The organism is Pseudoalteromonas sp. JC28 (assembly GCF_013319255.1).
GTDB lineage: Bacteria > Pseudomonadota > Gammaproteobacteria > Enterobacterales > Alteromonadaceae > Pseudoalteromonas.
The window spans coordinates 115,343-173,013 of record NZ_QOKX01000005.1 but is presented as its reverse complement, the minus strand read 5'-3'; the positions used below and the strand labels follow the sequence as shown (position 1 = coordinate 173,013).

Annotated in this window: 56 protein-coding genes (2 of these 56 running past the window's edge); 26 read left to right on the top strand and 30 right to left on the bottom strand. The window is 42.7% G+C overall.

Annotated elements, in window-relative coordinates:
- A protein-coding gene (locus DS891_RS12645; protein ID WP_174169972.1) for a LysM peptidoglycan-binding domain-containing protein crosses the window boundary here: on the top strand, positions 1 to 1,279 show its 3' portion. The gene continues 296 nt to the left of window position 1, outside the view; only the last 1,279 of its 1,575 coding nucleotides appear in the window; its start codon lies beyond the left edge, outside the window; its stop codon occupies positions 1,277 to 1,279.
- Between the two features lie 230 nt (positions 1,280 to 1,509).
- Here DS891_RS12645 and DS891_RS12640 read toward each other — a convergent pair whose 3' ends face one another.
- The 4 genes from DS891_RS12640 to DS891_RS12625 all read right to left on the bottom strand — a co-directional run bounded on the left by DS891_RS12640 (position 1,510) and on the right by DS891_RS12625 (position 3,409).
- On the bottom strand, positions 1,510 to 1,710 hold the full coding sequence (locus DS891_RS12640; protein ID WP_045989219.1) for a hypothetical protein: 201 nt from the start codon (positions 1,708 to 1,710) through the stop codon (positions 1,510 to 1,512).
- 204 nt (positions 1,711 to 1,914) lie between these two features.
- On the bottom strand, positions 1,915 to 2,358 hold the full coding sequence (locus DS891_RS12635) for a flavodoxin (RefSeq protein ID WP_010370933.1): 444 nt from the start codon (positions 2,356 to 2,358) through the stop codon (positions 1,915 to 1,917).
- Positions 2,358 to 3,092, bottom strand: coding sequence for a tRNA pseudouridine(65) synthase TruC (gene truC, locus DS891_RS12630; protein WP_174169971.1), 735 nt, complete (start codon positions 3,090 to 3,092; stop codon positions 2,358 to 2,360). Before truC ends, DS891_RS12635 begins: the two co-directional genes overlap by 1 nt.
- Complete coding sequence (locus DS891_RS12625; RefSeq protein WP_010370929.1) at positions 3,092 to 3,409, bottom strand: YqcC family protein; 318 nt, start codon at positions 3,407 to 3,409, stop codon at positions 3,092 to 3,094. Before DS891_RS12625 ends, truC begins: the two co-directional genes overlap by 1 nt.
- Positions 3,410 to 3,567: 158 nt before the next feature.
- On the opposite strand from DS891_RS12625, the gene DS891_RS12620 reads away from it, so the two are divergent.
- On the top strand, positions 3,568 to 4,596 hold the full coding sequence (locus tag DS891_RS12620; protein WP_010606630.1) for a DUF3549 family protein: 1,029 nt from the start codon (positions 3,568 to 3,570) through the stop codon (positions 4,594 to 4,596).
- On the top strand, positions 4,597 to 4,902 hold the full coding sequence (locus DS891_RS12615) for a DUF3301 domain-containing protein (RefSeq protein WP_010370922.1): 306 nt from the start codon (positions 4,597 to 4,599) through the stop codon (positions 4,900 to 4,902). It abuts the gene before it with no gap.
- Between the two features lie 78 nt (positions 4,903 to 4,980).
- Here the strand turns inward: DS891_RS12615 and DS891_RS12610 are convergent, their stop codons facing one another.
- Both DS891_RS12610 and DS891_RS12605 read right to left on the bottom strand, forming a co-directional pair.
- Complete coding sequence (locus DS891_RS12610; protein ID WP_095727928.1) at positions 4,981 to 5,328, bottom strand: DUF805 domain-containing protein; 348 nt, start codon at positions 5,326 to 5,328, stop codon at positions 4,981 to 4,983.
- A gap of 1,133 nt (positions 5,329 to 6,461) precedes the next feature.
- The gene (locus tag DS891_RS12605; RefSeq protein WP_010606625.1) at positions 6,462 to 7,094 is read right to left on the bottom strand and encodes a GNAT family N-acetyltransferase; all 633 of its coding nucleotides are present in this window, start codon (positions 7,092 to 7,094) and stop codon (positions 6,462 to 6,464) included.
- Between the two features lie 276 nt (positions 7,095 to 7,370).
- On the opposite strand from DS891_RS12605, the gene DS891_RS12600 reads away from it, so the two are divergent.
- The 3 genes from DS891_RS12600 (at position 7,371) to DS891_RS12590 (ending at position 8,703) form a co-directional block, all read left to right on the top strand.
- Positions 7,371 to 7,598: a DUF2789 domain-containing protein gene (locus tag DS891_RS12600; RefSeq protein WP_010370914.1), complete on the top strand. Its 228-nt coding sequence runs from the start codon at positions 7,371 to 7,373 to the stop codon at positions 7,596 to 7,598.
- A gap of 71 nt (positions 7,599 to 7,669) precedes the next feature.
- Positions 7,670 to 7,930, top strand: a complete 261-nt coding sequence (locus DS891_RS12595; RefSeq protein ID WP_010606623.1) for a hypothetical protein — start codon at positions 7,670 to 7,672, stop codon at positions 7,928 to 7,930.
- Positions 7,930 to 8,703 (top strand): Zn-ribbon-containing protein, encoded by a 774-nt coding sequence (locus DS891_RS12590; protein ID WP_102057222.1) that lies wholly within the window; start codon positions 7,930 to 7,932, stop codon positions 8,701 to 8,703. The genes DS891_RS12595 and DS891_RS12590 overlap by 1 nt, the downstream gene beginning before the upstream one ends.
- Before the next feature lie 28 nt (positions 8,704 to 8,731).
- Here the strand turns inward: DS891_RS12590 and syd are convergent, their stop codons facing one another.
- A complete protein-coding gene (gene syd / locus DS891_RS12585) occupies positions 8,732 to 9,283 on the bottom strand; it encodes a SecY-interacting protein (RefSeq protein ID WP_174169970.1) in 552 nt (183 codons plus the stop codon).
- Between the two features lie 127 nt (positions 9,284 to 9,410).
- On the opposite strand from syd, the gene queF reads away from it, so the two are divergent.
- Positions 9,411 to 10,256, top strand: a complete 846-nt coding sequence (gene queF, locus DS891_RS12580) for an NADPH-dependent 7-cyano-7-deazaguanine reductase QueF (protein ID WP_102057224.1) — start codon at positions 9,411 to 9,413, stop codon at positions 10,254 to 10,256.
- Positions 10,257 to 10,562: 306 nt separating this feature from the next.
- Here the strand turns inward: queF and DS891_RS12575 are convergent, their stop codons facing one another.
- Genes DS891_RS12575 through DS891_RS12560 form a run of 4 tightly spaced genes read right to left on the bottom strand, consistent with a single transcriptional unit; the run spans position 10,563 to position 17,651 of the window.
- Positions 10,563 to 11,429: a peptidylprolyl isomerase gene (locus DS891_RS12575; RefSeq protein ID WP_174169969.1), complete on the bottom strand. Its 867-nt coding sequence runs from the start codon at positions 11,427 to 11,429 to the stop codon at positions 10,563 to 10,565.
- Between the two features lie 2 nt (positions 11,430 to 11,431).
- Entirely contained in the window at positions 11,432 to 12,253 is an 822-nt protein-coding gene (locus tag DS891_RS12570) for a transporter substrate-binding domain-containing protein (protein WP_010606618.1), read from the bottom strand.
- Positions 12,250 to 15,915 (bottom strand): translocation/assembly module TamB domain-containing protein, encoded by a 3,666-nt coding sequence (locus DS891_RS12565; RefSeq protein ID WP_174169968.1) that lies wholly within the window; start codon positions 15,913 to 15,915, stop codon positions 12,250 to 12,252. Before DS891_RS12565 ends, DS891_RS12570 begins: the two co-directional genes overlap by 4 nt.
- On the bottom strand, positions 15,915 to 17,651 hold the full coding sequence (locus DS891_RS12560; RefSeq protein ID WP_174169967.1) for an autotransporter assembly complex family protein: 1,737 nt from the start codon (positions 17,649 to 17,651) through the stop codon (positions 15,915 to 15,917). The genes DS891_RS12565 and DS891_RS12560 overlap by 1 nt, the downstream gene beginning before the upstream one ends.
- Before the next feature lie 238 nt (positions 17,652 to 17,889).
- Here DS891_RS12560 and DS891_RS12555 point away from each other — a divergent pair, with 238 nt between their 5' ends.
- On the top strand, positions 17,890 to 18,222 hold the full coding sequence (locus DS891_RS12555) for a ribonuclease E inhibitor RraB (protein WP_010606615.1): 333 nt from the start codon (positions 17,890 to 17,892) through the stop codon (positions 18,220 to 18,222).
- Positions 18,223 to 18,238: 16 nt separating this feature from the next.
- Here the strand turns inward: DS891_RS12555 and DS891_RS12550 are convergent, their stop codons facing one another.
- The 3 genes from DS891_RS12550 to pyrC all read right to left on the bottom strand — a co-directional run bounded on the left by DS891_RS12550 (position 18,239) and on the right by pyrC (position 21,606).
- Positions 18,239 to 19,993, bottom strand: coding sequence for a DEAD/DEAH box helicase (locus DS891_RS12550; protein ID WP_039841351.1), 1,755 nt, complete (start codon positions 19,991 to 19,993; stop codon positions 18,239 to 18,241).
- A 102-nt stretch (positions 19,994 to 20,095) separates the two neighbouring features.
- A complete protein-coding gene (locus DS891_RS12545; protein ID WP_010606613.1) occupies positions 20,096 to 20,401 on the bottom strand; it encodes an H-NS family nucleoid-associated regulatory protein in 306 nt (101 codons plus the stop codon).
- Between the two features lie 167 nt (positions 20,402 to 20,568).
- Positions 20,569 to 21,606, bottom strand: coding sequence for a dihydroorotase (gene pyrC / locus DS891_RS12540; RefSeq protein ID WP_174169966.1), 1,038 nt, complete (start codon positions 21,604 to 21,606; stop codon positions 20,569 to 20,571).
- Between the two features lie 184 nt (positions 21,607 to 21,790).
- Here pyrC and DS891_RS12535 point away from each other — a divergent pair, with 184 nt between their 5' ends.
- Positions 21,791 to 24,151 (top strand): EAL domain-containing protein, encoded by a 2,361-nt coding sequence (locus DS891_RS12535; RefSeq protein ID WP_010606611.1) that lies wholly within the window; start codon positions 21,791 to 21,793, stop codon positions 24,149 to 24,151.
- Between the two features lie 46 nt (positions 24,152 to 24,197).
- Here the strand turns inward: DS891_RS12535 and metE are convergent, their stop codons facing one another.
- A complete protein-coding gene (gene metE / locus DS891_RS12530) occupies positions 24,198 to 26,474 on the bottom strand; it encodes a 5-methyltetrahydropteroyltriglutamate--homocysteine S-methyltransferase (protein ID WP_217448642.1) in 2,277 nt (758 codons plus the stop codon).
- 289 nt (positions 26,475 to 26,763) lie between these two features.
- Here metE and DS891_RS12525 point away from each other — a divergent pair, with 289 nt between their 5' ends.
- The 3 genes from DS891_RS12525 to DS891_RS12515 all read left to right on the top strand — a co-directional run bounded on the left by DS891_RS12525 (position 26,764) and on the right by DS891_RS12515 (position 29,033).
- A complete protein-coding gene (locus DS891_RS12525) occupies positions 26,764 to 27,651 on the top strand; it encodes a LysR substrate-binding domain-containing protein (RefSeq protein ID WP_010606609.1) in 888 nt (295 codons plus the stop codon).
- A gap of 100 nt (positions 27,652 to 27,751) precedes the next feature.
- On the top strand, positions 27,752 to 28,516 hold the full coding sequence (locus tag DS891_RS12520; RefSeq protein ID WP_010606608.1) for a YdcF family protein: 765 nt from the start codon (positions 27,752 to 27,754) through the stop codon (positions 28,514 to 28,516).
- Positions 28,517 to 28,661: 145 nt separating this feature from the next.
- Positions 28,662 to 29,033: a hypothetical protein gene (locus DS891_RS12515; RefSeq protein WP_010606607.1), complete on the top strand. Its 372-nt coding sequence runs from the start codon at positions 28,662 to 28,664 to the stop codon at positions 29,031 to 29,033.
- 59 nt (positions 29,034 to 29,092) lie between these two features.
- Here the strand turns inward: DS891_RS12515 and DS891_RS12510 are convergent, their stop codons facing one another.
- Positions 29,093 to 30,427, bottom strand: a complete 1,335-nt coding sequence (locus DS891_RS12510) for a PepSY domain-containing protein (protein ID WP_174169965.1) — start codon at positions 30,425 to 30,427, stop codon at positions 29,093 to 29,095.
- A gap of 354 nt (positions 30,428 to 30,781) precedes the next feature.
- Between DS891_RS12510 and DS891_RS12505 the strand changes: the two genes are divergently transcribed.
- Entirely contained in the window at positions 30,782 to 32,938 is a 2,157-nt protein-coding gene (locus DS891_RS12505) for a TonB-dependent siderophore receptor (RefSeq protein WP_174169964.1), read from the top strand.
- Positions 32,939 to 33,137: 199 nt separating this feature from the next.
- Here the strand turns inward: DS891_RS12505 and DS891_RS12500 are convergent, their stop codons facing one another.
- The 5 genes from DS891_RS12500 to DS891_RS12480 all read right to left on the bottom strand — a co-directional run bounded on the left by DS891_RS12500 (position 33,138) and on the right by DS891_RS12480 (position 36,888).
- Positions 33,138 to 34,763 carry a methyl-accepting chemotaxis protein gene (locus tag DS891_RS12500; RefSeq protein ID WP_174169963.1) on the bottom strand — a complete coding sequence of 542 codons (1,626 nt, stop codon included), beginning with the start codon at positions 34,761 to 34,763 and terminating at the stop codon, positions 33,138 to 33,140.
- 218 nt (positions 34,764 to 34,981) lie between these two features.
- A complete protein-coding gene (locus tag DS891_RS12495; RefSeq protein WP_010606603.1) occupies positions 34,982 to 35,173 on the bottom strand; it encodes a hypothetical protein in 192 nt (63 codons plus the stop codon).
- A 40-nt stretch (positions 35,174 to 35,213) separates the two neighbouring features.
- Positions 35,214 to 35,381 (bottom strand): DUF1328 domain-containing protein, encoded by a 168-nt coding sequence (locus tag DS891_RS12490; RefSeq protein WP_010378934.1) that lies wholly within the window; start codon positions 35,379 to 35,381, stop codon positions 35,214 to 35,216.
- A gap of 10 nt (positions 35,382 to 35,391) precedes the next feature.
- Complete coding sequence (locus DS891_RS12485; RefSeq protein ID WP_102057237.1) at positions 35,392 to 35,838, bottom strand: PA2169 family four-helix-bundle protein; 447 nt, start codon at positions 35,836 to 35,838, stop codon at positions 35,392 to 35,394.
- A gap of 165 nt (positions 35,839 to 36,003) precedes the next feature.
- Positions 36,004 to 36,888: a mechanosensitive ion channel family protein gene (locus DS891_RS12480; RefSeq protein WP_010606601.1), complete on the bottom strand. Its 885-nt coding sequence runs from the start codon at positions 36,886 to 36,888 to the stop codon at positions 36,004 to 36,006.
- A gap of 236 nt (positions 36,889 to 37,124) precedes the next feature.
- On the opposite strand from DS891_RS12480, the gene DS891_RS12475 reads away from it, so the two are divergent.
- From DS891_RS12475 to DS891_RS12455, 5 genes are all read left to right on the top strand, one after another.
- Positions 37,125 to 37,688: a BON domain-containing protein gene (locus DS891_RS12475; RefSeq protein WP_010606600.1), complete on the top strand. Its 564-nt coding sequence runs from the start codon at positions 37,125 to 37,127 to the stop codon at positions 37,686 to 37,688.
- A 62-nt stretch (positions 37,689 to 37,750) separates the two neighbouring features.
- The gene (locus tag DS891_RS12470) at positions 37,751 to 38,326 is read left to right on the top strand and encodes an outer membrane beta-barrel protein (RefSeq protein ID WP_010606599.1); all 576 of its coding nucleotides are present in this window, start codon (positions 37,751 to 37,753) and stop codon (positions 38,324 to 38,326) included.
- Between the two features lie 413 nt (positions 38,327 to 38,739).
- Positions 38,740 to 39,069: a hypothetical protein gene (locus DS891_RS12465; RefSeq protein WP_010606598.1), complete on the top strand. Its 330-nt coding sequence runs from the start codon at positions 38,740 to 38,742 to the stop codon at positions 39,067 to 39,069.
- Positions 39,070 to 39,071: 2 nt separating this feature from the next.
- Positions 39,072 to 39,509 carry a hypothetical protein gene (locus DS891_RS12460; RefSeq protein ID WP_010606597.1) on the top strand — a complete coding sequence of 146 codons (438 nt, stop codon included), beginning with the start codon at positions 39,072 to 39,074 and terminating at the stop codon, positions 39,507 to 39,509.
- Entirely contained in the window at positions 39,493 to 39,747 is a 255-nt protein-coding gene (locus tag DS891_RS12455) for a hypothetical protein (protein WP_045989359.1), read from the top strand. The genes DS891_RS12460 and DS891_RS12455 overlap by 17 nt, the downstream gene beginning before the upstream one ends.
- 28 nt (positions 39,748 to 39,775) lie before the next feature.
- Here DS891_RS12455 and DS891_RS12450 read toward each other — a convergent pair whose 3' ends face one another.
- From DS891_RS12450 to DS891_RS12425, 6 genes are all read right to left on the bottom strand, one after another.
- On the bottom strand, positions 39,776 to 41,728 hold the full coding sequence (locus DS891_RS12450) for a response regulator (protein WP_174169962.1): 1,953 nt from the start codon (positions 41,726 to 41,728) through the stop codon (positions 39,776 to 39,778).
- Between the two features lie 113 nt (positions 41,729 to 41,841).
- Positions 41,842 to 42,291 carry a response regulator gene (locus tag DS891_RS12445; RefSeq protein WP_010606594.1) on the bottom strand — a complete coding sequence of 150 codons (450 nt, stop codon included), beginning with the start codon at positions 42,289 to 42,291 and terminating at the stop codon, positions 41,842 to 41,844.
- Positions 42,281 to 43,765: a sensor histidine kinase gene (locus DS891_RS12440; protein WP_174169961.1), complete on the bottom strand. Its 1,485-nt coding sequence runs from the start codon at positions 43,763 to 43,765 to the stop codon at positions 42,281 to 42,283. The genes DS891_RS12445 and DS891_RS12440 overlap by 11 nt, the downstream gene beginning before the upstream one ends.
- Positions 43,762 to 43,977 (bottom strand): histidine kinase, encoded by a 216-nt coding sequence (locus DS891_RS12435; protein WP_010606592.1) that lies wholly within the window; start codon positions 43,975 to 43,977, stop codon positions 43,762 to 43,764. The genes DS891_RS12440 and DS891_RS12435 overlap by 4 nt, the downstream gene beginning before the upstream one ends.
- Before the next feature lie 14 nt (positions 43,978 to 43,991).
- Positions 43,992 to 45,395, bottom strand: a complete 1,404-nt coding sequence (locus tag DS891_RS12430; RefSeq protein ID WP_029215868.1) for a sigma-54 dependent transcriptional regulator — start codon at positions 45,393 to 45,395, stop codon at positions 43,992 to 43,994.
- Between the two features lie 80 nt (positions 45,396 to 45,475).
- Positions 45,476 to 47,086 carry a diacylglycerol kinase family protein gene (locus DS891_RS12425; RefSeq protein WP_102057240.1) on the bottom strand — a complete coding sequence of 537 codons (1,611 nt, stop codon included), beginning with the start codon at positions 47,084 to 47,086 and terminating at the stop codon, positions 45,476 to 45,478.
- A 360-nt stretch (positions 47,087 to 47,446) separates the two neighbouring features.
- Between DS891_RS12425 and DS891_RS12420 the strand changes: the two genes are divergently transcribed.
- Together DS891_RS12420 and smrA are read left to right on the top strand one after the other, a co-directional pair.
- Positions 47,447 to 47,686: a hypothetical protein gene (locus DS891_RS12420; RefSeq protein WP_102057241.1), complete on the top strand. Its 240-nt coding sequence runs from the start codon at positions 47,447 to 47,449 to the stop codon at positions 47,684 to 47,686.
- Positions 47,687 to 47,794: 108 nt separating this feature from the next.
- Positions 47,795 to 48,376: a DNA endonuclease SmrA gene (gene smrA / locus DS891_RS12415; RefSeq protein ID WP_010606588.1), complete on the top strand. Its 582-nt coding sequence runs from the start codon at positions 47,795 to 47,797 to the stop codon at positions 48,374 to 48,376.
- A gap of 27 nt (positions 48,377 to 48,403) precedes the next feature.
- Here the strand turns inward: smrA and DS891_RS24730 are convergent, their stop codons facing one another.
- Complete coding sequence (locus DS891_RS24730; RefSeq protein ID WP_010378895.1) at positions 48,404 to 48,538, bottom strand: hypothetical protein; 135 nt, start codon at positions 48,536 to 48,538, stop codon at positions 48,404 to 48,406.
- 136 nt (positions 48,539 to 48,674) lie between these two features.
- The gene (locus DS891_RS12410; protein WP_174169960.1) at positions 48,675 to 49,601 is read right to left on the bottom strand and encodes a glyoxylate/hydroxypyruvate reductase A; all 927 of its coding nucleotides are present in this window, start codon (positions 49,599 to 49,601) and stop codon (positions 48,675 to 48,677) included.
- 116 nt (positions 49,602 to 49,717) lie between these two features.
- Here DS891_RS12410 and DS891_RS12405 point away from each other — a divergent pair, with 116 nt between their 5' ends.
- From DS891_RS12405 to DS891_RS12380, 6 genes are all read left to right on the top strand, one after another.
- Positions 49,718 to 51,439: a lysophospholipid acyltransferase family protein gene (locus tag DS891_RS12405; protein ID WP_174169959.1), complete on the top strand. Its 1,722-nt coding sequence runs from the start codon at positions 49,718 to 49,720 to the stop codon at positions 51,437 to 51,439.
- Between the two features lie 83 nt (positions 51,440 to 51,522).
- Positions 51,523 to 52,005 carry a TlpA disulfide reductase family protein gene (locus tag DS891_RS12400; RefSeq protein ID WP_174169958.1) on the top strand — a complete coding sequence of 161 codons (483 nt, stop codon included), beginning with the start codon at positions 51,523 to 51,525 and terminating at the stop codon, positions 52,003 to 52,005.
- A gap of 109 nt (positions 52,006 to 52,114) precedes the next feature.
- Positions 52,115 to 54,178, top strand: a complete 2,064-nt coding sequence (locus tag DS891_RS12395; RefSeq protein ID WP_174169957.1) for a TonB-dependent siderophore receptor — start codon at positions 52,115 to 52,117, stop codon at positions 54,176 to 54,178.
- 60 nt (positions 54,179 to 54,238) lie between these two features.
- Positions 54,239 to 54,517, top strand: coding sequence for a peptidylprolyl isomerase (locus tag DS891_RS12390; protein ID WP_039496854.1), 279 nt, complete (start codon positions 54,239 to 54,241; stop codon positions 54,515 to 54,517).
- 291 nt (positions 54,518 to 54,808) lie between these two features.
- The gene (locus DS891_RS12385; RefSeq protein WP_010378880.1) at positions 54,809 to 55,072 is read left to right on the top strand and encodes a GrxA family glutaredoxin; all 264 of its coding nucleotides are present in this window, start codon (positions 54,809 to 54,811) and stop codon (positions 55,070 to 55,072) included.
- Between the two features lie 129 nt (positions 55,073 to 55,201).
- Positions 55,202 to 57,016, top strand: a complete 1,815-nt coding sequence (locus tag DS891_RS12380; RefSeq protein ID WP_174169956.1) for a DEAD/DEAH box helicase — start codon at positions 55,202 to 55,204, stop codon at positions 57,014 to 57,016.
- Positions 57,017 to 57,083: 67 nt separating this feature from the next.
- On the opposite strand, the gene DS891_RS12375 is transcribed toward DS891_RS12380, so the two are convergent.
- Positions 57,084 to 57,671: the 3' portion of a M90 family metallopeptidase gene (locus DS891_RS12375; RefSeq protein ID WP_174169955.1), read on the bottom strand. 243 nt of this gene lie beyond the right edge of the window; 588 of the gene's 831 nt are visible here — the last part of the coding sequence; its start codon lies beyond the right edge, outside the window; its stop codon occupies positions 57,084 to 57,086.

Sequence of the window (57,671 nt, the reverse complement as noted above, 5' to 3'; positions counted from 1 at the left end):
AGACCGTATCGCAAAACGTGCAGAACCTTACCTCTACTACATTGTTGAAGAAGTAGAAAAGCGCAATATGCCGGTAGAAATCGCGTTGTTACCTATTGTGGAAAGCGCATTCGATCCATTTGGCTATTCACACCGCACCGCTTCCGGTATTTGGCAATTTATGCCTCAAACCGGTGAACGCTTTAACCTCAAACAAAATTGGTGGTATGACGGCCGTCGCGATATTATTGCATCAACGCAGGCTGCATTAGATTACCTCACCTATCTCCATAAAACACTGGAAGGCGATTGGTTAAACGCAATTGCCGCTTACAATTCAGGTGAAGGTCGATTGCTCAGAGCAATCCGAAAAAATCGTAAAAAGCATTTGCCTACCGATTTTTGGTCTCTCGATTTACCTCGCGAAACCACCGCGTATGTGCCTAAATTACTTGCCTTATCCGACCTCTTAAAACGCTCAGATGAGTTTAAGGTCGCGTGGCAACCTATAATCAATGCCCAAGTTGTTGATACCGTTGAGGTAGGGTCACAAATTGATTTAGCGCTTGCCGCTGAAATGGCCGATATTTCTTTAACTGAACTCTATCGCTTAAATCCAGGTTTTAATCGTTGGGCCACCGATCCAGATGGCCCACACCAGTTATTATTACCCATGGAAAAAGTTGACGCTTTTCAAGAGAAATTAGCTAAAACTGAAGTAAAAGATCGACTTCGTTGGCAATATTATACAGTGCAAAAAGGAGATAGCCTGTCGGTCGTTGCGACTAAGTTTAATACTAGTATCGGCGCCATTCGCTCACTCAATAGCATCGATGGCAATATGATCCGTGTTGGCCAGAAGTTATTGGTGCCACTCAGTGATGGCGAATTGCAAAGTGAGCATTTACCACCAGAAGTGCGCCTTGCCGCCAACAAAGTAACTAAGAAAAAACTCAGCCACACAGTAAAATCAGGTGATACATTGTGGGATATCAGCCGCGAATATGATGTTACCGTTAAGCAATTAGCTAGCTGGAATAAGTTAAAAACCAATGCCGTTTTGCGCCTTGGACAAAAGCTTACTGTCTTTAAAGATGAAAAAGCAGCAAATCAAACCGTCCTCGTCAACACCGAGCGCACAATCACTTACAAAGTGCGTAAAGGCGACTCATTGGCACGTATCGCCACTAAGTTTAACGTCAGCGTGAATGAAATCGTCAAATGGAACAACCTGACTGGACAGAAGTATCTTCAGCCTGGTCAAAAGTTAAAACTGAAAGTTCAGACGAAACGTGTTTAGCGCTAAGAACCAGGGTTTAAAAATAAAAATCCAATATCAGTGATGATATTGGATTTTTACATATTAAAGCAGCACTTTTGACTCACTTTTCCTTAAAGATTACGACAGTTCTATCGTTTAAATACACAGTTTTTCAACGTCGCTTACAGCTGATTTAAACCCAAAAATTTGGTTAGGCTTCAATGCTGATTAATATTATCTAAAGAAAATTTCATAAAGAACTGATATCGTTAATACATTATTGGCGTACCACCAATCCTCCTGCAAATTCTCGATGCGTTATCCGCGTCTCGATAATCAGAAAAAGAGTCAGCCCATAACAACTCACCATTTTTGTAACATTCAAGGTAAATTTCTTCGAATGCGGTAGCATTAGACGACATAGCGGTGGCGAAAATAGCAGATACAGCAAATAGAATCGGTTTAATCATTATTTTTCCTTTTCATTATTTTGAACTTTATAATATCGGTCACTTTTCATACAACCATGACCAATGTCACACAACGTAACCGAAATGTAAATATTTATATTTTCCCGTTACTATGATTATGCTGATGAGTTTGCTATTTGAGCTGGCAACGCGGCCTATTAAGCCGCGTAAATTGAAAGGTAATGCTTGAACAGAAGATAAAACCTAAAGGTTTTTTGCCAATGCTTGAAGCCAAGGCTCAGCAGGCTCCCAAGGCTCAAAATATTCACAGGCATCGATGTCTAGACGCGGTTGTGCTCGAGTGGCGTTCAACTCTTCAATCAGGGCATCAATTTGCTTTCCAGCACCACAATAAGTATCGCCATAACTAGAATCCCCCAATGCGATGACCGCTACTTTCTTGCCCGTTAGCATCGGAAATTCGCTTTGCATTTGCAAAAATAAGGGCAGCAAGTTATCGGGAATATCACCAGATCCGGTAGTAGAAGAAATAAATAAAATGTTTTCAGCTTGCGTTACATCAACGATGGAAGCAGGCTCAATAACACTTGCCTCATGACCCGATTTATTCAAAAACTCAGCACTGTCGTTTGCCAAGTTTTCAGCATTGCCGTACATACTTCCCACAAAAATGGAAACTTTTGCCATTATTTATAATCCTTCTCGTTGTCTGACCAGCCGAGCTGAGCGAAGACAGCCAATGCTTCTTCTCCCAAATCCGCGGTAATTAAAATCGTCGTGTTGGTATAAGGATGTACAAATTCCAATTTAGTTGCAAATAACATCAACCGACGTAAGCCAAAATGATCGACAAAAAAGTGGTTGTGTTTATTATCACCGTGATTGACATCACCAATAATCGGATGTGCTAAATAGTTAAGGTGGCGCCTGATTTGGTGTTTTCTACCCGTTTTAGGAAAGCACTCCACCAACGAGTAGCGGATACTTGGATACTTACCAAAAGGAATTGGCAAGCTACCCTGCAATAAACAATTTATCTGTGTTTGCGCTTCCTGCGGAGCTTTATCCTGACAGGCAAACTTATCAGCAATTTTATCAAGTTCTTCTTTGAGTGGTCTGTCGATGAATCTAGATTCCGGAGCAAATCCGCGAACAAGCGCTAAATAGCGTTTTTGAATATTACCGCTAATAAAGATTTCATTCATGTCTCGCGCGGCCTCAGAGCTTAGTGCAAACAGTAGCACGCCTGACGTTGGCCTATCTAAACGGTGAACGGGGAAAACATGTTGACCAAGTTGATCACGTAGCATTTGCATCGCAAATTGTGTTTCTCGCTTATCCAAAAATGAGCGATGAACCAATAACCCTGACGGCTTATTTATCGCAACATAATGTGCATCTTGATATAAAATCTCAAGCATTACGCGCTCTTTGCAATTGTATTATCGAGGTTTTTTAAGCACTGATGCACCGCATTAAAATAAAGATGTTCACTCAGCACCATTTCAGCCATTGGCGCAATCGCCATATTTTCCGGTAATGCTTCACCACTTTCTACCATTGTTCGCATTTTGCCCAAGAATACAAATTGCAACCACTGCGCGAAGGTCATCGTATCGCAGCAAAATGGCTCCGTAGAGGTAAGTGCCTTAGCCGAAATTGGCTCGTCTTGCCAAAGACCCGTCGCCTTTAAACAAGTCTCAAGTTCGTCTAACTGAATCAATAATTCCGAGTTCATCGGTCCTGTCTCTTTCTCAATTTTTTACATTATAGCAATTTGCATGATTTAGGAGCTAGCCAATTCTCTCAAGTGCACCTTTTTCATAGGCTTATCAGCGCTCCCAAAAGTAGCTATAATTGCCGCTATTGAAAATATAAGTAACATATAGAGCATTCATGACAGCGCAAATTTCAACTTTAGGTGAATTACTAACAAACGCCGGAACGCAGTGGCGGGCCTATGATCTGGGTCGACGTATCACAAAAATAGATAAGAAGCAGTTTGCGCAAATCGAGAGTACTCAAGTCCCTTATCCTTACCCGCTTGGCGGCCATGCCATCATGGCGATTCAATTTTGGGATAATGAGGCGACCGCTGATCCTTATGTGTGGTTTTTAAAGTTTCCACTGGATGAGCAAAGCAAGCTCATTATCGCCAGCCGTGACCACTTTGCCTCCATGGTACTCGAAGCATTAGGTACTCAACTCACGGGCGAAGCCGCTCAAGGGAAACTTGATAACAACCCTTATGTCTTCACGCCAAACGCGAACAAACTCGCGGCATTCAATGCGCTATTAAAGCGTGAGCTTAATCGCCCGGCTTCTCAATATTACGAGCACGCCGAACTCTATTTTTCTGGCAAGCTTGGGTTTGAACGCTGGCAAGAAATAGCGCTACAAGGTATTGCAGACTTTGCCCTACGTCTAGACCATGGTCATAACGCGAGCAACCTGCAACAGGCGTGGTCTTTTTTGCCAGCAGAAGTTAAGACACCATTAGCTGCAATGCTTGAACACGTTACGGTCTCAACATCACAAACCGAAGACTTTTTAGCCGCTTTAAACCGCGCATGCCAACAGCAAAATAAGGACGCCGTAGTCACCAATTTGCGTGCGATGTCGGGAAGTCACGCGCTTGGTCTCATCGCCCATGCAGTAGACGCCATTTTAGCATCTGAGTTGGGATCAGATGCAGATTGCTTACTCACTATTGCAGGGCGTGCTTGGGAAACATTAACCGACCAGCAAAGGCTTTTTATCTATATGGAAAAAGCCGCTGAGAATAATCAAATCGATGGACTTTTCGGCAGTATTTTCGCAGACTTAGTTGCAATACCTATGTTACGCCCACATGTTTTAGGGATTATTAGAGCAGAAAATCGCAGTGAAACTCTGTCTCGTGCAATTGGAAGGTTATTTTCTTAAATGACAACACTTTGGCTTTTTATCATCGTATCATCTGGTATCGCGCTATTTTGGTATAGTCGCCAGATCGCAGAAGCGGCAAATAGACATGCACAGCATCAAGCTGAAAGTTTGCAAGTGCAACTGTTAAGTGTTGCCTGTATTAAGCGCCGTTTTGGCGTATTAAAAGACGGTAAACTTGGAATAAAAAGCCAATTTATGTTTGAGTTTAGTTCAGATGGCGAGTCAGCCTATCAAGGTAAGCTTTACTTAGAAAATGAACGATTAGTCAAAAAAGAATTGCCCGCTTATAAAATCGCAAGTTAATCCGATGGGTGCGAAAGTAGGCACTTAAATTCATATAAATACAAGTGCCTGCTCTGAATTTATAATAGTACAACTATTTTAAACATACCCTTTGACGCTTGGCCCGTAGTCGTTTTCACCAACCTCGCTATCCATGGTGGTGAAATATATAATCACTAATAAGCCGACGATAGGTACAAAGCTCACTAGCAGCCACCAGCCCGAGCGTCCAGTGTCGTGAAGACGACGAATAGATACTGCAACTGTCGGTACTAGAACCACCAAATAATAGATACCTGTCAAAAACAGAGTGCCAAAAAGCCCGTCGACAATACCAATTGCAAAGCCTATCAACGCATTTATCAAGATAAACATCCAGTATTCTTTGCGTCTTGAACGTCCACTAAAATCGGAATATCTTTTTAATACTGTTAGATACCATTCCATTTCTTTTTCCTTAACTATTGCGCCAACATCGCGCACTAAAAAACAATACCAATTCGCTTAATTAAGTGATCTATTTTGAGGCGGGAGAATCTTAGCGATAACACCACTACCGCGTCCTGCTATCGCCAAGGTACCAACATCCATGCAGGCAAGGCAAGGCAAGGCAAGGCAAGGCAAGGCAAAAATTTTGCTATTTAGTTGTTCTAAATGAGAAATTTTTAACGCGGTTAGCGTCAGATTTGCTCCTTAAAATTGAGCAAGTATTAAGACTAAAATGAGAGTGGAATAATCTAGCAAGGAGATCGAAAGATAAGAATGAAACTGCAAGCGGAGAGTTTTGAGAACTTCAACTAAGTTACTAGGAAAATATACATCAAATTTACAACCGTCACAAAAAACTAAGGCGCTAGCCTATCTGCTGCGCCTCAATCCTGACGATTATCCCAAGAGGTATCCAATTCCTCTGCTTTACAACCCAAAAGCCATCCGCCAATTCTTCTTCCCCTGAACGGGTATGTACTCCGACCTACCCGAATCCCATCCTTGTGTCATCCATTAGCACTTCCAATGCATCTCCATTTTAGCCACCTTGGCCTCCTCTTCGCTTCCCGCGCTCCAATGCCACCTTGGCTCCGCTTCACATAATCCCTATGTGCTCCCTATACATTGTTACGTCCAGTGTAACCCATCCACTTCGCAATCATCCAGATTGCGCTCCCTCATCCTAGAGCCTTGCTCGTCCTTATCTGCTCTTCCTTGCTCCACTACGCTTCCCGCGCTCCTTGACACTCCATGTGTCTCCTTATCCCTAGTGAAGCTCCGCTTCACACTCGCTTCCTCGAGTTCCTGATCTTCCTTGCCCTATGCAATACATCCTTCTCTTGTTGTCAAATTCCTTATCCTTTGACGCTGAGCTCCTGCTCTTGTGTTTCCTTACATTGTTAAGTTTACGGGGATTGAGCACTTTTGTTAGATAGCTCCGAACAATCTTTTTGCTGTCATTTAAAAGAAAAACAAAGTAACTTCTTTAAAAACAGAAGGGTAACTAAAAATCACACTACAAATTCGGTACTACAAAGCGCCTTAACCCACATTCTCGTACGAGATCTCTTACATGGTAATTTCCATTGTTGCTATTTGCTCTTAAATAGTAATGTGCCCTCTACTGAGCTAAACGCCATCTTTTGCAGAACTTGATAACCGTGACCCGCAAAAAACTGCGCTTGTTCTGGCTTAGTAATAAATACTGCCATCCCTTTCGTTTCTTCACTTTGTGCAATTAAATCATCCAACGCAGTGAGTAAATAGTGGCCATAGCCAAGCCCTTGAACATGTGGGTCAACGGCAATTAGAGATAAAAAGTGACACGGCTCTTGCGTTTGCAACGCTTGTCTAATCGACTTTTCTTTATCGATAAGCTGCTGCGTTTGCAAATATCCCGCACTCATCATGAGTCGTAATCGCCAATGCCACTGCCGATTTGCGTCCAATTCATCGCCATTTGCAATAACGCATGCTACCGCGACCAATCTATCTTGATGATATAACCCCACCATCGGCTGCCCCGTTTGACCAAATGCCGACAGCTCCTCTCGTATTAAGGCTCTGAGTTTTTTTTCAAAAATTGCTTCTTGTTTTGCCTCCAATACCTGCTTGAGTAACGGATCATCATGGTAAGCCTGATACAACACACTCGCGGCTACGTTGATATCTTCTGGATTTAAATATCTAACGATTAATTCATGTTGAGAAGTTTCTACTGACATCATGGTTCCTTATTGTTATTGTCCCAAGCTTCTGATAATCATGCCGAAATACTACTTAATATCAAAACCTCAGAATTTTTTCTGTGTACTTTAATAATGTACGGCTACTCGCTAGTGGTAGATATTGATACAAGTCACAATTTATTCAGTCGTGGACAGGTATATTTATCCTCGCATTAGTCATTATGGTTTTTATCGATGATGACTTGCTAAAGGTTTTACAACCACCTTTACTATAGTTAGTGAGTAAAATTCAAGCAAACGAGGGAGAACGAAATGGATACTAGTCGCCACACTATGAGTACTTTATTTGCCCAACTTGGGCTCGACAACAATCCCAAGGCAATCGAAGGGTTTGTCAAACAACATCGCCTTCCTGACGATATGCTGTTAAGCCAAGCACCATTTTGGAATGAAGGGCAACGTCACTTTATTGAAGAATCGCTAAAAGAAGACGCCGATTGGAGTGAAATCATTGACGAACTAGATGCGATGTTAAGATAGCTAAAGCAATCGCTCCTTACGTAACTTGGTGCTATGATCCACTCCTATGATTAAGACGTTTAGGAACCTCTATGCATCCTGCCGTTGCCAGAGCTATCAAAAAATTAGTCGATAGTGGGAAGACTCCAACTGTCGCGCTAACAAAAAGCAAATTAACTCAAAGCGTCGCAATGCCAGACGTTATCTCAGGCATTGCTGCGTACAAACAAGACCCTACCTGTATTGAGCACTATCAAGAGGTTGAAGAGGTCGTCAAAACAAGTTCACAAAGCCAATTAGATAGAATTGAAGCTAAGCTTGATAAGCTCATTGCCTTATTGGAGAAGTCGTAGTGTTTGTTGTCGACTTAACTTTTGATTGCTATGAGGAAACCACCTTAGATGCTGCCGAGCAGGCCATTAACCGGGTGGTCAATGCGCTTCGCTTTAATGGTCAAATCATTGGTGACGAATTTCCAACTGTACTTAAAGATGGCTATTTCGTCACTCGTGTGATGTGTCCAGAAGAAGACGCTTTGCATCCATTAAACCATAGTCCTTTTGTGAAGTTTGCGATTGACCAGCTACAGCAATCAGGCTTGCTTGCACCTAAGGTTAAAGTTTTTGGGCAAGATATACATGCCAACAGCGCTGATGCCTGTCATGAGCCGTCAAGCTACATTCTCTACACCACATACGTACACACTTGTAGTCCACTGTATTGTGGCGACGACTTTTTACCAGTGCCTTTATATAAAATCCCTGCTATTGCCAATGGTGATTACAAAACACTGATCAAATGGAAAGAAGATTGGCAAGCCTGCGATCAAATACAGATCAATGGTGCGACTCGCTGCGAATTTGCTGCACTGGAGGAAATTTCCAGTACGGGTAGTGATTTGTTTAGACGTGGCATGGATTTGAGCAAACGTATTCGCTATCTCACGAAAAAACCGGTTTACTATTATCTGTATCGTGTTGGCGGCGAAAACCTCGCCGCAGAAAAAGCAAGAAAATGCCCAAGCTGTCAGGGAGACTGGTTACTCGAGGAGCCTTGGTTCGGCCTTTTCGACTTTCGCTGCGAAACTTGCCAATTGGTCTCGAATATTTCGTGGGACTTTCAATAAGGAGCGCAAGCTCCTTGATACCAACTAGCTATATTGGATAGTTGACTGTCAGTTTTTCCACAAACTCCGCGATAGAATCAGCCAAAACATGATGCTGTTTCTTACCGACAAACTCTAACCCAACTTGACCCGTAGCGACATCGACCGACACCAATAAGTCGTCTGCTTCTGTTAAGCCAATAAATACGGTTTCAGGTTGTTTGAGCCTGCGCTTCATTAAAATATGGCCGGTGATATTTTGCTGCAAGCGCTCGAAGTCATCTTCGTTCCATGCTTGCAGTAGCTCAATGTGCTTACCCTCAATAAATGCCACGATATTGCCAGCAAAGAAATCACCATACAGTCCGTTCAATCCTTCAGGAAATTGCGTTTCCAACGCTCTGGCTAAATCATTTAGATGTCCCGCTGGCGAGCGCGCTACCGCTAGCCATTTTATCTCGTTAAGCTTGTTTGGTTCACCCTGCTCACATGGGCTAGGCCAACTTTCATCATACTCGGTACTCGGTAAATCTTTGAAGGTCTGTTGATGATAGTCTACATAGGCTTGATGCAAGCGCGCCATATTTACGGGCTGAGTCATATATAAAGCTCTCTTTATTTTTCTCACCACGGGCTGAATACTTGTTTCGTGTAATTAAGCAAATTGCTATTAATCCCGAGGTGAACATTCGTTATAATGACCGCATTGTAACGAGATTTGAATTAACATGACAGACTACAGTAACTCGCCAGAGCTGCAATCTTCTGTGCTTGGTAAAACCACAGAATATGCCAGTGTTTATACTCCAAGCCTGCTGCACCCCATTGCACGTAAACTCAATCGTGACCAAATCAATGTTGATGAGTCCGCTTTACCATTCAAAGGTGAAGATACTTGGACAGGCTACGAATTGTCTTGGCTCAATAACAAAGGTAAGCCTCAAGTTGCGGTTGCCACTTTTGTGTTTCCTTGCCAAAGCTCGCATATCATTGAGTCAAAATCGTTCAAACTTTACTTGAATAGCTTTAACCAAAGTCGCTTTGATACGATGGAAACCGTGCGCCAAACGCTAGCTGCGGATCTTTCCACGGCATCAAATAGCCAAGTTAGCGTGACTTTATTTGGCGCAGACGAATTCGATTGTATTCCTTTCTCGCGTCTCCCTGGTGAGTGTATCGACGAGCTGGATATTGAAGTTGATAGCTACACACCAAATAGTAACTTACTACAACTTGCCTCTGAGGATGTGGTCGACGAGACGCTTCACAGCCACTTACTCAAGTCAAATTGCTTGATCACCTCACAGCCAGACTGGGCAAGCGTGGTGATAAGTTACCGTGGTAAGCAAATCGACCGAGAAGCGCTGCTTAAGTACCTAATCTCATTCCGTGACCACAACGAGTTCCATGAGCAATGTGTGGAGCGCATTTACTGCGAGCTTTGGCGCACCTTTAACCCTGAAAAATTATCGGTTTATGCACGCTATACTCGCCGTGGCGGGTTAGATATCAATCCATATCGTTCGAGTGAACAAGATCAGACTCCGTATACGGTAAGAACTAACCGACAGTAAAACGTAAAAAAGCCATGTTCTCACATGGCTTGGCTTTTTATCACATCTAAGTATTGCTATTTAACCTGAGGTTTGGATAAGGAATGTTCCAACTCATTGTTGCTAAAGCAAAACTTAGTTTTTTCCTTGTCTAGCCAGAGAGTTTTAGGGAAAACACCGCTTCCGCGTCCTGCTCTCGCTAAGGTACCTACATCCTGTAGGCAAGGCGAATTCACTTCCAATAGCTGGCTATTGGAAGTGAATTCAACGCAGTTAGCGCTAAAACTAGCTGCTAGAAAGGCATTAATTATCCGCAGCTCAGGTTATTTATTCCCCTGTCGTGTCTTCCATTTCAACAGGGACGGGGACCGAACATATATCGGTGTGATTTGGCGTATCAACAAACCAATCTCCCGCTCTATTTTTACGTGCAGCAATTAGCGACTCAAAAACCGGCGTATTTGTCTTTAGCCTTTTAAAAGAAGGTGCACCTTTTACATCAGCAAGTACCGTAACGCCTTTGATAACATTATACGCTTGCCCAGCAACTGGTTTACGATCTAGATGCTGAACATGCTCCATTCCCGATAACAGCTGCCCAAACACGGTGGTGTTTTTGTCTAGGTACCGCTGCGGCGTCAACGTGATGTAAAACTCGGTACCACCACTATTAACATCGTTGGTTCTGGCCATGGCAAACGAACCAACGCAGTGTGTCATCCAGGTTTTAGTTCCAGCTTCATTTTGTCCTACGGCAAAACCATTTAAAAACCCGGTACGCGGCGCGTAGCCGTCTACAGCAGCAAGAGGTGTGATCTTCAAGGTTGATTCTGTGCTATGAAAAAACTCAGCGGCAATCGCTTTTTTTCCTTTTTGCGGCATTTTATTGTCCGACATATCGCCGCCTTGGGCCACAAAGTTTTCCACAAACCGATACATACTCAAGTTTGTGTAAAACCCCTCTCGCGCTAACGCTTTAATATTTGCCACATGATTGGGCGCAAGTTCAGGGTTAAGCGCGATATAGACCGATCCTGTTTGTAATTCTATTTTAAGAATATTTTCAGGGTCCAGCTGCTGCCAGTCGCTGCTTTTGGCCTCAGCAACGACTTCCGATGGTGACTTTGTATAAGGTTTTGCAAAGACAAGAGATGAACTTATGCCAAGCGCAATAAGTAGTAAGGTTTTTTTCATTATTATTTTCCTTGTTTATACCAATAAAATGGCACCTCCAACGGCGCACTGGGTGGCAGGTTTGGGTTGTCTAATTCTATGACTGTTTTGTTTTTAAGATCTAGCTTTTCAAGACGAGCGGAAAAGTGTTTTAAAAATAACGCCTCGAATCGGCCATCTTGCAGTGCGCTTTTAAGGCCTTTCTCAATTTGGCTATGGAGCAACGGGTTGTCGTGAGAAACAAAAAAATATACCGCCGAAGGATAGTAAAACACCACATGCTGATCTGCTACCAAATCCGTGTCACTCAGGGCAGCTTCAATACTCACTAAATCGCTTGGTAGCACATCAAAACGTTTTTTCAACAGCATGTCGTAACCACTGTCTTCTTGTGAGAAAGAAGTCACACTGAGGCCATTACGCTCAAAAATCTGATGGTCTGGCCAATCTCTGCGTAAACCAAAAGTAACTCGGCGCAAGTCGCCAATGTAGCGTACTCCGCTCAGTAAGGCTTGATTATGTTTGTGCACTAAAGGAATGCGATAACCCAAAATCCCTTTCACTAGGGGAATGCGAATTGCACTCGCGGCCTTTTCGCGCTGTGAGTTAGTCACTAACCAACTGACATCCAGCCCCCCTTTTTCTCCAAGTAGGCGCACCGCTCTGTCTTGAGAAGGAATACTTCTCACTGATACGAGCCTCGCTGACTCTACCTGGTAGGATAAACTCAAAGTAAGCAGCTCTATAATGTACGGATCGGCACCAGCGCTGATTCTAATTTCCGTTGTTTCTTGTGCTTTGAGAGGAAATATCACAAAACCTAGAACGAGCCAAAGCAGTTTCATTTATCATCCCAATCAAATTTGTATAAGAAGTCTATACTGTTGTACAAACCGCTCGTGGCTTCAACATAAAACTTAGAAAAAACACGATAACGCAGCGCAATTTCATTAATAGACTCAAATACCCCAACACGATAACTGACCTGAACATTGGGGGTGATGTAACCTGACACCTCGACCTGTGTATCGTCACCACTGCCTTTTGCTGATAGGTTAACATCCGAAAGTCCAAGCGATTCCCCCGCCTTACTAAAGAATCCTTCACTGCGGTCAATTCCCTGTGAGAGTAAAAACTGCGTGAGTAGCGCATTATTAGAGGTTTCAGACTCCCCTAAAGGCTGACCGTTAAGTAGGTATGACAGTGCCTTGGCTTGGTCCATTGCAGGCTCTGAAAATACAGTCAAACGCGGCTTAGCAATATTGCCAGTGAGCTCAACACCGGCTATCACATCATTGGCGGTTGTCGCTGGATTTCGAATAGCTCGAATGTTCAAATATGGCTTATCTAATGCACCATTGAAGCCAATTTGTCCTGTACGGATCAACAAGTCTTGGCCAAATGCACGATATTTCCCCTCTCGCAATTGCAACTCTCCCGTTGCTAACATTGGCGACTCAACTTGCTTGTCAATTTCGATTGCACCGGTAACAAAGCTATCTAGCCCAAGCGCCTTCACCCTAAAGTTATCTTTAACGGTCAGTTTTAAATCTATTTCGTGTTGAACTGGCACCGACATCTGCTTTTTCACTTTGGCATCAACAATGACCTCATCACCGCTTGGAGATGTGACTCCCTCAGGCAGAGATTCAATGTTTACTCGGCCAAACGGCACCACAATTTCTCCAAGTACTCGCGCAATCTTATCTTTATAGGCAAGTGTTAGATCCGGGCTTGCGGTTAGTTCAATCTGTGAGTCTGGTTGCACATAAATATTTTCGCCCTTTATTTTTACTTCAGCAGAGAGCTCGGGCGACCAATAGGCTTCGCCAGTTAGTGCTACCTTGCCGCCTTTTGCTGCTGTTAACTCAGCCTCAAGTTGAGCGGAAGTGGCATTAAAATCAAGATTGATGTGACCTTTATCAATTTCAACAGGCAAAGAGTCAGAAGACATAAATAAGCGCTGAGCAGTTAGTTTACCGTTCACTTCAGGGGCCGCGAGGCTACCTGAAATATTTATATCCCCTAACACTTCCCCTTGCAGGTCAAAACTTTGTTCCGTTACTCGGTTTAGTAGCGCTGACAACTTAGCCAGCTCAATTGACTCTATTTTTACGTTACCAGCTAATTGGGGGGATTGTTTATCTAGCGGCACACGCGTATCACCACTGAACTTACCTAAGGTTTCGGAGGTCATGCGCCAATCAGCGTGGATTTGCTTGTTATTGGTTTTTAGTAACGCTTTAAATTCAGAAATTGAAAATGTTTGCCCATGAGTCGTAACGCCGGCATCAACAATGTTCAGCTCGCCATCGGCTCGCGTTACTTGGCCGTTTTGCCACGCAAGTTTAGCCACGGCCTGAGTTTCACCAGTTACTTTGAGCTCTGCTGGCAACCAAGTTTGTAGTTTAGCCAGTGCCAATTTCTCCAGTTTAACATCGGCTTGCCCTTGTGTGCCTTGTTGCTCGGCTGCAAAACACAAATCAGTATCATCCATCCGCCAACACTGCTTTGCAATGCGTTGACTGACTTCACTGATCACGATTGCGGCAGGACTTTGCAATGCTATCGTTTGCCCTTGGGAAGTTACCTCTCCAGACGATAATTCTCCCTGCCAAGTGGACTGTTGCAACTTGCCATTGACTTCAAAGCTTGCAACCACTCGCTTATCACGAATATCCAATGTCGCGTTATGTTGCTGCTGATTGCCTTTCACAGCTAAACGAATGTCTTCAACCATTTCAGAGTCAACAATCAAACGGTCTAATGCCAGTTTAATTTGCCCAGTCACTTCATTGGCAATATCAACCGTGCCTTTCGTCGTTAAGCCATGTAGTGCTATATTCTGGTAACGCACAGAGTCAAACTTAATATCGGTCTGAATCCTTGGCTTGAGGTGGTCGCCCTGAACAAAGATTTCACCACTGCCCTTTAAGTCAGCTGGAATAAGCGTATTTGCCGCCTGCTCAAACTGAAAGTCAATATCGAGATCTAACTGCTGACCAAGCTCACCGCTTACCGTCAGGCTATTTTTGCCATAATTCAGGCGTGCATGGCTAAACTCACCTAGCAGGCTCTCATCCACAACGACCTTAACGTCCGCATTAAGTGGTGTACCCGCCACTTTACCATCGAGCTTAAAGCGCTCAACATTAACCTGCCACTGCTCACCTTGACTCATAAAATCAAACGCGAATTGCCCTGCCAGCATATCGTTTTTCGTCAGGCCTGCATCGTATTGCACTAGCCCTAGTAATCTATCGACTGGTAGCTGAGAAAAGTCCCCGTTCACTTTACCCTTCACCCCTTGCGACCAGTTCACTTGTCCCGCGATTTGCGCTTGCGCTTGCGCTTTTTCAAGCTGAAGCTTTGCTTTAGCTAATGTAAACGCTTGTAGTCCACCTTGCCCTTCAAGTGTCGCGGTAACATCACCAAACTGCACAGTATTAACAGCGATTGAGCCTGACAAATGGTATTTTGAGGCATCCCCGCTCAAGCCGAGTGTCGCACCTTTTAAAGTCGTGGGCTCTGAAGGAATAACTAATTTATCTATTTGACCCTGTAAATCAAAAGGCCAGTTTGTCGCTGTCAAATCCGCATGGGCTTGCAGTTGTGCAAAAGCCATTCCCTCGCTATTCAAAGTAAGCGTGAGATCGTGAGGGCGACCCGCCAGTGTTAAACTGGCTAATCCCTGTGGCGCGCTCAAGGTTGACCTCAGATCAATAGTCCAGTCATTAAGCAAGATTTCTGCCGCTGCTGATATAAACCATTCTTGATAGTTAAGCTGAACCTGCTCCACGTCCACATTTTCATCCACTACAACTTGAGAAAGCTTGATATTCTCAAGTGTCTGCTCATCTACCGCGAGGTTGTTAATCTTTAACTCGCCGAGCTCAGCGGTTAGCGGTAGGTCTATCTTAGGCAGCTGGAGTGGCGCTATTGCATTAAGTGGTGCTGGCGATTTTGCAGGCACAGGCTGTTCAGTTGCCTTTGTGGTCAACTTCACACTGTCTAACAGCAAAAAAGGGACATTAAAATGTGAGCCAGAACCTGAAAACTGCGTGTCTAAGCCTTGCAATCGCACAGTAATTTCCGGCGTGTCCAACGAGAATTGCTGAACTTGAGCACGTTTTATTGCAATTGGCAGTGGTAACTCAACTTGGCCACTTTCAGTAGTTTCCGCTTCGCTGACACTTTTCTGCTTTTGTACGATCGCTATCGTTTTTGCGTCTAGCGCAATGCAAACGCTGGCACAGGTCAACCACTCAACAGTGACTTTGGTGTCTCTAAGACGAATATCTATATTGTCATTGTGATAACGCAACGTAAGATTGGCGCCAGATAACAAGCGCTTATCTAAGCCATCGATTTCTAACCCTGAAACCGTTTTATTCGCTGTCCAAACCAGTAACTTTTGCCCAGGCAAGGTAAAGCATAAACAAACCAAAAGTAAAAATAAGCTAATAATGGCAGTAATGATTTTGATTCTTAAGCTTCTGAACTGCATTAGATTTCAGGTCCTATAACAATACTGAGACGGGTGCTTTTACTTTCTTTGGTCAGCCCCCAAGCATGATCGAGCCGGATTGGACCAACGGGGGTTAAATAACGAAAACCAAACCCAGCTCCAACTTCCCAAGCGTCCGAGAAATCGTTCGTTGCAGTACCCGCATCAACAAACAAAGCAGCTCGCCAACTTGGATGGAATTGATAGTTATATTCCACTGTACCAGTGGCTAAATATCTGCCGCCAAGTATGCGCCCTTCGTCATCGCGAGGGCCGATAGATTCATAGGCAAAACCACGGATACTCTGATCCCCCCCAGCAAGAAAACGATGGGTAAACGGAATTTGGTCAATATCCTTTGTCACAATCGCCCCTAAGTCTAAACGACCAAAAAACAAGTGCTTGGTTTCAAAGCTTCTTAACCATTCATTGTTCCATCTCACTTTCAACATATTTGCAGACGATAGTACAGAATCTGCTGCAGCTTCAATGGAGATCAGGCGCTCGTTCCCCCAATAAGGTAACGCTCCACCTTTACTTTCTTTCTTTAAGTAGCTAATACCTGGGATCAACATTTCCGTCCGTTGTTTTTCGCCTAGCTGTTCCGTAGTTTCGTGTTCACGTTTCAAAAACGCCGTCCTCACCCACTCGTCATCCGTTAGCCATTGTCGCTGTACTTGTACGTTCCAAATCCGGCTGTTGATCCCTTCAGTTACTTCATCCTGCACCTTATAACCGCCTAACACACGCCATAAATCGTCGTTAGGATTGTCTACTGGAATGGTATAACTGGCAGTGATATCTTGTTGCTTTTGCGACAGCCTCAGATTGGATTCAAAGGAATGGCCATCCTCGGTGATCCAAGGTTTAGTCCACTTAAAACGGGTTTTTGCACCCACATCATCACTGTAGCCAGCACCCACTTCAAAGCTATTTGCGGGTTTGTCTTCAACACTCACTCGAACGGGGATCTGATCGCTCGTCCGGTCCTTTAACAGCGGATAAACCTTTATCGCACTAAAATAAGGTGTGGCATTTAAAGAAAGATTAAAATCAGACAAGAGGCTAGCTTCAAACGGCTGCCCTTTCGAAAATGGGCTTAGCGAACGTATATAGTTAGCCGCTTTGGTGTTTCCCTCAATAGCAAGGTCGCCAAATTGATAACGTTTACCTGTGTTGAGAAGTAGTCGCACGCCAGCATAGCGATTCGCTTTGTGAACAAGCAACTTGGACTCCTGCCATTGATAATCAAAATATCCAAGTTCTAGTAGCTCGCTTTCAAAGCGGCTTTTCGTTGCCTGATAATCACTATGATTAACTTGCTTGCCAACTTGGATTGGTACATCTTTGATAAGCGAAACTAAATCCGCATTGTCCTTCCCTGTGCCCACAAGCTCAATATTAATATCTTTCCATTTAAGTGGTGCTTCAAGTTTGACTTCGGCTATGACGTTTTGCCCTTCTCCACTGAGTTGAATATCAAAATGGTAATAACCTAAAGCATGCAAAGCGCGACGTATGTCCGCACGTACCTCTTTCATCACCCGAGGGATTTTTGGCTTACCTTTGTAAGATTTTAAAAAACCAGTGATGTTGTCTTCTACATCGCCGTTTTCGACTTTGACTTCAATGTTGGAGATTTTTACTGATGCAGGGCGAGACTCCGCACCTGCGTTAAACGAGGAAAAGCAGCACAAAAAAAGCGCTAGTGTTAAACAAGAGAAATACGGCTTCATTTAAATAAAACGACCTAAATATCGCGACTTATGGGCATCGATAACGCCATTGTGCTTGTGAAAATGGATACTGTAAAACGACTTTTCAGAGAAAGTGCAATTTTACTGAGCTTAAGCTGAACATAGGGTGTATTTTGATGTAACGCAGTGGCTTTATCGCACATTTATTTACATTCATCCTTTTTATTTTCTTGCAGATGACGGACAATAGCAGCAATTGAACCTGCAGAGTGAAATTATGCAATTCCCAAATGATGATAACGGTGAACTTTTAGCTGAGATTGCCGCTGCTGGCGTTGATCTGACGCAAATGCAGAATATCGATTTTTATATTCTTTTCGAGCAAGCTGATGATGCTAAGCGCTTCAGTAGCGCGATTGAGAAAGATGAATTAGCACCTAAAACCCAGTTACAACAATGTCCTGATACTGGCGTTTGGGAAGTGATCACCACAGTGACTATGGTCCCTATGCACGAGCTGCTGAGTCAGACAGAGCAATACCTAGAAAGCATAGCCAATGGCTATGAAGGATATGGTGATGGCTGGGGCTTAATGGCCTCGGAAGAATAAACTTGCTACAGAAAAGCTAACTTTTGTCGGCCTTTCTGTAGCTTCCTTGATAATCAAACAGCTTTTCAGAAACCTGCCAACCAAACTTCTTGTGTAATTTAGCAATCACAAAATCCGGTGCAATTAAGTCAGTATCTATCACTTCTTCAGCTGACTGCCATTGCGCAGGTGCCGATGTTGACTTTCTCCGCTTTGCAAATTGCTGGTGGAATATAAATAGGCTCTTTTGATTAGAAAAGTCATAGACTTCACTGCAACTTGCCCCATCCTCATCAAAGTAAGTAATTTTTAATTTATTGCCACCGAGTACTTCGCTACATAGCCCGCTACAGCGTAATACCATTGCATGTTTTAAATTCAGTGCCGCGCGCAGCTTATCATCTGGGTCTGCCATTATTCCGCCGCACTGATGACATTGCCTTGCAGCAATATCATTTTCTGCACCGCACTGCTCACATTCTTTAAACTTAAAACGATAATCACATTGCTGTGAGTGACCTTCATCGTCTTCAAGCAACCCCTGACAGCGCCTACCAAAATGCTCAATAAGCTTGCCTTGCTCGTCTACCTTGCCCCAGAAAATATTGGCAAAGCCACAACCAGGACACAGCACCTGTACGGGCTCATTGTCTGAATTTGGCTTTTTACTTCCCACTTCAGGTGCAAATAAGTCAAAGTCATTGCCAGCATAATCAATGACAAAGCAATCTTCTTTATTTTCGTCTAACCTAAGTCCTCTACCTACAATCTGCTGATAGAGGCTCACGGACTCCGTGGGTCTCAAGATAGCGATAACATCAACATGGGGCGCGTCAAACCCGGTAGTCAGCACAGAAACATTCACTAAATACTTAATTTCTCTATTTTTGAACTGGACGATAAGTGCATCTCTCACGGCAGATTTGGTTTCACCCGTTATTAGCGCACTATATTGCTCAGGTAAATAGCCGAGAATTTCTTTTGCATGCATAACCGTCGCGGCAAAAATCATTACGCCGACCCTATTCTCACTTAGCGCTAGTAAGTGCGAGATAATGCTTTTTGTTGCACGGGTCTGAGCCTGTAATAATGTATTCATATCAGATTCTGAATAACGCCCAAATGAATCTGTACTTAAACTAGAAAAGTCATAATTTTCAACCGCTGGATCAATTTTTTTAGGTGGCGTTAGGTACGAGTTTTTTATCATATATCTGAGCGGCAGCTCATAAATACACCGCTTAAATGGTGATTCTGCTTTCCCCCTCACAAAACCGTGATAATGCTTATGATATATCCATCCCATACCCAAGCGATAAGGTGTTGCTGTTAAGCCCAGTAACTTTAATTCAGGATTAAATTCAGTCAGCTGGTTTAAAATTTGCTGATACTGACTATTATCATCACCACTTACTCGGTGACATTCATCAATGATAACTAATGAATAGAATTGATTAAGTTGTGACAAATTTCGAGACAACGACTGCACACTGGCAAAAGTCACCTGATGCTGTAACGACTTTTCTTTTAATCCAGCAGAAAAAATGCTCGCTTGTAATCCATAGCTTTTATATTTTTGTGCATTTTGTTCTACAAGCTCTTTAACATGAGTCAACACTAATATTTTGTGCCTAGCAAGCCGTGCAAGCTCCGCAATAACTAAACTCTTTCCGGCGCCAGTAGGCAAAACAATTACTGCAGACTCGCTAGATTTACGAAAGTGGAGCAGTGTATTTTGTACCGCTTCCTGCTGATAAGGTCTTAAAACGTAAATAAGCGCCTCAGGGGATATATAATTAAGTCAAAAAAGGCGTACCTACTAAGGTACGCCTTTTATTTAAGCAATTTAAACAAAGGTTGTTCAATACCGAACCACCTTCATAATAAAGCCTTATTAGATTAGATAATCATCTAGGTTAACACCTTGGAATACTTTAGGTGTTTTACCACGGCCAGTCCACTCGATTACCTCACCGTCTTTTTCAATACGGTATTTTGCTTTTACTTTAGAACGACGGTCAGCTGACGTAGTGCCCACTAAATCATCAAGCGTAAGTCCTTTTTCTTTCAGCATAGCCAATACCTCTTCTTTAGCTTGCTGTTGTTCCTTTTGCTCGTCCAGTGCTTTTTGGATAAGCTCTAACGCTTTTTCTAAATCACCGTAGCTTGCATTTTTAATAAAAGACTTGATCTCACGCATTGATACTCTCTCAATTAAGCTTAGTTTTAATATTTATATTGAATACTATATTAAAATTAATAAAAAACAAATTGTATTCTGTGAATTTTAATTTTGTTACGAAAAAAGCGCCATAATAGCGCTTTCTAGTTAGGATTAAGAAGATTTAATTACATTTTGTTTAAATCTCATTCAACTTTCCAGTCAATAGTTGTACCCGCTTTAATAGGAACAACAGATCCTTCACCTAATTTGTATGCATCAGGCACTTGCCAAGGAGACTTAGTCAGCGTAATGGTATCTGTATTGCGTGGTAAGTCATAAAAGTCCGGACCAAAGTGACTCGCAAAGCCTTCTAATTTATCAAGCTCTCCCGCGTCTTCAAATGCTTCGGCGTATAGCTCTATTGCGGCATGTGCAGTGTATGCACCGGCACAGCCACATGCGGCTTCTTTTTTATCTTTCGCATGAGGGGCTGAATCAGTGCCCAAAAAGAATTTCTTACTTCCGCTTGTCGCCGCTTCAATTAGCGCTTGTTGATGTGTATTACGTTTTAAGATAGGTAAGCAATAATAGTGAGGGCGAATACCACCAGCCAACATATGATTGCGGTTATAAAGCAAGTGATGAGCAGTGATAGTTGCTGCAACGTTGTCAGGTGCTTGATTGACAAAATCAACGGCATCTTTTGTTGTGATATGTTCGAGTACGATTTTTAGCGCTGGAAAGTTATCAACGACTTTAGATAGCTTCGTCTCAAGGAATACTTTTTCTCTATCAAAAATATCAATAGATGAGTCCGTCACTTCACCGTGCACAAGCAGCAACATGCCAACTTCTTGCATCGCTTCAAGTGCTGGATACACGTTTTCAATATCCGTTACCCCCGACGCTGAGTTTGTCGTCGCACCGGCTGGATACAACTTAGCAGCAACGATATGACCGGTTGCTTTCGCTTTTTTTATTTCTTCAGGAGTAGTGTTATCCGTAAGGTACAACACCATTAGAGGCTGAAAGTTACCTTGAGGATTAGCGGCCATTATGCGGTCACGATAAGCCAAAGCAGTCTCTGTGCAAGTTGCTGGTGGGACCAGATTTGGCATGATAATCGCGCGGCCCATATAGCGACTAATATCTCTTACCGTATCGACCAATACATCACCATCACGTAGGTGCACATGCCAATCATCTGGTCGTGTAATCGTTAGCGTTTGTTTGCTCGTCATTGCTCTCTTCCACTGCTGAATTTGCCCGATCATAGGCTGCACATGGGTGTTAGTAAAGTTTTTCAGGCCAACCGCAGATTATTTCACTTTGTGAGTTTACTTTAGCGCGTTTTCATTTTTCACAATATTGGTAAATATGTACAATTTAAGTTAACTTAGTAGCATCTTTTCATGAGAAATATGTATGCTATCTGAGAACCAAAAATTAGAATCAAAAACTGAGCAGCTTAGCATCATTAACCAGTTTTCTTCGTCGCTGCTGCATCTAACCAAACTTGACGAATTATTTGAATACGTTACGACACAGGTTGTCAACCGACTGGGGTTTGTCGATTGTGTTATCTATCTCGCTGATCCTTACCAAGAATATCTAGAAGTCGCTGCAAGTATGGGCGTTTCCCATGCTAATGGTGATTATCGTGTTGAACAAACCAAGATAAAGATTGGTTTAGGTATTACTGGTCAAGTAGCAACGACTAGAGCGCCCTTTATTTCTGGAAACGTCGCCGCTCACCCTATGTACATTGCTGATTTACGACCCGCCATGTCAGAGCTTTGTGTACCACTTGAGTATGACGGTCATTTAATCGGTGTGATTGACTGTGAGCATCCAGAGGCCGATTATTTTACCTCCGCGCATTTACAGATATTATCGACGGTCGCACATCTGCTCAGTGCCAAAATCCACCAGTTACGTACCTTAGAAAACCTCCAAACCACGATTGCCCAGTTACACCAAGCACAGAATTTAGAAAAGTCCCTGCTTAAAATTGCAAACATCACTTACCGCTTTGAGAACCTTGAAGCTTTTTATGATGACTTATATAAAATCATTGCCTCTCAGCTTTGCGCCGAGAACTTCTTTATCGGCCTTTATGATACTCAACAGGATATTTTAGAAATCGATTATTTGATTGAGGGAGGCGAAAAATGTAATGCACATCAAAAAGTATCAAAAGATCAGATTAAGCATACTGCATCCTACTATATACTGAAGAACCAACGACCACTGCTGTGTGATAACAATCAATTTAGAATGCACATTACGCGGGGTGATTTTAAAATGGTGGGCCGCTCGCCGCGCTCTTGGTTAGGCGTACCATTTTTGGTTAATGATCAATATCAGGGCGTGATTGTACTGCAAAGCTACAATAACGACCAAGCTTTCGTGAATCATGATTTATCTATTTTGACTTATATAAGTCGCCAAGTCAGCATGGCCATAGACCGGCAGCTTTCACGACAAGCGTTAGAGCATAGAGCCTTACATGACGACTTAACAGGTCTTGCCAATCGCTATTTATTGTTAGAGCGGATCAAGCATGCCATTTTGAGGCTTGCACGAATCGAGTCCTCTAATTTGCACTGCCTAATTTATCTGGATTTAGACAGATTTAAGAGCATTAATGACTCACTTGGCCACGATGTTGGTGACCATTTCTTGATTGCTATTGTCGAGATGATAAATGGCTGTATTCGCAAAACCGATACATTCGCGCGGCTCGGGGGTGATGAGTTTGCAATTTTTATGGAAAATGTCCAAGACAGGCAACAAGTCACTCTGCTACTTGATAGGATCACCACAGCAATAACCAAGCCCCTTCATATAGATGGTCATGTTCTGCAAGCTTCTGGCAGTATTGGCGTTGCCTTCACTGATAACGAGTCCGATAGCGCAATTAATTTACTGCAGCAAGCAGATGCCGCCATGTACGAAGCAAAATCTTCGGGTCGGGGTCAGGTCTGCTATTTTAATAATGCCATGCGCAAGCGCCTAAAACAGCAAGCCGATATTGAAAATGATCTGCAACATGGCATAAAAAACAATGAATTTGCGCTGTACTATCAGCCGATATTTTCTCTCACGACTGGCGCTATTGTGAGCTTTGAAGCCCTTGTCCGTTGGTTTCACCCCAAAAATGGTCTCGTCTCTCCAGATGCTTTTATTCCAATTGCAGAGCAAACCGGACAGATCATTGAACTTGACTTACATTTGTTGGAATTAGCAGCCAAACAACTCAAACGTTGGAAAGCGCAAAAGCTGCCGAAAACTCGCGTTACGGTAAATGTTTCATCGCGACATTTCGCAAGCTTAGAGTTCGTAGATACAATTCAGCAACTTTATCATCATTATGAGCTTACACCTGGCTCTTTATGTTTGGAAATCACAGAATCTGGATTAATAGCAAACTTAGCTCTTGCAACCAAAATTATTCAAGGATTAGAATCCCTTGGAGTGAAGCTTTATCTTGACGACTTTGGCACCGGTTACTCTGCTTTAGGTTATTTGCACCAGCTCCCCATTCATGTGCTTAAAATTGATAAGAGCTTTATTGACCAACTAACTGAAAGAGAAAACCCCCTAGTTGATGCGATTTTGAAGCTTGCACAATCACTTAACCTGACCGTTGTCGCCGAAGGTATCGAGCTCGAAACCCAGTGGCAGCTATTAAAGCAAAAAGGCTGTCAATTTGGTCAAGGTTATATTGTTTCTAAACCACTCGCCGCAGATCAAGCGATGGCATTTTTACTGAGTAGAAACTAGCAAATACCCATTGTTTATAAACAATGGGTATTTAGACTGGTTTAGTTTAACTTCTACCTAATTCGCTTCTAAGCTCCTTGGTTGCTGCCACCATATTCTCAAGTGCAGCCCGGGTTTCTGGCCATGCTCGGGTTTTTAGCCCGCAATCTGGATTCACCCATAATCTTTCTACTGGGATTTTCTTCGCTGCTTTGTGAATTAAGTCTTTTATCCAAGCCACCTCAGGGACGTTTGGCGTGTGAATATCATAAACACCAGGCCCGATGTCATTGGGGTAGTCAAAATCTTCAAAGGCGTCGAGTAAGGTCATATTTGAACGTGACGTTTCAATTGTGATCACGTCCGCATCCATATCCGCTATGGCGGCGATAATATCGTTAAACTCCGAATAACACATATGCGTATGGATCTGTGTTTCGTCATTCACACCACTTGCAGATACCCTAAACGCATATGCCGCCCACGCTAAGTAAGTTTTCCACTGACTGGCTTTGAGTGGCATCCCCTCTCTAAAAGCAGGTTCATCGATTTGGATCACCTTAATCCCTGCATTTTGCAAATCTACCACTTCATCTCTCAGTGCTAATGCGATTTGATTCGCGATGCTCGGCTTGTCTAAGTCATCTCTGACAAACGACCAAAATAAAATAGTCACCGGCCCTGTTAGCATGCCCTTCATCGGTTTTTTGGTTAAGCTCTGTGCATAACTCGTCCACTTCACTGTCATTGGTGCTGCACGCGAGACATCTCCCCAGATCACAGGGGGTTTAACACAGCGCGACCCATAACTTTGCACCCAACCAAACTGAGTAAAGGCAAAACCTTCGAGTAATTCACCAAAATACTCAACCATATCATTGCGCTCTGCTTCGCCATGTACAAGCACATCTAAGTTAAGCGCTTCTTGTTCTTCAACGGCATAACGGATCTCCGCTTCCATCTGGCTTTGATAAGCATCAGTACTCAACGTACCCGCTTTATAATCACGTCGCGCCTTACGAATAGCTTGGGTTTGTGGGAAAGAGCCTATCGTTGTGGTTGGCAATAAGGGTAAATTTAGCGATTGTGCTTGCTTTTTAATTCTGGTTGCGAATTCACTCGTGCGTTGACCGTCTTTTGTTGTAAGCGCTGAAACACGCTGCTGCACCTCATTATTATTCACTCGAGTAGAAGTCAAACGCGCTTTTACAGGCTTAGAATATTCGACCAACTGGGTAATATCACGCTGCTCCAATGCATTTTTCAATAATGCCAGCTCTTGCCCTTTTTGTTTGGCAAATGCGAGCCAAGACTTTAACTCACTATCAAGCTTTTGCTCTTGCTCTAAGTCCACTGGCGTATGTAATAATGAGCACGAAGGAGCGAGCCAGAGATTATCACCGCGACGTTCATGAACCAGAGCAAGTTGCTGATATACACCTTCGAGATCCGAGCGCCAAATGTTACGACCATTCACAATCCCGAGAGACAGTACGCTATCTTGCCCAACTACTTCCTCTAACGAAGCCAAGTCGTAGTTTGCCGTTACGCAGTCAAAATGCACGCCTTCTACGGGGTAAGATTGAATATCTTCAACATGCGCTTGTACGGAGTCAAAATAACTGGCCAACAACACTTTTACTCCTTGGCCACTCAACGCATCAAAACTCCGGCGCAGCGCGTTACGATAAGCATCGTCGATTTCCAGTGCTAAAATAGGTTCATCAATTTGTACCCACTCAACACCTTGAGCTGCAAGCTTGGCAAGTACCTGCTGATATACAGCCAATAACTTATCTAATAAAACTAATTTATCAAACTCTTGGCCAACACATTTAGCTAAGTAGAGATAGGTTACCGGGCCGACCAAGACGGGTTTTGCTCGGTAGCCAAGTAATTGTGCTTCCTCTACTTGAATGAATAACTCAGTCCAAGTCAGAGCAAACTCCTGTGTTTGAGTTAGCTCAGGGACGATGTAATGATAATTGGTGTTGAACCATTTTGTCATTTCACTTGCTGCACACGCACAGCCGCTAGGTGCTCGACCCCTGCCAATCCGAAACAAAGTATCGAGATTTACAGACTCATCATTTTTGTGACGACTAGGGATCGCGCCGACAAGTAATGAAATATTCAACACGTGGTCATACCAAGCGAAATCGCCAACTGGGATAAGGTCAACACCAGCATCAGCTTGCAATGCCCAATTTTCTGCACGAATGCGCTTTCCTTCCGCGATTAAGTCGTCTTGCGTTAAGTCGCCCGACCAATAGCGCTCTACTGCAAATTTAAGTTCACGTTTTTTGCCTACGCGTGGAAAACCCAAATTATGTGTTAATGCCATGATTTTAATTCCATCTAGATGTATGGATGTCTAAATTTAATTATCATAATCAAAAACAACAATTGATGCTTTTTCAGATTTCATATGAATAAAATTAATTTGTAATTTTTTGCAAAATTTTTACAGAAGTAGTGACAACGCTGTCATTTTTAGTGTTATAGTGGATTTGTGAATTTTTGAACAATTCACCGTAGGTATTTAGACGTCTAGACATTGATAATAACTAAATAGAATCGTAATATTGAGTAATGCTGAGATTTGCTCACTTCAAATATGAGAATTGTTGATAATGATTGATATAAAGCACCTAAAGACTATCTCCACCTTGAAAGAAACTGGTTCTCTTGTGAATACAGCACGAGAGCTATTCCTGACTCAATCCGCTTTATCTCATCAGATCAAAGATCTAGAGAACAAACTCGACTGCCAACTATTCGAGCGCAAGACCCAACCGGTACGCTTTACCCCTCAAGGCATGTTGCTATTAGAGCTCGCCAATGATGTATTGCCTAAAGTTGAAGCAACAAAGTGTCGTTTGAAGGAAAGCCTTAACCAGCCCATCTCACAACTCAGATTAAGCGTGGAATGTCATGCTTGTTTTCACTGGTTGCTGCCAACGATTAAAGAATTCAATACCTTTTGGCCTGACATTAAAGTCGATTACGAACGAGGCTTTAGCTATGATGCGATTCCTGACCTTATTGAAGATGAGCTGGACTTAGTGCTTACTTCGGACATTCGAGAACCAGAACAGCTCGAATACGCGCATCTTTTTGACTTTAAATTAAAGTTAATCGTTGCACCAGATCACGAATTGGCCAAGAAGGCCTATGTCACAGCACTCGACCTAAAAGATGAAACCATCATTTCTTACCCTATTCCTCGCGAGCGTCAGGACATATTTAAGCACTTTATTCAAAATGCACGCTTTGATGGTACGCTAAAAACCGTCGATCAAGGTTTATTAATCTTCCAACTTGTGAGTGCAGGTATGGGGGTTGCGGCCTTACCAGACTGGTTGGTCACACCTTATGAAAGCCAAGGGCTGATTAAATCGATTCCTCTAGGCGCTCTTGGGCTAAATCGTCCAATGTATTTAGCAATGAAGAAAAGCATGAAAGATAACCCTGTTTATCGCCATTTCCTCAATACTTGCCGTAAAACCACGGCAAGATAGTTGACTGGGCTCTTTTTGAGCCCTAACTGTTATACATTTCTACAGCTCCCATCTCATGCTAGCATTGCGTCAGGCTTATCTAAATCTAAGGCATGTTTAAATGTTTGAAGTCAAAAAGGTTATCGGTCAACTTCTGATGCCGTTACCGTTATCTTTGGTTGCACTTATGGGGCTCATGTTTTTTATCGCCAAAACACGCAAAGGGCCGTATATCGCAGTCTGGTTGGTCCTACTAACTACTTGGAGCATATCCACTCCTTATGTCGCGCAACACATTATCGAGTGGGATAAGGGCACGCTCACCGCATTCAATCCAAGCAGGCACAAAAACATAGACAGAATTGTTGTGCTTGGTTGTAATTTATACCCCGATGATTCCCTCCCCAGTAATGCTCAACTAGGTAGTTGCGGTTTAGCTCGACTAGTTGAAGGCATTAGACTTGCTAATATTTACCCAAAAGCCCAGCTGTATGTTTCTGGTTATGGCTATGGCAACGCAACAAGCGCAGGACTCATGGCTAAAACTGCACAGAGCTTAGGTATTTCCGCTACCCGTATCAAGCAAAACCACAATGCCAAAGACACCGCAGACGAAGCGAAAATGCTCGCGCCCGTTTTGGTAGATTATGATGTTGCACTTGTCACGTCAGCTTCGCACATGAAACGCGCAAAAAACCTATTTGAAGCACAAGGCGTTGAAGTATTCCCTGCCCCGACAGAGTTTTATAATTTTAAGTCACTCCCATTAAGTCGGCAGTTTATCGCAAATGATAAGGCGCTAGATATAGTCACTCGAATTTGGCATGAACAAGTTGGTAGTATGTGGATCACGATACGTCGCATTATCGACCCTGAAGCACTTTAAGCGTCGAAAAAGGCATCAAAACCAGGCTAAAGTTCGATAAATTGGCGCTGAAAAACGTAAAAAATTGAAAATTTGCGCAAATATGGGTATAAATAGAGTTTAATCTTAACCCGCGTATCCGCGTACAACACGACTAGGATCTACGATGAGTAAACTAGATAAAACTGAAGTACTAAGCGCTTTCGAAGCTGCGTACGAAGCTGCACATGGCAAAAAGCCTGAAATCACTGCAAAGCCAGGTTGGTATAGCATCGATGGTGGCAAAAACATGCGTCTTGCTGAGGTAGCTGAATTAACAGAAGAGCTAACTTCAGGGTCAGCTGTAGCAAGTGAGACAACGCAGGCGCCTGCCAAAAAAGCGAAAACGACTAAGAAAGCGCCGAAGGCAGCAGCTGTAAAATCAGCAAGCTTTACTATCGTTACAGAAAACGAAGATGGCTTCAAAGCGGAAGAACAGTGGATTGCTGAACTAGCAGCAAAAGATCACGACTGTCGCTTACCTCGTGGTGTTGTGTAAGCACAGTTTCATGAGTGAAGAAACCTCGCAGCTGCGAGGTTTTTTTTGGTCTGCAACAATCAATACCGATTCAACCTGAGCGAAGAAGAGCTATTTTTATGACGTAAATTGAGCAGGGCGGCGCTCCAAACCAGGATAATCAAGCAAGTTAGTGACACCCAGCCTAATAAAAAAGTCAACGAAGCAAGCGGCAATTCCGGCCACTTTCCTGCCATACCATAACCCGCAATTGTGCGATGGGCGTAAAAACAAATACATAAGACCAATCCGAAACTCAACGCTAGTGATACCATTACACCTCGGTACTCATCTTTGCGGCGCAATTTAAACTGCCGCTTGATATACATGTAAGTACCACTGAGAACCAAAAATGAGAGCACAACCCCAAATATAAACCACAGTATCTTCCCCCATATCCCCGCAAAATTGCCAAAATGTAGAGGGTCTGCGGTGTCGGATAATCGCCAATATAGCCCTTGGCTCGATGCTGTTTGGCTATAAACAACTTCCCCCGTGTAAGGGTTGACATAGATCTTGTTTGCCCTATCCCGAACTATCCAATCCTGCGATTGTCCTTCAGCATAAAAATAACCCCCAGAATAGCGAATAGCTTTCACCTCAAGATCGGGTCTCGTCGCTTTTACTATTGCGAATAATTCCACAACAGACAATTGTGGTTTATCCTGTCTCGGCAGTTCTGCCAAGGGATTAACGGCAAAATCCCCAACATCAGTATAAGCTGTTTTACCATCGACCATATCCATTCGTACAAACTCAAATAGATACCAGATACTCGTAAGCGAAATAACAACCGCAAGCCATAAGCCCCACGCCCCACTTATTTTATGCATACTTGCCATTTTGGCACGTGCATCCCCGCTAAACGTAAATACAAATAACTTTTTCCACCAGAGGCGATATACATAATGCGCACTCACGGTCGAAATACACAAAGGAACTGCAAAGATAAGCACAAGATAGTATGAAATGATGCTGTCAAACACGCCGAAAAAATGCATGTGGAAATCGCGAAAAAAGCGCTGAATATTAAAAAAACTACTTTCACCTTGGATAGCTCCTGAAAGTGGATCGACATAAACGTGTTGCCAAGGACTATCAGGCATCCGCATCACGATATCATACGAAAAATAGGTATCAGGACCTGTAAAGGCAATCCCTATTCGGGCGTCAGGATACGCCTTTTGTACCATCTCGTAAGCTGCTGCTAAGCTTATGTTTGATTGCCCGTCTACTGCCCTCACCTGATCGTTGAATAGCCAATCTAGTTCGTGGGCAATACTCGCAAACGCGCCAGTCCAGCATATTATGAACAGCACCCCCCCAAACCACACGCCACTCAAACTATGCCAGTTGAACCATTGTTTTGCCGTCATGGACCACCCAATAGCGAAGACATAAAACGACTTCACTTCCTTGCCTTGTATTAATATTCAAACATAGATAAGCCCCTGTGACAGCGCTATCCAACCTAATTGACATCCCACCTAACAATCAGATCCTAACAACTATGAGATTTGGGTAAGCCATTATTTTTGCAATAAATCATTTTTTGCATTACCCCTTATAGTAACAAAAAGAGTTATCATTTAGAATTGAAAATAATTTCTGTTTTCAGTTAGAACTATTCAAAAGCTTGGTTCAATCTCAGAAAAATAGCTCCTACATATCATAGGAACTTTCATCTTTATCTCTTGTGACGAAAAAACAATTTAGGAAAGGAAACACCCATGCAAACCAAAGCGCATCAATCTACAGCACTAGCTCTGATGTTATCACTCCTTTATTTTTCTCCAAATGCGGCAGCAAAAGCCGAGCGCGACAATATTGAACGGATCAGTGTTGTAGGCCAGCCAATCAAGCGTAACTCGGGTCCAACAGGACTTGACCTTACCATTAAAGAAACCCCCCAGTCTGTTACCGTGTTAAGCCACGACTACATAAAAGACTTCGAACTGAATGACCTTGAGGACATCATGGTACAGGCAACAGGTATCTCAAGATACAAATTTGGCGCGGGTGATAATACTGAGTTTACTTCTCGTGGGTATCTCGTCAATGCATTGGTTAAAGATGGCTTACCGACCTCAATTGCTGGACCACAAGAGAGTCGCTTAGACACTATTGTCTATGACCGAGTAGAGGTTCTTCGGGGCGCTGCGGGGTTAATGGCGGGTGCAGGACAACCATCGGCAACCTTAAATGTCATCACAAAACAACCAGACCGAGGTGGATTTGTTAAAGTTGGTGCCGAGATTGGCTCTTGGAATAAAGTGCGTACACACATAGATGCAACAGGCTCCCTAACGAAAGATGAAGCATTGGCCGGACGAGTTATTCTAGCCTATGAGGAAAAAGATAGCTTTGTCGACAAAGAAAATAGTAATAAGATCGTTGCATACACCCAGTTGCATCATTATTTTTCTGAAGATACCGAAGCCTCTTTTAGTGTTCATTATCAAGACAATGAACTGAAACTATCACCGTGGGGATTACCAATTTTTTACTCTGATGGTAGTTCCGTTGAAATAGACAAGAAAACAAATTTATCATCGCCAGATAGTCACAACGGCAATACCCACCAAAGTTATCATTTAAAATTATCTCACCAAATCAATTTAGATTGGGAACTTAACTTTGGCGCACAATACAGTAAAACAGAAGCTGACATTACCTTGACCTACTTTAGTGGTAACCCAGACAAAGAAACAGGTCTTGGCCTTCAAGGCGGTGACAGACGCTGGGTTGAAACGGTTGATGGGACTAATTTTATTTTGGGACTGGTTGGTCGGTTTGAGTTATTTGACCGCGCACATCAGGTGAATATCACCTATTTAAATGCCGATTTTGAGTCCACAGACGATCGCTTCGAAGAACTGGATGAAAACGCGAGAACAGTATTTTATCCACTCCAATCGATTAATAACCTTCACCCAGCCGCTCATTTAACTGCGACAGATAAGCAATTTATTGGCTATTGGGACAAAACGACGAAAGAACAGAGTATTGCCCTTAGCAGTAAGTTAACGTTAACGGATGACCTTCATGCCATTGTTGGTGTCAAATTTTTTGATTATGAACGTACCAATGAGCGTGACTTTGCTTGGAGCGGGTTCTCAAGCGACAAAGGTGAAGAAACGGGTGAGAGCTTATACTTAGGGCTGGTTTACAATCTCAATGACCAGATCAGTACGTATGCAAGTTATACCGATGCTTATGAGCCGCAACTGGATAAAGTGGATGCCAATTTAAATCAATTAGCACCAATCACCGCTCGGAACTTAGAAGTCGGCATTAAAACCACACTTTGGGATGATAAACTACGTCTAAACGTCGCTTACTTTGATAGTTTAAAGGAAGACTTCGGTGTTGTTATCCCCGAATATGCAGACGAAAGACCTGCTAGGTATCGACCCGTAGATGGTGCAGAAGCTGATGGATTTGAAGTTGAATTAGAAGCAAAACTGACAGATGATTGGCAAGTAAACTTTGGTTACAGTGATTTTGATGTTGTCGATGAGCATGGCGAAGATATTAACTTGTATGCACCAAGACAAACGCTCAATGCGAGCACCAAGTATACTTATGGGGCTTGGCGATTAGGGCTAAATGCAACTTGGGATACGGACAGAAAAGTCGATATTTTAAACGTCCCAGGAGTTGACCTTGGACTTCCAACAGGTGGTCGTCGAGGCGCAGTGCGTGCAGATCAAGATAGCCAGCTTTTACTAAATGCACACGTCAAATATCAATTTTCTAGCCAACTGAGCGTTAAACTGAATATCAGTAATCTCACAGATGAAGGCTATTTCGATACTTACGGTTTCGTGCCGAAAAAGTACAGCGAGCCTAGAGCATACAATTTAAGTATGGAATATCTGTTTTAACGTAAAGCACTATGCAAATGCTGTGGCGTGATAGGGTTACAACACCTTTAAAACTTAGCTGCAGCAGCAAAATGCCTATAAATAAAGCGCGGGCTTCTGACTAGAAACCCGCGCTTTTCTATCTCACACCAATTTACGTAACTGTGTTTTCAATCCCAAGAGCCGAACCTCCCAAATTAAGTACTAAGTCGAGTTGCCATTAAACCTTAAATACCGACACTTGACCGTTTAACTGCTCAGCTAACGCCTCTAAGTCATTACTCACATCTGCATTACTCTGCGCACTTCGAGTAATTTCAGAAATACTGCTACTGAAATCATTAATATTTTCGCTGATTTCCGCAACCACCGTTGTTTGTTCTTCCGTTGCCGTTGAAACCTGAATATTCATACCGACGATTTCATCCACCGCCTTGTCTATATCAGTCATGATTTGAGCTGACTCATTGGCCCTATCAACTCCTGCAGCTGCACTCGACTGTGCATTCTCCATTGACGACACGGCATTTTGTGCCATGCCCTGTAACTTACTGATCATATCTCGGATCGATTCCGTAGCTTTTTGCGTGTTGTGTGCCAATTGCCTAACTTCATCAGCAACAACCGCGAAGCCTCGACCTGATTCCCCAGCTCTCGCCGCTTCTATTGCAGCGTTTAATGCCAAAAGATTTGTTTGTTCAGCCACACCTTGGATCATTAGCACGACTTGGTTGATTTCATTCGACTGGTCGTTCAACGCTTTAATTAACTGCGCGTTATCTCCCACCTCACTGGCAAGACGCTCGATGGCCTGAATATTTTGCGAAATAACATCCATCCCCTGCTTTGCAAGCTGACCCGACATCTCTGCTTTGTTTGCGGTATTCATTGCATTATGTGCAACCTCCTGAATTGCACTACTCATTTCTGTCGCTGCGGTTGCGATCATTACCGTTTGCTGCTCTTGTTCTTGTGAAGTGCCCGCAATTGACTGACTAATTCCATTTAGCTCGTTGGATGTTGAGGACAGACTATTCACCATCGTAACTAGGTTGGTAACTAACTCATGTAAGCTCGACACCATAGTATTGAAGTCGTTTCCTATCTCACTCAGCTCGTCCTGCCCCTCAACCACTACACGTTGGGTTAAATCAGCATCTCTTGCAATGTTACCAATACGCATACGCAAACGACTGAGTGGTTCGTTAATTGACCTAAATATCAACATACCAATCATCACCATTACGATCACAATAGTAACGGAAGAGATAATCATCGCCGTTTTTGTCGCACTGGCTTCTGAGCGGCCAACATCTCTTAGTGCACTTGCCTCTGCAAGTTGTAACTCAATTAGTGCATTGTAGCTTTCACTTAAGGGGTCAAAGGCGGCATAGAGATCGCGTACAAATTTATCATAAGGAATTTCTTCAAAAGTATTTGCGTTAACTCGGTTAATATAATTAGACAGCAGTTGCTTGACACTTATCTCTGCTTTTTCAACTTGCTTTACTAAGCTTCGCTCTTCGCTCGTAAGGTCCGTGGACAAATAGCTATTCCATTCTTTTTCAGCGATATTTTTAGCTTCTTCGATTTGCTTTAACGCGGCACTGTTGGATAATTGATGGCCTCGTAACTTGTGAAAAGTATCTACAATAACCACCGCATAGTTGTCTGACACGACTTTTATTTGCCTCAGCGGTACAACTCTGTCGTCATAAATACGGTCAATGTAATTGATAAGATTTGATAATGTTCCAATTGTAAAGATAGTAGCGAGAATAAAAAACACAGCAGGTATGCCCGAAAGCGACAACAATCTGCTTTTAACTGAAACCCTATTTAGCATAGTCTGATTTTTATTGAGTAAACATAGAAATAAAGTATTACTCAAAGTTCATAGATTACAATAATAATTGCAAATTAAGCAGCGCATTATTGATATGCATCATACTTCGTAACTGTGTCTCTTAACTGTATAGGTTTGATTTTTAAACCTATTACAAAAAAAGAGGAGAAGCTTTTATCGGCTTCTCCTCTTTTATTCCACGTCGAAATCACTTTCGCTTAACACTCTTCGTTTTCAGCGTTCATGTTCTCTTTTACATCTTCACACGCGTCTTCCACGCTATTTTCTACTTCCTGAACTGTTTCATCGAAACGCTCACCAGCATCTTCCGCCGGACCTTCGCTACAACCAAAAAGTGCTAAAATTGAAACAAAACCAAATGCTTTTGCTAATGTAATTGCTGATTTCATAACCTATCTCCTAAAACCGTTTTTGTACGTTAATTCCCTTTTACCTGGGAGCTCGTGCTTTGCCAAAAATAAACGAAATAATCATAAAGGCGATAAACACAAAGAATAGAATTTTCGCCATACCTGCCGCAGCGCCAGCGATTCCAGTGAAACCTAGCACGGCTGCGACAAGTGCTAGGAATAAAAACATTACAGCCCAACTCAACATAACATTCTCCTTAGGCAGTTAGCTCTTGCAACTGCTTCATTTGATCGTGACAAGCTTGCATTCTGGTTTGAATTTGCAGTAATACACTCTTGCATTTAGGTGGAAGATCTTTGCTTAATGCTTTATCAAGCTTGCTTAACACTTTGTCTTCCACTTCTTCTAGCTGAGAAATATAGGTGTGCTCTTTGTCGGTGCTCACCATACCAACCAACTTGGTGTACGATTCACGAATGTCGATGCTAAGCGCTGAATCTGTCTCAATTTCACCTTCGTCAATAAGAACAAATGGTTGTAGATCCGAGATTGCTTGCGCTTTATCTACAATCATTTGGTCAAATACGCGGTTTAATTCGATATTATCTAGCTTCTTTTTAGCTTCAGTGTAAAAATCAACACCACCATTTAATACTTTGATGAGCTCTTTTACCGGCCCCATGTCGTAATTTGAATCTGCCATAAATAACTCCTTTCGTTGCGATATTTAATAAGTGCATTTTGCAAATATTATTTTCTGTCCCTTTCACTAATGCAGATTAAATGCCAAATCATAAACCTTTATTATATAAGGCTTTTTAATCTAAGCACCTTCAGACCGGTGAAAATATTACAAACTAGATGTAAATTATTCCTGTGATAATTGCGTACTTAAGGTTGTGCTCCCTTTAGCATTGAAATCCATAGTCCTAATTGGGAAAGGAATTAAGATATCGTTATCAGCTAATACACGGTTAATGGTGCAAATTGCTTTGTGCCTGACCACCATAAAGCCCGGATCTGCTGGGTAATCTATCCAAAACCACACTAATAGATTAATAGAGCTGTCACCAAAAGACTCTGCATAGACATCTGTTTCTTTTTGGCTTACTACGAAATCAAGCTTGTTAATTGCCTCAACAATCACCTCTCGGGCTTGCTCTGGGTCGTCCGCATACGAGATACCAACTGGTACTTCTATTCTTCGCTTGCCAAGCTTAGTGTAGTTTTGTAACTCATTCTTAAAGAGAATTTTGTTGGGGATATAAGACAGCTGGCCATAAAAGTTTTCTACTAAGGTGTTTCTCAAATTGATTTTGCTTACCGTGCCAAAGCAATCCTTGGTTCTTATAATGTCACCGACCATAAAAGGTTTTCTGACCCCCATCACAAATCCAGCGATGAGGTTCTCGGTCATGTCTTGGAATGCAAAGCCAATAGCAAGGCCAATGATCCCCGCCCCAGCCAACAATGACATTACAGCACCTGATAGTTTTACTATATCTAAAGCGAAGAAAATCCCAATGGCAATAATAGAGACTTTAAATATGGAACTAATAAGTGAAGCCACTTGTTCTGTCTTTATTGCTTTTTTAATTGCCTTTGAAAACCAAATTGAAGATATTTTAGCCAAAACTGTGAAGAATATGAGTATCATTAAGGCTAGGATCATATTCGGTAGTAACTGCACACCGGATTCAAGCCAAGAGATTAACTTATCATTAATTAACGTCCAGAATTTTTCTAAATTCATAATCAAATATTCCTATTTAAGTACTCGACAAATCTAGAATGCAGTAATCATTCCTAGTTATATTAATTAGCCGTTCATGGAAAAGGTAATTATTACAAACTAATTTACACATCTTCTCGGTAAATTCTTCCTTAAAACTTACTCCATAAAAATAAATCACATAATTATCAATAAGTTAAAGGTTGGCACAACAGCTGCAACAGATAATTCGACTACGAAATTAAAGGAGTTTAATTATGAAAAAGACATTAATTGCAACTGTACTAGTATCTTCACTTACTACTGCTTCAGCATTTGCTGCTGATAACTCTTGGGAAAAAGAAGCGAGTGACGCTTGGATAGACGGTAAAGCAGAAGCAACACTGCTTTTCAACGGTGAACTGAACAACTTTGACATTAACACTGATGTAAAGAACGGCGTTGTAGTGCTAACCGGTAAAGTTGAACACTCAGTAGATAAAAAGCTGGCTGAAGAACTGGTACTAGGTATCGATGGCGTAAAAGAAGTGAAAAACGACCTGACTATCGTAGATATGTCAGATGAGCGCAAAAAAGAGCGCAATTACGAAAGCGATAGCGGTTTTACTGACGCAAAAATCGCAACAGTAATTAAGTCTCGCTATCTGTTCGACACAGATGTAGATGGTACTGACATCGATGTTGATGTGGAAGGTTTAGTCGTAACATTAAACGGTCATGTAGGTAGCGAAGCAGAGCGCAAACTTGCTGTGCAAATCGCGAAAAACGCCAATGACGTTAGAGATGTAAAAGATAACCTTCGCGTTACCACAAAATCATAAGCCAATTTTGATTTGAGGGGGGCTTTCCCCCTCCCATACTTATATTGATTTAAGGAGTAAAGATGAAACAATTAACAATTGCTGCTGCGCTACTTGCCTCTCTAGGTCTTGCATCCACAGCCGCTCACGCGGAGTCTGATTTTGGACTAGATGATTATAAAATTTACACAGGTATCGGTTATGGCCAATACTCTTTCCAATGGGAAGATCGTGAGAATGACACTTCATTCGACGACGACTCTTCTATGCTAAAAGCGTATGTGGGTACAAAAATTAATCCATATTGGAGTTTTGAACTTGCCTATGAGAACTTCGACGAAGCAAGTGACATTGACAACTCTGCTGAAATAGACGGTATTTCTTTATCTACACGTATTTCAGCTCCACTAAACGAACATTTCTCAGTGTATGCTAAAGGTGGTTGGCTTGAGTGGGATGCTGATATCTACGCGGATATTCCAGCTGTAGGTCGAGTTTCATCTAGCCTTGAGGGTGGCGACTGGCTCTATGGTGCCGGTGTTGAGTTTCACCTCAATGAAAACGTTAACATGCGGTTAGAATACACTCGCTATGAACTTGAAGACAATATCGACCCTGATATGGACGTAGCTGCCGTCTCTATCGAATATCAGTTTTAAGCAGTAATTTTGGCTCTATAGCCTCCCAATTATTTCCCCTTTGACTCAGTCCTGGCTCTTCCACAAGAGTCTGGTTTTGGCGCTACCACTTGGTAGCGCTTTTTTTGTTTTCAGTGTACGGCCTCCATATTGAATAATGTAAGTACTTTCTCGCTATTTCTTATTTTCAGGAAACAGAATTTAAAGGTAAACAACCTCTAGATGTAATAGTTGCCATTCAGTGCAAGAAATGAAATCTGTCAATTTTTCAAACTCTACACCCTGTAGGTTCTGCTATGTAACATTTACACCCTTCATTTCGCATCTACCGACAAACGATACCGGAAAACATTAACCTTATGAATTTAAACAGCTTTCAAGTTGGCAAAGGGTTTGCAACCTATATAGTGAACTAAACGAATAAGGAGTAGTTTATGAGTAATCAAGCAAACCAAACACAGACAAGCAATACAGCTAAACCACAGCCAAATGGCCAAGACTCTAGCCATCCTGTTACGGATCAAATTGCAGATACATTGCATGCATCAGTAGATTCACTGCACGCTTCGGCATCTCGTACTGAAACCTCACTACGTGAAAAAAGCCATAATTCGAGTGAAGCGATTGGTGCCAAGCGCAAGGAGTGGGAACGTGCGTGGAATACATCAGGTGTGAAAAAGTATGCAACGGAAAACCCAGTAAAAACGGCTGGTATCGCATTCTCACTTGGTATGTTAGCAACTATGCTGTTAAGGAATAAGTAATCATGCAAGACCAAGCTCAAATAAGAGACCGTCAAGCAGCAGCTCACGAGCGCACTCCAGCGCTCGCTGAGCTTAAAGATTCTGTGTCTCTATTATTCAACAGCTATCAGCAAATCGCAGAAGCACAACTAAACCTATTAGGTGCTAAGTTTAGAGCTAATCTAAAAACCTTATGTATTGCGCTCGGGTTAATTCTATTTTCTCTAATCTTGACAGCAATGGTGTGGGGAAGCTTGCATGTGTTATTTGCTTACGCGTTAACCTACGCGGGACTAAGTTGGTTTGTTTCGGCGGGTATCGTACTGACTATCAATATCGCGATGATTTATTACCTAATCATAACAGGGCTGAAGCTCTTTAATAATAGTATTAACGACCTGACGTCTGGGTTTTATACCCCAGTTGCGAAGCAGGAGGCTAGCAATGACGAAGCTCGCTGAATTCATCACTGATAAGTTGCACCAAGAAGTGGTGATTGAGAAGAAAAAGCTCATTACCGCTAAACATTTTAATCAACTTACCCAAGTGAAAGCCAAGAAGGTATTCACCGGCGCGATTAGCTCTCCTCAAGGGTTGGGCTTCATGTTTATGTTTGGCGCACTCAGCGCTAAATATGGCAAGTTTGGCGCACTAAGAAAAATCGTACTTTTACAAAGAATAGCGCAAGGTATCATTTAACTCCTTGAGCTATTCTTTGGCTCTCTATCTAAACTAGCTTTTCTTTAATTTCTTTCAAATCCACAAGTGTAATTGGCTTTAATAACACTTCATCCACTTGCGACTCAGCCAACTTTTCCGGCTCTGGATCAAAACCACTAGCAATCACAATATGCTGATTAGGATCTTGTGCTTTAATTTCTCGAGCAAGCGTAAGCCCGGACTTATCGGGCAGACCTATATCCAGTAAAATCGTGTCAAAGCGCTCAGAACCAACAAAATGCTGCCAACAAGTTTGCGCGCACTCTGCCGTAACCACATTCACTTGCAGTGAATTAAGTAACAGCTTAAGCAGATTGCGTGTATCTGCGTCGTCTTCTACCACTAAAAACTGCAATGTGCCGCTAGCTTGCTCTACGTCATTGCTAGAAGCTACCAACACCCCGCTCAAGTAGTGTGTTAAACATTCTCCTAACTCAGAGACATTAACAGGTTTGCTCATCATATCGCTAAAGCCTAATGCCATTAACTCCTCTTTTGTGCCTTTTTGAGCTGCTGCTGTCAGTGCGACAACAGGTAAGTCAATACCACGCTCTCTGAGTGCAACAATCGTGTCTCGGCCATCCATTCTAGGCATATGCAAGTCCATAAAGACTAAGTCATACTTATCAGGGTTATCCTTTAGCATCGCAAGCGCTTCAATACCATCACCCGCAATTTCAGCGGTTGCGCCAGTTTGACCAATCAAGGTACGCATTAACATTTGGATCTCACTGATATCTTCAACGATAAGGATATGCCCTTTCAAATCAGATGGAAGCGAGTTATTAGCCGCGTTGTGGGTCTTATCAAGCATTAATGGCGCCAGAGTCATTTCATCGATAGTATCAAGGTCAATACTAAAGCCAAATTCACTCCCCTCTCCCAAAGTCGACTCAACCGCCAGCTCCCCCCCCATCAATTTAATGAGTGCCGAGCTAATAGCCAAACCAAGACCTGCACCTTCGTCTGTACGAGTCGTAACATTTTGTACTTGTTCAAAAGGTTTAAATATACGTTTTAACTTCTCGCAAGGAATACCAATACCCGTGTCAATCACCTTGAATTCAAGTTTTGCATCCGCTTGTAGTGTTATCTCAACCTTCACAAAACCGGAGCTTGTGAACTTAATCGCATTATAAATAATGTTGATAAGTACCTGCTTCAACCGCGTCTTATCTACTTTTACATCCTGCGGCAATGGCGTTTTAGCCTCGATACTAAAACTCAAGCCTTTCTTAGCTGCGGCCATTTTAAACAAACTATACAAATCACTTAAAAAGCTACTCAAACACGTGCTTTGTTTATTGAGCTGTAACCGATTTTCATTTAGCTTGGATAGGTCAAGCACATCGTTTAGCAGATTAAGTAAGTGCTCACTATTATTATTGATAATAGAAAGCTCAGGCTTAACATTCTGCAATTCTTCCCGAGATAGGAGGAGATTAGTGTAACCTAAGATAGAAGTTAAGGGTGTTCTCAACTCATGGCTTAAATGGGCCAAAAAGCGGTCTTTTGCTCGACTATCAGACTCTACACGCAATCGCTCTAGGCGCTCACGTTCAAGCTCTTTGCGTGCCAAAGCGTAGCGAATGGAACGAATAAATCGTGCGCTACTGATCTCTGACTTAAGTACAAAGTCTTCAGCACCCGCTTTTAGGGCTTCGTTATCTAACACTTCGTCTGATTGCCCCGTCAGCATGATTATCGGTGTATGGACCCGTCTTGCTCGCGCTTCTTTTAACACGCTCAAACCGGTTTGTGGGCCTAATTGATAATCCAATAAGCAGAGATCGAAGCCATTGCTCTCAAGTGCTTCTAGCGCTTGATGGTATTGGCTTTGCCAAACGAGATTAAATTTAAAGTTAGGAATAGACTGTAAATAATCTAAGGTTAAAATATAATCGTCTTCGTCATCTTCAATGAGTAGCACATTGACTTCACTGACCGACTCCTTTGTCATACTGTCCTCCACAAATGAAGTGATACTAATTCGTTTAGGTCGCCACGTTATGTTGATACAGATATAGGACGACTTGGGGTGAGGTAGCGCTTGCTTGCACAAGCGCGATAGGATTAGTTTGGCAGCTCTACTATTTCAATCCAGTACTTGCCTAAATGTTTCATCAAATCGACTAAGCCATCAAAATCAACAGGTTTAGTAATATAAGATGCAGCGCCTGAGTCATACCCTCTCAATTTGTCCTCTTCTTCCTTTGAGGTCGTTAAAATCACCACAGGAATAGAACGTAGTATCGGGTCTTTTTTGATTTCTTGTAGTGCTTCTCTACCATCCATTCTTGGCATATTCAGGTCAAGTAAAATAAGGTTAGGTCTTGGGTACTGTTGCTTATCAGTAAACTGGCCCTCATTTCTCAAGTATTCCAAAAGCTCAACCCCGTCTTTAACAAACTGAAACGCATTGAGTACTCGGCTCTCTTCTAGAGCATCTTGAGCCAATAAACGATCATCTTCGTCATCATCCGCCATCAAAATATGGATCGGCTGAGTTTTCTTATAGTTCATTCTTCAATTCCTGAATAATTGGTGTTGGTTCAGCGAGTAGTGTTATCGTGAATTTAGCACCTTTACCATCTTCACTGGTCGCTGAAATCGTTCCGCCGTGTCGCTCAACAATGCGTCTACACACGGTTAAACCAATGCCAGTACCAGCATATTTTTTTCTGTCATGCAGTCGTTGAAAAGGCGAGAATATTTTCTCAGCGTATTCAACGTCAAAGCCAACGCCATTATCTTCCACTACAAAGGTATAGGCATCTTGACTCATCAATTGACTGTTTTCAACCGCGATTGTAATAATCGGATCGCGCCCTTCTATTCTGAATTTAATTGCATTGGAAAGTAGATTTAAAAACAACTGATGTATTTGACTGGCATCACATTTTATTGTCGGTAACACGTCCGAGTTTACGCTCGCTCTACTGTCATGAACTGCTATTTCTAAATCATCCAACACAAACTGTAAAACTTGATTAAGATCCTGATCTTCAAAAGGCTTTGCTCTGGTGGTAACTCGGGATAACTCAAGCAAGTCAGTGATAAGCGTTGACATCCGTTGCGCGGCGCTCGTCATTCGAGCCAGATAATCTCTGCCCTTATCATCAAGGTGTTCGCCATAATTCTTTTCGATGCGATCGCCAAAAGCACGGATCTTTCTCAGCGGCTCTTGCAGGTCGTGAGAGGCAACAAATGCAAAGTCTTCTAGCTCACGGTTACTACGGTTTAACTCTTCAGCATAATGTTCTAACGCTTCGGTACGCGCTTGTACCTTTTCTTCCAGGTGATCGTTCGCTTTTTCTAACTCATTCTTTGCTTTCTTTGCGCTGCGTAGATTGACAACTAAAAGTACCAAAATGGCAAAAATCATCACGGCGCTCAGCAAAGTAAATACAACGATATTCATTTGTGCTTCTTTGCGGACGCGTTTTAACTGATTAAGCTGAATGGTTCGAATATCCACTTCTGCGGCCATGATTTGAGTAAACTCTTCCCGTAGGTCGCCACCAGAGTCCGCAGCTCGGTCAAGTAATAAGTTTTCATTACCTGTATCGGTGTTACGCGCAACGATTACCGTACTTTGTAAAGTTTTAAATCGCGCTTTTACACCTTCAACATAACGATTGATTTTTTGCTGCTGTACTTCACTTTCAGAGTGATTGCTATCAACCCTAGATAGACTTTCATCAAGGTTTTGCAACGCCTTTCTAAAAGGTGCCAAATCGCTTTCTTTATCTGAGATTAAAAATGCTCGTTGTCCAGCCTCTGCATTTAGCATCGCAATATGCAGCCTGTCCAATGACATCATCACTTCGCTGGTGTTACGGATACTCTCTTGAACTTGGTTTAATTCTTTAACATTGTTAAAACCGATTAGGGCATTGGACGCGACAAGGCCAACGCTCACAACCACCGCAAACCAAATAAAATTAAGCTTACTACTCAAATTCATAAAGTAATTCGACTTTGTTTCATTGTTCACTCATCATTTCCTTGCTCCACCAGCGTTTGTAACAACTCGCTGCACTCTTTGGTTGCCTTAATAATCGTATTCGCTATCTCGATCACCTGTTGCTGAGAACCAGGCTGTTCAGCAATAAGCTTAATCAACTCTGAGTTCATTGAAATTTGATTCAAAGGTTTGCGTGCATCGTGTACTAGCTTCGCGAGCTCACCTTGATCATGTTGTGTCATTGTTCCTCCCGAAATTATGACTGTGTTTCTCCCTCATAGGCGTTTAAACGGTTGTAGAGCGTTTTTGTACTGATCCCAAGCATTCGCGCGGCCAGCGTCTTATTACCTTCTACTGATTCTAACGTTTGATAGATCAATTCTCTTTCTACTTCTTCAATCGTTTTACCAGGCTTCATTTCAGGCGTTGGTACTTGAATCGCATTTGCTCTGCTTGAAGTCCCCACCTGTGGTGGAATTGGAGTACGATTAAGCTGCGCATGCTCCATCATACGTTTAGCCTGTGCGAATGGTGAAGCGAAGTTCGCATCAAATACTAAGCTATGGTCATCGTGATCTGCCATAATATAGGCACGATGAATTGTGTGCTTGAGTTCACGCACGTTACCAGGCCAGTCATATTCAACCAAACGGCTCATATCCGCCGCCTTGATCACATATTGGCTATTACCTTTTTTATTCAAGCCTTGGAGAAAATGCTCGGCAAGCAATGGAATGTCTTCTTTTCTCTCTCTCAGCGGTGGAATATGGATTGGAAATACCGCCAATCGGAAATAAATGTCTTCTCGCAGTACATCATTGGTAGCAATATCTTCAACGCTACGGTTAGTCGCTGATATTACCCGACAGTTTACTTTTATCGGCTTTGTGCCACCGACCCGTGTCACCGTATGCGTTTCAAGTACACGTAACAAGTTTGGCTGTTGCTCTATTGGCATTTCGGTTAATTCATCTAAAAACAAAGTGCCATTTTCTGCTTGTTCAAATACTCCAACTTTTTGAGCATTTGCTCCCGTAAACGCGCCTTTTTCGTGACCGAATAGTTCGCTACCGATCAAGTCTTTCGGAATTGCACCACAGTTTACGTTAACCAAGTCCCCTGTCACTGTGCTGGCATTGTGAATTGCGCGGGCAAACATTTCTTTACCTACACCGCTTTCCCCCATCAACATCACATTAGCATCAGTACCCGCAACGCGCTCTATCATCTTATATAGATGTTTCATTTTGGCAGACTCGCCCAGCAACACACCAAAATGTGCTTGACTCTCGGTTCGCTTGGCTTTGTTCTTAGAAGGGCTTAATGCGTTTCTAAAATCGTCTGCATCAACTGGTTTAGTGAGATAATTTAACCCATCATGACAAAGCTGCGACAATGCTGATTTTACTGATGGATGTCCCGTAACCATAGTTATTGGTGTACGGATCCCTGCAGCTCTGATTTCATCAACCAAATGTAAACCACTGCCATCTGGCAGCATAAAATCAAGAAAGATATGATCAAAACTTTGTGTTTCTAGCCATTGTCTGGCCGACGCTAAGTCATTCGCTAAACACGCGTCATGGCCTAAGTATTCGACAATGCGACAGGCCAGCTCTGCAAAATCATGATCATCATCTACTAATAAAACGGTTTTCAATTGAGTCCCTCTCTCAATACTCCAATAGTGTTTCCACTTTTGATTTTTATCTCGCACACTAATGAATGGCCGCAAAATACCTAATTCGGAACCATTACGTTCAGCGCGTGTTTCTGGATCACTATCTCAATACTTTTTGCACTAAGCACTTCACCATCTAGTGCAAAGTGTTGTTCTTGTTCAAATTCTATGTTTATCTTTTCGCACTGCTCGGTGCGAATATTAGAAGGTTTGCCGTCCAATTTAGGTAAAATAAGTTCGGCTACCGTGAGATTCTGCGCACCATCCGGCTCAACCGGTAAAATCGTAATATCTAGTTTGCCATCGTCATAGATTGGCTCTCCATGACCTTGAGCAAGAATTGTGGTTTTTGGTGCTGCATTCGCTACAACCAGACTAACACATTCTATTTGAGATTGCTCAGCGCCATCAAAGCTCACTTTAAAATTAAGAGGCTTATTCTCACTTACCGCCTGCCAAAGGCCTCGAATATAGGCTAATTGCCCCGAGTTATTCTTTTCTTCACGCCCAGCCTTTTCGATCATTTCCTGACCAAAGCCAACGGCTGCTGCTAAAAGCGCGGTGCGGCCATTACAGTTCATTATATCAATAGGCTTAGTTTTACCCGCTAAAATTGCTTCACAGGCACGGTTAATGGGATCTATTTTGGACAGTGAACCAAGTAACACGGTCGCTAAGGAATTGGCAGTACCTAAAGGCAATATACCAAACTGTACATCACTTTGATGAACACCATGAGCAACACTTGCTAATGTACCATCACCGCCTCCTGCGATGATAATATTTGGCTGTTTATCAGACATGATTTGTTTAGCCAAAGCCGCGACATCTGTCTCTTTCTCTGTAAAGTGAATGGATAAGTTATATTTTTCCGTCAGCATACCCACAATGTCGTTTTCATAGGTAAACCATTTACCCGATCCTGATACAGGGTTAATGACTAATGCCGCCTGCTCACTATGGGTAAAATTTTGACTGTGATGTAGCTTTGTCAGCCCTTTTAGCTGATGCTTGTTTAACCTTGCTGTTTCACGGCGGTTTTGAATTTTTTCAAGTGCTTCACGGACGGTATAATCGGGGTTGGTTGCAAGTAAATAAGCGGTACAAAAGAACACTGAGCGTCCTCGACCTAACGCACAATGCACCACAACCTTTCGCTTTAATTCGTGCTGCGCCGCTATCCATGCCATGCCATGCGCTAACTGCTCTGAGGTAGGCGCTTGATGATCTAACACTGGAATATTGAGGTAGTGTAAGCCTTGCTGTTCTGCTGACCAGTTTAACCCATCAAACTCCGCAGTTACGTCTAAAATGGCTTCAATCCCTTCCGCCTTAAGCATATCCACATCGCTTGGAAATAACCGACAAGCAACAAATAAATCATCGGTAAGCGGCTGAAATGCATCAACAACATCTCTACCTCTTTCAATTGCATTGTATAAATGTACACAGCCTAAATAAGGCCAAAATAGCCAAGTTATATACCAAGGAATTTTGCCTGTACCGTGCTTTCTAAATATGTGCGGATAGTTGGTTGCATAAGCAAAAGTAACTAAAGAAATAGAGACGGTAAACCACGCAAGCGGCAACATTAGCCAAGATCCAATACTGTGGATCGTGAGTGCGGCTAAACAGAGACTTGCAAACAGGTAGTACTTGAGCATTTTCATTGCCTTTCCTTAATTATTTTTGTCGCCTACGGCTTTTTATTATCGCCTTATGCGGAACTCTCTTAGGTTTGTACATATGTAACTAAGTATAGGTATGCATTTCTTAATCTGCGCTGATTCATCAACTTGTTTATGATAATCATGAAGATACTTAACTATAGCTGAGACTATTCACAAAGAAATAAAAAGTGCGTCTGGGTATTTGTAACGACTTATGCAAGTGCTGCTACATAAGTATTCAGCCACCATTAATCCATTAAAATTTCTAATGTGAAAATCATAAAATTTATCAGTTGAATGAAGCATAAATGATCACCATAATGGCGATCCTTTAAACGCATTTGGAGAACCAAACAGACAATGGCAAACGAGCTCGACTGGCTACTTAACTTAATATTACTTACTTTAGGTTTTGGTGCCTTTTTTATTAACCATAAAATGCTACTAAGAATAGCTGCTGTGTGCGCATGTGGCGTACTTTTTATCTCGTTTAGCCTTGATCTGATGAACACCAGTGTAATTTCTAACCTTAGCTTGATTTTGATAAATACTTTTTATCTATTCAAAGTCTATACCTTTGGTCAGCTGGAAGTTCACTAGTTCTTTGCAGTAACTCGTTCATAGCGACTAGTTCCCAGCGACTAGTTCCCTATTTCACTTCGGTGCGCTAAAATCATGGCCATCATTGCTTGTTAATGGAGAAGCAGTATGGCCATGACTGATGAAGAGCTATTTTTAGCTTCAATGGGCGACGTCACTCCGCTCGCCCAAGACAAAAAAGCAGAATTACGCCGTCACAAAAACGAACCTACTATTTCGCAACTCGCAAAACGCGAGGCCGCCGAGCAAGAACTTGAGTTTGATCCTAATTACTTATCTACAGAGTACGTCGATCTATTAGATCCACACGATCTACTCGCCTATAAAAAAAGTGGCGTCCAAGATGGTGTATACAAAAATCTCAGATTAGGTAAATACCAAGTTGATGCTACCTTAGACTTACATGGCAAACCCTTTCATGATGCCCGTAAAGCCTTGTTTGACTTTGTTACCGATTGCCATGCGAAAAGCATCCGAGTGTTGTTATTAAGACATGGTATCGGTTTAAACAGTAAACCCTTTCCCGCTGTATTGAAAAGCTATACAAATAAATGGCTGCAAGAAATGCCGCAAGTGTTGGCATTTCACTCTGCATTAAAATGCCATGGTGGTAGCGGCTCTACTTACGTACTACTAAGAAAGAGTGAAGAGAAAAAACAAGAGAATAGAGAGCGTCACGCTAAACGCTAAAAAACAAAAAGCCGAGTAAAACTCGGCTTATTTGCTATTTGCGGTGGGTGTCGTCCCCTGAAGTTCACTTGCACTAGCTTGATTAAACCAAGCTGATACACCTAACAAAATAACCGAAACCACAACAAGTGATAATTTCGCGCCACCTTGACTTTGCTTCATGGGTTAGACCTTTTTATTATTGTTTTTTTGTTAAATTAATGCATCATTCATAAACACTCAAGATGTTTTTTTATACAGTAGTTTATTCTATTCTCTTTACACTCTGCTCTGTGGCTAATTACAATCATTTAATCAATTAGTAACCCTGTTTTTTCTGGACTGAGTGAACGAGTGCTTTGCCCTCCTGCATCGCTAAATAGTTGTTAGCAATTTGCTGAGCAGCCGTATTCAAACTGGTTAATGCGGCAACATGTGGAGTAATACTAATGTTTGGCTGCTGCCAAAAAGCATGTGATGCAGGGAGTGGCTCAGTGTCAAACACGTCTAAAATAGCCCCGCCAAACGTCTCAGCTGCTAATGCATTGAGTAAATCCGCCTCGTTAAGATGACCTCCTCTTGCAACATTGATGAGTACGCAATGATCTGGCGCGAGTGCAAATAGCTGGGCGTTCAATATCCCTTTTGTTCGTTCAGTCAATGGCAGAAGGCACACAAGATAATCGATGTCCGAAAGAAAAACAGCTAGCTCATCTTGCCCACTGAAGTGCTCAATATTGTCGAGTTGTTTTGCAGAGCCGGACCAACCTTTGATGTTAAATCCATTTACGTGTAGCTTGTGCGCGACCGCAAGGCCAAGTTGCCCCATCCCCATAATACCAACCGTGCGACCTGCTCTTGCGCGCCTTGGCTTCCATATTTGCTGAGATTGATTGTGCCCGTACTCTCTAACTCTAAGCTTATGACTTAATAGTTGGCCTAATACATATTCAGCCATATCATTCGCTAAATTTGGGTCAACGATACGCGCAACTTCCACATGTGGTGGTAATAGCTGCATCGGAATACTATCAACACCGGCACCGTAAGAATGCACAACTTTTAAATTAGGAAGCTGTGACCATAACGTCTCTGGCGCATTCCATGCCAGCACAAACTCGACCTCCTTTAATAAGCTAACATCATCAACGGGCCATTCAAGCAAGGTTTGCTGCGGCAGCAGCGCTGCTAGCTTAGCAACTAACTTGTCATTATTACGACCAGTAACACAAATAAGTAAAGCCATATCGTTCCTTTATTTTCGCTACACGCTATCACTGCAAAATAAATGACATACCAATGCAACATGCTTGTCATTAATAGTTTTTACTCTTGCAAAAAAGCGCCAACAGGTGATGAAAAATGATCAGTGTAGATAAAGTCATTGAAGCAAATCTTCCACAACTTGAAAACTCCCCAAAGGTAAAAGGTTTAGTAAAAAAAGGACTTGGTTATCTCTTGCATGAGCAAGAGTTTGTCGCGTTTGCTGACACCTACCCCCATTTGCAGGGGCTCGAGTTTGTTGAACAGGTGCTCGATGAGTTAGATTTTGACGCTCGCTTTAAACCAAAGCAAATAGAGCATATCCCAAGCGAAGGTCCGGTGGTGATCGTCGCAAACCACCCTATTGGCTCTTTAGATGCACTGGCACTAATCAAAGTGCTGGCGCAAGTACGGCCTGACTTAAAGGTTGTTGCTAACCGGATGTTGATGTCGGTTACACCAATGCATCCACTATTACTGCCTGTTGATAACCTCTCAGGGACCAGTAAAAAGCAAGAGCTGGCAAACATTCACAAGCATTTAAAATCTGAGGGGGCGCTACTTATCTTCCCAGCAGGTGAAGTTTCTCGCTTAAGCCCAACCGGAATTAAAGACTGCAAATGGAACTCTGGCTTTTTAAGAATGGCTAAAAAAGCCAACTGCCCCATTCTACCCATTTTTATCAAAGCGAAAAACAGTCCGCTCTTTTACGGCACCAGTATGATTTATAAGCCTTTAGCCAGTTTATTATTGGTCAAAGAGATGTTTAAACAAAGGCAAAAGTCGCTAGAATTTGAAATAGGCGCCAGCATTCCTCCAGAATCTTATCTTATTGATAACCTTAAAGACAAAGAGATAGTCGCGCTTATTCGCAAGCAACTTTATCGCCTTGCCAGTAAAAAGCCACTGCCACTCAAAACACAAACCCCCATTGCAGTTCCAGAAAATCGCAAAGAACTTAAAAAGGCAGTGGAAGCGTGCGAATGTATCGGTGAAACACCCGATGGCATGCAAATATACGTTTACCAATACACCGGCAGCTCGGTGATATTTAGAGAGCTTGGACGCCTTAGAGAAATTGCCTTTAGGGCCGTGGGAGAAGGGAGTGGTAATCGTCGTGATATCGATAAATACGATATGCACTACCACCATTTGTTGTTATGGGACACGAAACAGCTTGAGTTGGTGGGCGCCTACCGCCTTGCAAGTGCCAAGCAAGTGATTGAAGAACAAGGGCAAGCCGGGCTTTATACCGACAGTTTGTTTTCGTACAGTGAAGCCATGGCCCCATACTTCGAAAAAGGCCTCGAACTTGGTCGCAGCTTTGTGCAGCCCAAGTACTGGGGTCGCAAGAGCCTAGATTACCTGTGGTATGGGATCGGTGCATTCGTAAAGCGCTACCCAGAACACCGTTATATGTTTGGTGCAGTCAGCCTCTCAAACGCGTTACCGGATGAAGCAAAAGCCATGTTGGTTTATCACTACCAACATTACTTTTCAAACCTTGCAGGTATCGCCACGCCGAACAACGAAATGAAGCTAAGTAATGATCAGCTTAACCGTTATCAACACATGTTCAGTGGCGATGACATCAAAGAAGATTTCGCAGAGCTCAAACATATTCTTGCTAATATGGGTGCTCAAGTACCAACCTTATTTAAACAGTATACTGAGCTTTGCGAAGAGCAAGGCGTGAACTTTCTGAGCTTTAGTATAGATCCCGACTTTAATAACTGTATCGATGGTCTGGTACTCGTTGACTTAGCGAAATTAAAAGAGCAAAAAGCGAAACGCTACCTAGGCGACAACCCCTACGGTTAAGCTCAAATACATTGATCCGCTGCAATAAAGATCGCTACACTGCGGTCTTTATTGTTGCCTATTGTTATCACGGGATCATTAGTATGTTCAAGCTACTTGGCCAAGCTGCCATCATTGTGCTGGTGTTTTTCGCCGTTTCAGCCTATCAAGAAAGAAACATGCTTGTCGACTCGGGAGAGCAAACGGCGCCGCCATTTCACCTACCCATTTTACAATCCAAGCAAACTTATTCGTCTATTCAGCTTAAAGGTCAACAAAGTGTCGTGTATTTTTTTGCGCCTTGGTGCGGCGTATGTCGAGTGAGCATGCCAAATATTGATAAACTACATCAGCAAGGTAAAGTCAAAGCAGTGGCGATTGCGTTGGATTATCGTTCCACCGAAGAAGTAACAAAGTTTGTCAGCGATCTACAATTAGACATGCCCGTATTGCTCGGTAATCAGAGCACGGCACAAGCGTATAAAGTGCAGGCTTACCCTACATATTATGTACTTGATGAAGACTTCAAAATAACTGAGCGCTCTGTTGGTTACTCATCCGAGATAGGGATCAGAGCGAGATTGTAAAAAACCTCAGTAAACCGCTTACAGTTAATTACGACTCTCTGAAATTAATCAACAATTATTTCGTTTAGGCTGACGCACATCTTAATAAAGGATGAATAGGAAGCCGACCATGCGCCACGCCCCACACTTTACGCTCAGCAAAATTTCACTCCTCGTGCTCTGCACTACCCTTACTAATCATGCATTAGCCGATGAGAAGAAAATTGAACACATCGAAGTTATCTATAAACGCAGCTCAGTTATTTCAGAAATTACCGAAGATGCGCAAAAACTCGTAGACATGCCAGGAGCCATGGGCGACCCGCTCAGGGCTGCTTTTGCTCTACCTGGCGTTGTTGCTGCGGGTGGATCTATGGGCGCACCTGCCGTGCGAGGCTCTTCTCCTGACGACAATATCTTTGAAGTGGACTTTATGCCCGCAGGATATATCTTTCACGATTTCGGCAGCTCTATTTTCAACCGCAATACAATTCAAGATTTTCAGCTAAATTCTGCTGGATTTGGTACCAGTTACAGCAATGCCACTGGTGCAGTGTTTGACGTCACGCTGCGTAATCCAAAATACCAAGATATTGCCACCACACTTGATTTAACCATGTTTAACGCAGGTATTTTTGTTGAAGGTAAAGCAACTGAAAATTCTGCATTCTATGTGTCAGCAAGAAAAAGTACCTTACCGCTGTTTTTCAGTGATGGCGAGGAGCTTGAGGATGATGATGGCAAGCCAACAGGGATCACCATTAACGATCCACCGGATGATCACGACTATCAAGCCAAGTGGCTGTGGGATATCAATGCAAATAATACCTTAACGGTAAATATCAATGGCGCGGAGGATTCGGTTGCGGCTGGGTTTTCAGGTGCGTCAGATCTTGCTCTTAAAACTCCAGAATATCAGGGCGATGCTCGCTATATTCGTAAATTTAATAGTCAGAACATTTTGTGGGACCACTACGCCAAAGACTTACATATTCGCGCAGGCGTCGGTTATCTCAATCACCAAGCCACCATGCGCTACGGTCAACGCGCGACTTTATCTGATGGCTACTTTGAGAATTTTGAAGAAGAACAACTCAGTTACAAAGTACGAGCCAGTTATAAGCTAAATAAAGAGCAACGTGTCATTGCAGATGCCGGCTACTACGACAAAAAATCCACCTACCGCTACGACGCTTTTAATTATGTTTGCACTGAGTTTGACCCCGACTGTGATCTAAATAAAGGTGAAAGGATTAAGGGCACATCGAGTGCTGGAACAGATTCTGCCTTTATTGGGGTTAATCACGTTTGGCAATTTTCACCAAACTGGCAAAGTGAACTAGGAATAGTGGGTGAATATTATGACTACAATGATGAGACGATTGTCCATCCACGCCTTGCGCTCAATTACTTCTATAACGATGACACAGTGATCTCAGCTAAGGCTGGCACTTACAGCCGCATTCAAGACCTTGAATACATTTTACCTGTTGTTGGTAACCCGGAACTTGAAGCACAGCGTTCAACTCACTATACCTTAGGTTTTAAGCAGGAGTTGAAAAATGAGTGGTCATATTCCGTCGAGACCTATTATAAAACCATGGATGATCTGCCAAAAAGCGCCCCCTTATCTCAAGTAAACTACATCAATGGGACTTCCGGTACAGCCTACGGTGTTGATTTTATTGTTAACAAAAACAAAACCGATGACTGGTATGGCTGGATTGCAGTAAGCCTTGCAAAAAGTGAGCGTGAGGATGAGCTAACCGGTATTAAGCGTGACTATTATGCCGATACCCCTTTTATTCTGAATGCCGTGTTTCACTATGACTTTGGTGAAAAGTGGTCTGGAGGCTTTAACTTTACCGCTCGCAGCGGTCAAGCCTACACCCCAATTGTGGGTGTAAAAGAGAACCCTGAATTTGCAAACCGCTACTTGCCTGTGTATGGCGACCCATTCTCAGAGCGCTTTGATACTTATCATCGCCTAGATATTCGCTTTGAACGCAAAACAGAATTATTTGGTCTCGATGGCAAGCTAATTTTGGAGCTAATGAATGCATATGGCCAAGACAATACAGCCTATGTTGACCTTGACTACGATAGGGTCAAATCAATCAATGATTTATATATAGAAGAGGAAAGCGATGACTTTGAAATGCGTCCTTCTATTGGCTTCAGCGTAACATTTTAACTTGCCATAGGCGCGCAAGCTCTGCATGATCGCATTTATTTTTATAATGAGAGTCCCTTCATGCCTAAAGCGTGCGCCTATCATATTTTAGTAAAAACCGAAAAAGAGTGTTTAGACATCAAAGCCAAACTAGCCAAAGGTGCTGACTTTGGCAAATTGGCTAAACAATATTCCCTTTGTCCTTCAAAAAAGCGCGGTGGCGACCTTGGTGAGTTCAATAAAGGGGATATGGTGAAGGCCTTTGACGATGTGGTATTCAAAAAGCCGTTATTTGAAGTGCACGGCCCTGTGAAAACCAAGTTCGGCTTCCACTTGATCAAAACCGTCTATCGGAGTTAATCGCTTTTTTGGATTAATCTCATCATTTTAATTCAATTTACCTTCATGATTAATCCTCTATACTGAAGTTAATCATTTAACCTGAGGTTTGGATAAGGAATAAGCCAACTCATTGTTTTTAAGCTCACATTAAATTATTTCCTTATCTAGCCAGAGAGTTTTGGAGATAAGCAGGCGAATTTACGCACCAATAGCTGGCTATTGGAAGTGAATTCAACGCAGTTAGCGCTAAAACTGGCTGCTAGAAAGGCATTAATTATCCGAAGTTCAGGTTCATTTAGGAGAAAGAATATGTTTACTGTTATTTTTGGTCGTGAAGGTTGCCCGTTTTGTGTTCGTGCAAAAGAAGTGGCTGAGCGTTTAACGCAAGAGCGCGATGACTTCAATTTTCGCTATGTTGACATTATCAAGGAAGGCGTAAGCAAAGCCGATCTTGAAAAGTCAGCGGGTAAACCTTGCCCTACCGTACCACAGATTTTTATCGACCAAGATCACATTGGCGGCTTTACTGAATTTGAAGCCTATGCAAAAGCAAATTTAGGCCTTTACCAGTAAATTAGCAAAATCACATAGATTAAATTTTAACCAATATCAGGCATATATAAAATAGTGTGATTTTATGCAAGCTTTTATTTTATCTTTCCTGTACAATGCGCGCCTCTTTAAAATAGTTGAGGCGCATTAATGTCAGAACCAGTTACGTTTGAATCTTTAGACCTTTCTCCTGCAATCTTAAAAGCAGTCGAAGAGCTGGGATATAAAACACCTTCTGAGATCCAAGCTCAATGTATACCGTTATTGCTAGAAAGAAAAGACGTACTGGGACTAGCGCAGACGGGTACAGGTAAAACGGCAGCATTTGCACTGCCATTGTTAAACCAAATAGACGCATCCGTTAAACAACCGCAAATTCTTGTGCTTACGCCAACGCGTGAGCTAGCTATTCAAGTTGCTGAAGCATTTCAGCAATATGCTAAATATACTAAAGGCGTTGAAGTACTAGCGCTTTATGGTGGTCAAAGCTATGGCATTCAGCTAAGTGCTCTACGCCGTGGTGCCCAAATTATTGTGGCGACACCAGGTCGTTTGATTGATCACATCAACCGCAAGACGATTGACCTTTCTGGTCTAAACGCACTTGTACTTGATGAAGCTGATGAAATGCTACGCATGGGCTTTATCGATGATGTTGAAAGCATCATGGAGAAAACACCGGAAGAGAAGCAAACTTGTTTGTTCTCTGCGACTATGCCTAAGCAGATCCAATCAATCTGTAATAAATATTTAGACAATGCTGAACAAGTTAAGATCACTCCGCGTAACTCTACAGTATCTACGATCGAGCAAGTTTACTGGCGTGCAACTGCACACAAAAACAAAGCTATCGTACGTTTCTTAGAAGCGGAAGATTACGACGGTGCTATCGTGTTCGTACGTACACGTAATGACACTGTTCAGCTTGCAGAGCTACTAGAACGTGAAGGCTTCTCAGCTGCACCGCTCAACGGCGACATGAACCAACAGGCGCGTGAGCGCACAGTAGACCGTCTTAAGAACGGCTTGCTAGATATCGTTATCGCAACCGACGTTGCAGCACGTGGTCTTGACGTAGAACGTCTAAGCCTTGTTGTTAACTACGATATCCCACAAGACTGTGAAGCTTATGTTCACCGTATCGGTCGTACCGGCCGTGCTGGTCGTCAAGGTAAAGCAATCTTGTTCGTTAAGAACAACGAGCGTTATTTACTTAAGAACATCATGCGCCATACGCGCTCTGATATTGCACAGGTTGAATTACCAAGTGCGAAAGTCGTTGAAGAAAAGCGTATTGGTGCATTAGAGACTAAGATCTCTACAGCGCTTGAGCACAAAGACATTGAGTTCTTCTCAAAAGTCGCATCAGGCCTTGCACAAAAGCTAGAACTGAGCCAAGAAGACTTAGCAGCAGCGCTATTGTGTCTTGCACAGCAGCAAACGCCGCTGAAAGTTGAAGATATTCAAATTCAACAGCGTGAGCGTAGAGAACGTGACGACCGTCGTGGCGAGCGTCGCGACAGAGATGGTAGCCGTGGTGAACGTGGTGAACGCAAATCTCGTAGCCGTGACCGTGCATCAGGTCCAATGGATACTTACCGTATCGAAGTAGGTCGTGATCATGGTGTTCAGGTTAAGAACATCGTTGGTGCTATCGCAAACGAAGCAGATATCTCAAGCAAATTCATCGGTGAGATCCGTCTGTTCAATGAACACAGCACGGTTCAATTGCCGCAAAATATGCCAAGTGATGTACTTAGCCACTTCAAGAGCGTCCACATCTGTCAACGCCCTATGAACATGACTAAGAGCACTCACCCTGCCGACCAAGGTCAAGGCAGAGGCGAAGAGCAAAGAGATCGTAAGCGTAGCTTTAAAGACCCACGTAGTGGCGGTGGTGATAAACGCCGTCCTGAAGGTCAAAGAAGAGAAAAACGCGAAAGAAAAGAAATTAGCTTTTCTTAATCGAAGCTCTTAAGAAAAAGCCGCTCAACCGAGCGGTTTTTTTATTTTAGCTAGCGTCAGTTATGCTTTAATGTTGTTGCCAATCTCTTGGTTCAAACTGATAGTAGTCTTTTAACAAATTATATAGTTCTGGGTTTTCCTGTTTGAGTTCATGGGGCTTTTCAATAAAGGTTTCTGTTACCACGGCGAAAAACTCCGCTTCGTTTGTTGCGCCGTATGAATGAATAGCATGGGGCATATTGTAAGACAGCTGCATTTTTAAGTGCTGGTAAGCCTTTGATAGCACCCTCCCCCAGTCTTGGTAACTCATTCCTACAGGTAACGCAGGCGTTCCATTCGTCGCACCAGTTTGTTGGTCAAGTTGATGGGCAAACTCATGAAACACCAAGTTGTGGCCATCCTCAGGCAATCGATTTCCCTCAAGTACATCGTGCCAACTCAGCACTAAAGTACCTCCAGGCCAAGACTCTCCTTGACGAACTGTTTGGTGAAAACTAACCAAACCTGCACCATCTCTAGAGGTTTGTGGCGCGTAATAGCTACTGGGATAGAGTAATATTTCTTTGACGTTGGGATATAACGGCCAAGCTTGCTTAAGAACCAGTAAACAGGCATCTGCGGCAATAATTAAAGTCATCGGCCGTGACACCGTTAA

Excerpts from the sequence above, each read along its gene's own strand:
- DS891_RS12490 (WP_010378934.1), bottom strand. The coding sequence starts at position 35,381 with ATGTTGAGTTGGGCTGTAATGTTTTTATTCCTAGCACTTGTCGCAGCC.
- DS891_RS12460 (WP_010606597.1), top strand. The coding sequence starts at position 39,072 with ATGCAAGACCAAGCTCAAATAAGAGACCGTCAAGCAGCAGCTCACGAG.
- DS891_RS12595 (WP_010606623.1), top strand. The coding sequence starts at position 7,670 with ATGCATCCTGCCGTTGCCAGAGCTATCAAAAAATTAGTCGATAGTGGG.
- DS891_RS12575 (WP_174169969.1), bottom strand. The coding sequence starts at position 11,429 with ATGAAAAAAACCTTACTACTTATTGCGCTTGGCATAAGTTCATCTCTT.
- DS891_RS12560 (WP_174169967.1), bottom strand. The coding sequence starts at position 17,651 with ATGAAGCCGTATTTCTCTTGTTTAACACTAGCGCTTTTTTTGTGCTGC.
- DS891_RS12475 (WP_010606600.1), top strand. The coding sequence starts at position 37,125 with ATGAAAAAGACATTAATTGCAACTGTACTAGTATCTTCACTTACTACT.
- DS891_RS12515 (WP_010606607.1), top strand. The coding sequence starts at position 28,662 with ATGAGTAAACTAGATAAAACTGAAGTACTAAGCGCTTTCGAAGCTGCG.
- DS891_RS12395 (WP_174169957.1), top strand. The coding sequence starts at position 52,115 with ATGCGCCACGCCCCACACTTTACGCTCAGCAAAATTTCACTCCTCGTG.
- DS891_RS12500 (WP_174169963.1), bottom strand. The coding sequence starts at position 34,763 with ATGCTAAATAGGGTTTCAGTTAAAAGCAGATTGTTGTCGCTTTCGGGC.
- DS891_RS12455 (WP_045989359.1), top strand. The coding sequence starts at position 39,493 with ATGACGAAGCTCGCTGAATTCATCACTGATAAGTTGCACCAAGAAGTG.
- DS891_RS12480 (WP_010606601.1), bottom strand. The coding sequence starts at position 36,888 with ATGAATTTAGAAAAATTCTGGACGTTAATTAATGATAAGTTAATCTCT.
- DS891_RS12465 (WP_010606598.1), top strand. The coding sequence starts at position 38,740 with ATGAGTAATCAAGCAAACCAAACACAGACAAGCAATACAGCTAAACCA.
- DS891_RS12565 (WP_174169968.1), bottom strand. The coding sequence starts at position 15,915 with ATGCAGTTCAGAAGCTTAAGAATCAAAATCATTACTGCCATTATTAGC.
- DS891_RS12535 (WP_010606611.1), top strand. The coding sequence starts at position 21,791 with ATGCTATCTGAGAACCAAAAATTAGAATCAAAAACTGAGCAGCTTAGC.
- DS891_RS12545 (WP_010606613.1), bottom strand. The coding sequence starts at position 20,401 with ATGCGTGAGATCAAGTCTTTTATTAAAAATGCAAGCTACGGTGATTTA.
- DS891_RS12485 (WP_102057237.1), bottom strand. The coding sequence starts at position 35,838 with ATGGCAGATTCAAATTACGACATGGGGCCGGTAAAAGAGCTCATCAAA.
- DS891_RS12570 (WP_010606618.1), bottom strand. The coding sequence starts at position 12,253 with ATGAAACTGCTTTGGCTCGTTCTAGGTTTTGTGATATTTCCTCTCAAA.
- DS891_RS12600 (WP_010370914.1), top strand. The coding sequence starts at position 7,371 with ATGGATACTAGTCGCCACACTATGAGTACTTTATTTGCCCAACTTGGG.
- DS891_RS12445 (WP_010606594.1), bottom strand. The coding sequence starts at position 42,291 with ATGAACTATAAGAAAACTCAGCCGATCCATATTTTGATGGCGGATGAT.
- DS891_RS12420 (WP_102057241.1), top strand. The coding sequence starts at position 47,447 with ATGGCAAACGAGCTCGACTGGCTACTTAACTTAATATTACTTACTTTA.
- DS891_RS12615 (WP_010370922.1), top strand. The coding sequence starts at position 4,597 with ATGACAACACTTTGGCTTTTTATCATCGTATCATCTGGTATCGCGCTA.
- DS891_RS12640 (WP_045989219.1), bottom strand. The coding sequence starts at position 1,710 with ATGATTAAACCGATTCTATTTGCTGTATCTGCTATTTTCGCCACCGCT.
- DS891_RS12605 (WP_010606625.1), bottom strand. The coding sequence starts at position 7,094 with ATGTCAGTAGAAACTTCTCAACATGAATTAATCGTTAGATATTTAAAT.
- DS891_RS12495 (WP_010606603.1), bottom strand. The coding sequence starts at position 35,173 with ATGAAATCAGCAATTACATTAGCAAAAGCATTTGGTTTTGTTTCAATT.
- DS891_RS12610 (WP_095727928.1), bottom strand. The coding sequence starts at position 5,328 with ATGGAATGGTATCTAACAGTATTAAAAAGATATTCCGATTTTAGTGGA.
- DS891_RS12625 (WP_010370929.1), bottom strand. The coding sequence starts at position 3,409 with ATGAACTCGGAATTATTGATTCAGTTAGACGAACTTGAGACTTGTTTA.
- DS891_RS12510 (WP_174169965.1), bottom strand. The coding sequence starts at position 30,427 with ATGACGGCAAAACAATGGTTCAACTGGCATAGTTTGAGTGGCGTGTGG.
- DS891_RS12410 (WP_174169960.1), bottom strand. The coding sequence starts at position 49,601 with ATGGCTTTACTTATTTGTGTTACTGGTCGTAATAATGACAAGTTAGTT.
- DS891_RS12390 (WP_039496854.1), top strand. The coding sequence starts at position 54,239 with ATGCCTAAAGCGTGCGCCTATCATATTTTAGTAAAAACCGAAAAAGAG.
- smrA (WP_010606588.1), top strand. The coding sequence starts at position 47,795 with ATGGCCATGACTGATGAAGAGCTATTTTTAGCTTCAATGGGCGACGTC.
- DS891_RS12505 (WP_174169964.1), top strand. The coding sequence starts at position 30,782 with ATGCAAACCAAAGCGCATCAATCTACAGCACTAGCTCTGATGTTATCA.
- DS891_RS12385 (WP_010378880.1), top strand. The coding sequence starts at position 54,809 with ATGTTTACTGTTATTTTTGGTCGTGAAGGTTGCCCGTTTTGTGTTCGT.
- DS891_RS12525 (WP_010606609.1), top strand. The coding sequence starts at position 26,764 with ATGATTGATATAAAGCACCTAAAGACTATCTCCACCTTGAAAGAAACT.
- DS891_RS12520 (WP_010606608.1), top strand. The coding sequence starts at position 27,752 with ATGTTTGAAGTCAAAAAGGTTATCGGTCAACTTCTGATGCCGTTACCG.
- DS891_RS12400 (WP_174169958.1), top strand. The coding sequence starts at position 51,523 with ATGTTCAAGCTACTTGGCCAAGCTGCCATCATTGTGCTGGTGTTTTTC.
- DS891_RS12620 (WP_010606630.1), top strand. The coding sequence starts at position 3,568 with ATGACAGCGCAAATTTCAACTTTAGGTGAATTACTAACAAACGCCGGA.
- DS891_RS12450 (WP_174169962.1), bottom strand. The coding sequence starts at position 41,728 with ATGACAAAGGAGTCGGTCAGTGAAGTCAATGTGCTACTCATTGAAGAT.
- DS891_RS12470 (WP_010606599.1), top strand. The coding sequence starts at position 37,751 with ATGAAACAATTAACAATTGCTGCTGCGCTACTTGCCTCTCTAGGTCTT.
- DS891_RS12405 (WP_174169959.1), top strand. The coding sequence starts at position 49,718 with ATGATCAGTGTAGATAAAGTCATTGAAGCAAATCTTCCACAACTTGAA.
- DS891_RS12425 (WP_102057240.1), bottom strand. The coding sequence starts at position 47,086 with ATGAAAATGCTCAAGTACTACCTGTTTGCAAGTCTCTGTTTAGCCGCA.
- DS891_RS12555 (WP_010606615.1), top strand. The coding sequence starts at position 17,890 with ATGCAATTCCCAAATGATGATAACGGTGAACTTTTAGCTGAGATTGCC.
- metE (WP_217448642.1), bottom strand. The coding sequence starts at position 26,474 with ATGGCATTAACACATAATTTGGGTTTTCCACGCGTAGGCAAAAAACGT.
- DS891_RS24730 (WP_010378895.1), bottom strand. The coding sequence starts at position 48,538 with ATGAAGCAAAGTCAAGGTGGCGCGAAATTATCACTTGTTGTGGTTTCG.
- DS891_RS12380 (WP_174169956.1), top strand. The coding sequence starts at position 55,202 with ATGTCAGAACCAGTTACGTTTGAATCTTTAGACCTTTCTCCTGCAATC.
- truC (WP_174169971.1), bottom strand. The coding sequence starts at position 3,092 with ATGCTTGAGATTTTATATCAAGATGCACATTATGTTGCGATAAATAAG.
- pyrC (WP_174169966.1), bottom strand. The coding sequence starts at position 21,606 with ATGACGAGCAAACAAACGCTAACGATTACACGACCAGATGATTGGCAT.
- syd (WP_174169970.1), bottom strand. The coding sequence starts at position 9,283 with ATGACTCAGCCCGTAAATATGGCGCGCTTGCATCAAGCCTATGTAGAC.
- DS891_RS12435 (WP_010606592.1), bottom strand. The coding sequence starts at position 43,977 with ATGACACAACATGATCAAGGTGAGCTCGCGAAGCTAGTACACGATGCA.
- DS891_RS12635 (WP_010370933.1), bottom strand. The coding sequence starts at position 2,358 with ATGGCAAAAGTTTCCATTTTTGTGGGAAGTATGTACGGCAATGCTGAA.
- queF (WP_102057224.1), top strand. The coding sequence starts at position 9,411 with ATGACAGACTACAGTAACTCGCCAGAGCTGCAATCTTCTGTGCTTGGT.